The 52,115-nt window shown below is 72.6% G+C and carries 48 protein-coding genes and 1 pseudogene; 24 read left to right on the forward strand and 25 right to left on the reverse strand.

Annotated elements, in window-relative coordinates:
• Window positions 1-106 precede the first annotated feature (106 nt).
• Window positions 107-1,078 carry an NAD(P)-dependent alcohol dehydrogenase gene (locus ACZ6SA_RS00195; protein ID WP_465825749.1) on the forward strand — a complete coding sequence of 324 codons (972 nt, stop codon included), beginning with the start codon at window positions 107-109 and terminating at the stop codon, window positions 1,076-1,078.
• Window positions 1,079-1,124: 46 nt separating this feature from the next.
• Here ACZ6SA_RS00195 and ACZ6SA_RS00200 read toward each other — a convergent pair whose 3' ends face one another.
• The 10 genes from ACZ6SA_RS00200 to ACZ6SA_RS00245 form a co-directional block, all read right to left on the reverse strand.
• Window positions 1,125-2,009 (reverse strand): aldehyde dehydrogenase family protein, encoded by an 885-nt coding sequence (locus ACZ6SA_RS00200; protein WP_465825751.1) that lies wholly within the window; start codon window positions 2,007-2,009, stop codon window positions 1,125-1,127.
• On the reverse strand, window positions 2,002-3,429 hold the full coding sequence (locus tag ACZ6SA_RS00205; protein WP_347643123.1) for an aldehyde dehydrogenase family protein: 1,428 nt from the start codon (window positions 3,427-3,429) through the stop codon (window positions 2,002-2,004). The genes ACZ6SA_RS00200 and ACZ6SA_RS00205 overlap by 8 nt, the downstream gene beginning before the upstream one ends.
• Window positions 3,430-3,443: 14 nt before the next feature.
• A complete protein-coding gene (deoC, locus tag ACZ6SA_RS00210) occupies window positions 3,444-4,367 on the reverse strand; it encodes a deoxyribose-phosphate aldolase (RefSeq protein ID WP_347642228.1) in 924 nt (307 codons plus the stop codon).
• On the reverse strand, window positions 4,360-5,367 hold the full coding sequence (locus ACZ6SA_RS00215) for an ABC transporter permease (RefSeq protein WP_347642227.1): 1,008 nt from the start codon (window positions 5,365-5,367) through the stop codon (window positions 4,360-4,362). The genes deoC and ACZ6SA_RS00215 overlap by 8 nt, the downstream gene beginning before the upstream one ends.
• Window positions 5,364-6,854 carry a sugar ABC transporter ATP-binding protein gene (locus ACZ6SA_RS00220; protein ID WP_465825754.1) on the reverse strand — a complete coding sequence of 497 codons (1,491 nt, stop codon included), beginning with the start codon at window positions 6,852-6,854 and terminating at the stop codon, window positions 5,364-5,366. Before ACZ6SA_RS00220 ends, ACZ6SA_RS00215 begins: the two co-directional genes overlap by 4 nt.
• Window positions 6,851-7,816: a sugar-binding transcriptional regulator gene (locus ACZ6SA_RS00225; protein ID WP_465825756.1), complete on the reverse strand. Its 966-nt coding sequence runs from the start codon at window positions 7,814-7,816 to the stop codon at window positions 6,851-6,853. Before ACZ6SA_RS00225 ends, ACZ6SA_RS00220 begins: the two co-directional genes overlap by 4 nt.
• The gene (locus tag ACZ6SA_RS00230; RefSeq protein ID WP_347642224.1) at window positions 7,813-9,327 is read right to left on the reverse strand and encodes an FGGY-family carbohydrate kinase; all 1,515 of its coding nucleotides are present in this window, start codon (window positions 9,325-9,327) and stop codon (window positions 7,813-7,815) included. Before ACZ6SA_RS00230 ends, ACZ6SA_RS00225 begins: the two co-directional genes overlap by 4 nt.
• A gap of 2 nt (window positions 9,328-9,329) precedes the next feature.
• On the reverse strand, window positions 9,330-10,376 hold the full coding sequence (locus ACZ6SA_RS00235; RefSeq protein WP_347642223.1) for a galactitol-1-phosphate 5-dehydrogenase: 1,047 nt from the start codon (window positions 10,374-10,376) through the stop codon (window positions 9,330-9,332).
• 29 nt (window positions 10,377-10,405) lie between these two features.
• Complete coding sequence (locus ACZ6SA_RS00240) at window positions 10,406-11,380, reverse strand: substrate-binding domain-containing protein (RefSeq protein ID WP_465825759.1); 975 nt, start codon at window positions 11,378-11,380, stop codon at window positions 10,406-10,408.
• Window positions 11,381-11,576: 196 nt separating this feature from the next.
• Window positions 11,577-12,782, reverse strand: a complete 1,206-nt coding sequence (locus ACZ6SA_RS00245; RefSeq protein WP_347642221.1) for a cytochrome P450 family protein — start codon at window positions 12,780-12,782, stop codon at window positions 11,577-11,579.
• Window positions 12,783-12,873: 91 nt separating this feature from the next.
• Between ACZ6SA_RS00245 and ACZ6SA_RS00250 the strand changes: the two genes are divergently transcribed.
• Window positions 12,874-13,491 carry a TetR/AcrR family transcriptional regulator gene (locus ACZ6SA_RS00250; protein WP_347642220.1) on the forward strand — a complete coding sequence of 206 codons (618 nt, stop codon included), beginning with the start codon at window positions 12,874-12,876 and terminating at the stop codon, window positions 13,489-13,491.
• 35 nt (window positions 13,492-13,526) lie between these two features.
• On the opposite strand, the gene ACZ6SA_RS00255 is transcribed toward ACZ6SA_RS00250, so the two are convergent.
• The 4 genes from ACZ6SA_RS00255 to ACZ6SA_RS00270 all read right to left on the reverse strand — a co-directional run bounded on the left by ACZ6SA_RS00255 (window position 13,527) and on the right by ACZ6SA_RS00270 (window position 17,442).
• Window positions 13,527-14,222, reverse strand: a complete 696-nt coding sequence (locus tag ACZ6SA_RS00255; RefSeq protein WP_347642219.1) for an ABC transporter ATP-binding protein — start codon at window positions 14,220-14,222, stop codon at window positions 13,527-13,529.
• Window positions 14,198-15,025: an ABC transporter permease gene (locus tag ACZ6SA_RS00260; RefSeq protein ID WP_347642218.1), complete on the reverse strand. Its 828-nt coding sequence runs from the start codon at window positions 15,023-15,025 to the stop codon at window positions 14,198-14,200. Before ACZ6SA_RS00260 ends, ACZ6SA_RS00255 begins: the two co-directional genes overlap by 25 nt.
• Window positions 15,025-16,077 carry an ABC transporter substrate-binding protein gene (locus ACZ6SA_RS00265; protein WP_347642217.1) on the reverse strand — a complete coding sequence of 351 codons (1,053 nt, stop codon included), beginning with the start codon at window positions 16,075-16,077 and terminating at the stop codon, window positions 15,025-15,027. Before ACZ6SA_RS00265 ends, ACZ6SA_RS00260 begins: the two co-directional genes overlap by 1 nt.
• 138 nt (window positions 16,078-16,215) lie before the next feature.
• Window positions 16,216-17,442 carry a helix-turn-helix transcriptional regulator gene (locus ACZ6SA_RS00270; RefSeq protein ID WP_465825763.1) on the reverse strand — a complete coding sequence of 409 codons (1,227 nt, stop codon included), beginning with the start codon at window positions 17,440-17,442 and terminating at the stop codon, window positions 16,216-16,218.
• 129 nt (window positions 17,443-17,571) lie between these two features.
• Here ACZ6SA_RS00270 and ACZ6SA_RS00275 point away from each other — a divergent pair, with 129 nt between their 5' ends.
• The 5 genes from ACZ6SA_RS00275 (at window position 17,572) to ACZ6SA_RS00295 (ending at window position 21,709) form a co-directional block, all read left to right on the forward strand.
• The gene (locus ACZ6SA_RS00275) at window positions 17,572-18,153 is read left to right on the forward strand and encodes a flavodoxin family protein (RefSeq protein ID WP_347642215.1); all 582 of its coding nucleotides are present in this window, start codon (window positions 17,572-17,574) and stop codon (window positions 18,151-18,153) included.
• Window positions 18,154-18,327: 174 nt separating this feature from the next.
• Window positions 18,328-19,218, forward strand: a complete 891-nt coding sequence (locus tag ACZ6SA_RS00280) for a sigma-70 family RNA polymerase sigma factor (protein WP_347642214.1) — start codon at window positions 18,328-18,330, stop codon at window positions 19,216-19,218.
• A gap of 189 nt (window positions 19,219-19,407) precedes the next feature.
• A complete protein-coding gene (locus ACZ6SA_RS00285) occupies window positions 19,408-20,073 on the forward strand; it encodes a glycosyltransferase family 2 protein (protein ID WP_347642213.1) in 666 nt (221 codons plus the stop codon).
• Window positions 20,070-20,708, forward strand: coding sequence for a TIGR04282 family arsenosugar biosynthesis glycosyltransferase (locus tag ACZ6SA_RS00290; protein WP_465825765.1), 639 nt, complete (start codon window positions 20,070-20,072; stop codon window positions 20,706-20,708). Before ACZ6SA_RS00285 ends, ACZ6SA_RS00290 begins: the two co-directional genes overlap by 4 nt.
• On the forward strand, window positions 20,705-21,709 hold the full coding sequence (locus tag ACZ6SA_RS00295) for an NAD-dependent epimerase/dehydratase family protein (protein ID WP_465825767.1): 1,005 nt from the start codon (window positions 20,705-20,707) through the stop codon (window positions 21,707-21,709). The genes ACZ6SA_RS00290 and ACZ6SA_RS00295 overlap by 4 nt, the downstream gene beginning before the upstream one ends.
• Before the next feature lie 192 nt (window positions 21,710-21,901).
• On the opposite strand, the gene ACZ6SA_RS00300 is transcribed toward ACZ6SA_RS00295, so the two are convergent.
• Complete coding sequence (locus tag ACZ6SA_RS00300; protein WP_347642210.1) at window positions 21,902-22,525, reverse strand: class I SAM-dependent methyltransferase; 624 nt, start codon at window positions 22,523-22,525, stop codon at window positions 21,902-21,904.
• 327 nt (window positions 22,526-22,852) lie between these two features.
• On the opposite strand from ACZ6SA_RS00300, the gene ACZ6SA_RS00305 reads away from it, so the two are divergent.
• Complete coding sequence (locus ACZ6SA_RS00305; protein ID WP_465825768.1) at window positions 22,853-23,758, forward strand: class I SAM-dependent methyltransferase; 906 nt, start codon at window positions 22,853-22,855, stop codon at window positions 23,756-23,758.
• Between the two features lie 125 nt (window positions 23,759-23,883).
• Here ACZ6SA_RS00305 and ACZ6SA_RS00310 read toward each other — a convergent pair whose 3' ends face one another.
• Together ACZ6SA_RS00310 and ACZ6SA_RS00315 are read right to left on the reverse strand one after the other, a co-directional pair.
• Window positions 23,884-25,005, reverse strand: coding sequence for a Gfo/Idh/MocA family protein (locus tag ACZ6SA_RS00310; RefSeq protein ID WP_465825770.1), 1,122 nt, complete (start codon window positions 25,003-25,005; stop codon window positions 23,884-23,886).
• On the reverse strand, window positions 24,990-25,697 hold the full coding sequence (locus ACZ6SA_RS00315; protein ID WP_347642207.1) for a ThuA domain-containing protein: 708 nt from the start codon (window positions 25,695-25,697) through the stop codon (window positions 24,990-24,992). Before ACZ6SA_RS00315 ends, ACZ6SA_RS00310 begins: the two co-directional genes overlap by 16 nt.
• A gap of 114 nt (window positions 25,698-25,811) precedes the next feature.
• On the opposite strand from ACZ6SA_RS00315, the gene ACZ6SA_RS00320 reads away from it, so the two are divergent.
• The 10 genes from ACZ6SA_RS00320 to ACZ6SA_RS00365 all read left to right on the forward strand — a co-directional run bounded on the left by ACZ6SA_RS00320 (window position 25,812) and on the right by ACZ6SA_RS00365 (window position 35,511).
• On the forward strand, window positions 25,812-26,282 hold the full coding sequence (locus tag ACZ6SA_RS00320) for a PPOX class F420-dependent oxidoreductase (protein WP_347642206.1): 471 nt from the start codon (window positions 25,812-25,814) through the stop codon (window positions 26,280-26,282).
• A gap of 261 nt (window positions 26,283-26,543) precedes the next feature.
• Complete coding sequence (locus tag ACZ6SA_RS00325) at window positions 26,544-27,506, forward strand: DUF6772 family protein (RefSeq protein ID WP_347643122.1); 963 nt, start codon at window positions 26,544-26,546, stop codon at window positions 27,504-27,506.
• 8 nt (window positions 27,507-27,514) lie between these two features.
• Window positions 27,515-27,853: a hypothetical protein gene (locus ACZ6SA_RS00330; RefSeq protein WP_347642205.1), complete on the forward strand. Its 339-nt coding sequence runs from the start codon at window positions 27,515-27,517 to the stop codon at window positions 27,851-27,853.
• Window positions 27,854-27,865: 12 nt separating this feature from the next.
• Entirely contained in the window at window positions 27,866-29,413 is a 1,548-nt protein-coding gene (locus tag ACZ6SA_RS00335; RefSeq protein WP_465825773.1) for an ABC transporter substrate-binding protein, read from the forward strand.
• Window positions 29,414-29,447: 34 nt separating this feature from the next.
• Window positions 29,448-30,497, forward strand: a complete 1,050-nt coding sequence (locus tag ACZ6SA_RS00340) for a LacI family DNA-binding transcriptional regulator (protein ID WP_347642203.1) — start codon at window positions 29,448-29,450, stop codon at window positions 30,495-30,497.
• On the forward strand, window positions 30,494-31,420 hold the full coding sequence (locus ACZ6SA_RS00345; RefSeq protein WP_347642202.1) for an ABC transporter permease: 927 nt from the start codon (window positions 30,494-30,496) through the stop codon (window positions 31,418-31,420). Before ACZ6SA_RS00340 ends, ACZ6SA_RS00345 begins: the two co-directional genes overlap by 4 nt.
• The gene (locus ACZ6SA_RS00350; RefSeq protein ID WP_465825776.1) at window positions 31,420-32,289 is read left to right on the forward strand and encodes an ABC transporter permease; all 870 of its coding nucleotides are present in this window, start codon (window positions 31,420-31,422) and stop codon (window positions 32,287-32,289) included. The genes ACZ6SA_RS00345 and ACZ6SA_RS00350 overlap by 1 nt, the downstream gene beginning before the upstream one ends.
• Window positions 32,290-32,291: 2 nt before the next feature.
• A complete protein-coding gene (locus ACZ6SA_RS00355) occupies window positions 32,292-33,302 on the forward strand; it encodes an ABC transporter ATP-binding protein (RefSeq protein ID WP_465825778.1) in 1,011 nt (336 codons plus the stop codon).
• The gene (locus ACZ6SA_RS00360) at window positions 33,289-34,326 is read left to right on the forward strand and encodes an ABC transporter ATP-binding protein (RefSeq protein WP_465825780.1); all 1,038 of its coding nucleotides are present in this window, start codon (window positions 33,289-33,291) and stop codon (window positions 34,324-34,326) included. Before ACZ6SA_RS00355 ends, ACZ6SA_RS00360 begins: the two co-directional genes overlap by 14 nt.
• Before the next feature lie 3 nt (window positions 34,327-34,329).
• On the forward strand, window positions 34,330-35,511 hold the full coding sequence (locus ACZ6SA_RS00365; RefSeq protein WP_347642198.1) for a phospholipase D-like domain-containing protein: 1,182 nt from the start codon (window positions 34,330-34,332) through the stop codon (window positions 35,509-35,511).
• 31 nt (window positions 35,512-35,542) lie between these two features.
• Here the strand turns inward: ACZ6SA_RS00365 and ACZ6SA_RS00370 are convergent, their stop codons facing one another.
• Window positions 35,543-38,587, reverse strand: coding sequence for an MGH1-like glycoside hydrolase domain-containing protein (locus ACZ6SA_RS00370; protein WP_465825781.1), 3,045 nt, complete (start codon window positions 38,585-38,587; stop codon window positions 35,543-35,545).
• Between the two features lie 220 nt (window positions 38,588-38,807).
• On the reverse strand, window positions 38,808-40,280 hold the full coding sequence (locus tag ACZ6SA_RS00375) for an MFS transporter (protein WP_347642196.1): 1,473 nt from the start codon (window positions 40,278-40,280) through the stop codon (window positions 38,808-38,810).
• A gap of 120 nt (window positions 40,281-40,400) precedes the next feature.
• Between ACZ6SA_RS00375 and ACZ6SA_RS00380 the strand changes: the two genes are divergently transcribed.
• From ACZ6SA_RS00380 to ACZ6SA_RS00400, 5 genes are all read left to right on the forward strand, one after another.
• Window positions 40,401-41,621: a cytochrome P450 gene (locus tag ACZ6SA_RS00380; RefSeq protein WP_347642195.1), complete on the forward strand. Its 1,221-nt coding sequence runs from the start codon at window positions 40,401-40,403 to the stop codon at window positions 41,619-41,621.
• A gap of 2 nt (window positions 41,622-41,623) precedes the next feature.
• Window positions 41,624-42,274: a TetR/AcrR family transcriptional regulator gene (locus ACZ6SA_RS00385; RefSeq protein ID WP_443150662.1), complete on the forward strand. Its 651-nt coding sequence runs from the start codon at window positions 41,624-41,626 to the stop codon at window positions 42,272-42,274.
• Window positions 42,275-42,381: 107 nt separating this feature from the next.
• The gene (locus ACZ6SA_RS00390; RefSeq protein WP_347642193.1) at window positions 42,382-42,576 is read left to right on the forward strand and encodes a ferredoxin; all 195 of its coding nucleotides are present in this window, start codon (window positions 42,382-42,384) and stop codon (window positions 42,574-42,576) included.
• Window positions 42,573-43,787, forward strand: coding sequence for an NAD(P)/FAD-dependent oxidoreductase (locus tag ACZ6SA_RS00395; RefSeq protein ID WP_347642192.1), 1,215 nt, complete (start codon window positions 42,573-42,575; stop codon window positions 43,785-43,787). The genes ACZ6SA_RS00390 and ACZ6SA_RS00395 overlap by 4 nt, the downstream gene beginning before the upstream one ends.
• A gap of 71 nt (window positions 43,788-43,858) precedes the next feature.
• Window positions 43,859-45,028 carry a cytochrome P450 gene (locus tag ACZ6SA_RS00400; RefSeq protein ID WP_465825783.1) on the forward strand — a complete coding sequence of 390 codons (1,170 nt, stop codon included), beginning with the start codon at window positions 43,859-43,861 and terminating at the stop codon, window positions 45,026-45,028.
• Window positions 45,029-45,061: 33 nt separating this feature from the next.
• Here ACZ6SA_RS00400 and ACZ6SA_RS00405 read toward each other — a convergent pair whose 3' ends face one another.
• Both ACZ6SA_RS00405 and ACZ6SA_RS00410 read right to left on the reverse strand, forming a co-directional pair.
• Window positions 45,062-45,226, reverse strand: a complete 165-nt coding sequence (locus ACZ6SA_RS00405) for a hypothetical protein (protein WP_465826643.1) — start codon at window positions 45,224-45,226, stop codon at window positions 45,062-45,064.
• A gap of 83 nt (window positions 45,227-45,309) precedes the next feature.
• A pseudogene (locus ACZ6SA_RS00410) lies at window positions 45,310-45,582 on the reverse strand (LppU/SCO3897 family protein); the annotation flags it as partial.
• 70 nt (window positions 45,583-45,652) lie between these two features.
• Between ACZ6SA_RS00410 and ACZ6SA_RS00415 the strand changes: the two are divergent.
• Window positions 45,653-46,648, forward strand: a complete 996-nt coding sequence (locus ACZ6SA_RS00415) for an endonuclease/exonuclease/phosphatase family protein (protein ID WP_347642189.1) — start codon at window positions 45,653-45,655, stop codon at window positions 46,646-46,648.
• A gap of 8 nt (window positions 46,649-46,656) precedes the next feature.
• Here ACZ6SA_RS00415 and ACZ6SA_RS00420 read toward each other — a convergent pair whose 3' ends face one another.
• The 4 genes from ACZ6SA_RS00420 to ACZ6SA_RS00435 are packed head-to-tail and all read right to left on the reverse strand — an operon-like array spanning window position 46,657 to window position 51,990.
• Window positions 46,657-48,105, reverse strand: a complete 1,449-nt coding sequence (locus tag ACZ6SA_RS00420) for a hypothetical protein (RefSeq protein ID WP_465825786.1) — start codon at window positions 48,103-48,105, stop codon at window positions 46,657-46,659.
• On the reverse strand, window positions 48,102-48,971 hold the full coding sequence (locus tag ACZ6SA_RS00425; protein WP_465825787.1) for an OmpA family protein: 870 nt from the start codon (window positions 48,969-48,971) through the stop codon (window positions 48,102-48,104). Before ACZ6SA_RS00425 ends, ACZ6SA_RS00420 begins: the two co-directional genes overlap by 4 nt.
• Complete coding sequence (locus tag ACZ6SA_RS00430) at window positions 48,968-51,454, reverse strand: Hsp70 family protein (protein WP_465825789.1); 2,487 nt, start codon at window positions 51,452-51,454, stop codon at window positions 48,968-48,970. Before ACZ6SA_RS00430 ends, ACZ6SA_RS00425 begins: the two co-directional genes overlap by 4 nt.
• Window positions 51,451-51,990, reverse strand: coding sequence for a nucleotide exchange factor GrpE (locus tag ACZ6SA_RS00435; protein WP_347642186.1), 540 nt, complete (start codon window positions 51,988-51,990; stop codon window positions 51,451-51,453). The genes ACZ6SA_RS00430 and ACZ6SA_RS00435 overlap by 4 nt, the downstream gene beginning before the upstream one ends.
• Between the last annotated feature and the right edge of the window lie 125 nt (window positions 51,991-52,115).

Below are 52,115 nucleotides of genomic sequence, written 5' to 3' on the forward strand. Positions count from 1 at the left end.
CGCCCTACTCGGGTGAGGCCTCCTTCCTCCCCCCCCCCCCCCCCTCCCTTCCCCCCCCCCCCCCCCCCCCCCCCCCCCGCGCCGGGGCGGCGGCTACAATCCAGGCATGAAAGCCGCGGTGCGATTACGGTACGGCTCGCCCGACGTGGTCAGCGTGATCGAGGTGGAAAAACCCGAGGTCAAGCCGGACGAGCTGCTCGTCAGGGTGCACGCGACCACGGTCAATCGCACCGACTGCGCGTTACGCGCCGCCAAGCCGTTCCTCTGGAGATTCTTCGCGGGTTTCTTCCGGCCAAGGATGCGCGTTCTCGGCAACGAGTTCGCCGGGGAGATAGCGGCCGTCGGCGACGAGGTCACCGCTTTCGAGGTCGGCGAGCGGGTGTTCGGCTACAACGACGCCACGTTCGGCGCCCACGCCGAGTACATGACCATCTCCGCGGACGGCACGCTCGCCACCATCCCCGACGGCCTGGGCTACGACGAGGCCGCTCCCAGCACCGAGGGTTCTCACTACGCGCTGTCCATCATCACGGCCGCGCAGGTCAGGGAGGGCCACGACGTCCTGGTCCACGGCGCGACCGGCGCCATCGGCTCGGCCGCGGTCCAGTTGCTGAAGGCCCGCGGGGCCGTCGTGACGGCGGTCTGCGACACGCGGACCATGGAGCTGGTACGCGGTCTGGGCGCCGACCGGGTCATCGACCGCACCGCCGTCGACTTCACCCGCGACACGGAGAGGTACGACGTCGTGATCGACGCGGTCGGCAAGAGCACGTTCGGCCGCTGCCGCCGGCTGCTGAAACCGCGTGGCGTTTACGCCGCCTCCGACGTCGGCCCGTTGTGGCAGAACGTGTTCCTCCCGCTCGTCACCCGGCCGCTCGGCGGCAGGAAAGTGCTCATGCCCCTGCCGAGAAACGACCGGGAAACGGCCCTGTATTTCCGCGACCTGATCGAGTCCGGCCGTTTCACCCCGGTCATCGACCGGCGATATCCGCTGGCCGACATCGTCGAGGCGCACCGTTATGTCGACTCCGGCCGGAAAATCGGCAACGTCGTGATCACCATTGACCATTCCAGCTGACCGCCGCCTCCGGACCGGCCGTCACGGCCGCCCGGCCGGGTACCCGTCAGAGACCCATCGGGTGCCAGACGGTCTTCGTCTCCACGAAGGGCCGGATGCGGGCCACGCCGGGGTCGGCGGCGGACCAGTCGTCGTGGCGGCCCGGCCGTACGACCCGCTTGAGCGTGCCCGCCGCCAGCTCCTCCAGCTCGGCGGCCAGGCCGCCCGCCCCTGCCAGGTCCAGGGCGTTCACGTCGGCGTGCCCGGCCAGCGGCGGCGCCAGCTCGCCGAGCCGGCCGGTCAGGACGTTGACGACGCCGCCCGGCAGGTCGGAGGTGGCCAGCGCCTCGGCGAGCGTGACGGCGGGCAGCGGCGCCCGCTCGCTCGCCACCAGCACCGCCGTGTTGCCCGCGGTGATCACCGGCGCGAGCACCGCGACCAGGCCGAGCAGCGGGGAGCCGTCGGGCGCGAGGACGCCCGCGACCCCGGCCGGCTCGGGCTGGGAGTGGTTGAAGTAGGGGCCCGACACCGGGTTGGCCGCCCCGAGGACCTGGCCGAGCTTGTCGGCCCAGCCGGCGTAGTAGACCCAGCGGTCGATCGCGGCGGACACCACCCCCTGGGCCCGCGCCTCGCTCATGCCCTGGGCGGCGGCCACCTCGGCGGCGAACTGGGCGCGCCGCCCCTCCATCATCTCGGCGATCCGGTAGAGGATCTGGCCGCGGTTGTAGGCGGTGCGGCCGGACCAGCCGGGAAAGGCCTTGCGCGCCGCCACGACGGCGTCGCGCACGTCCTTGCGCGACGCCAGGGCGGCGTTGGCGAGGTGGACTCCGCGGGAGGATGTCACCGGGTACGACCTGCCTGATTCCGAACGCGGGAACGCCCCGCCGAGATAGAGCTTGTACGTCCTGCGCACGGCCACGCGGGCCGGCGCGGAAGCGGTCCTGTCAGCCAAGGTATGCCTCCAGCCCGTGCCGGCCGCCCTCGCGGCCGTAACCGGACTCCTTGTAGCCGCCGAACGGGCTGGCGGGATCGAACACGTTGAAGGTGTTGGACCACACGACGCCGGCGCGCAGCCGGCTCGCGGTCCACAACATGCGGGAGCCCTTCTCCGTCCACACCCCGGCGGACAGCCCGTACGGCGTGTTGTTCGCCTTGGCGACGGCCTCCTCGGGGGTGCGGAAGGTGAGCACCGACAGCACCGGGCCGAAGATCTCCTCGCGGGCGATCCTGTGCGCCTGCGTGACGCCGGTGAACACGGTGGGCGGGAACCAGTAGCCGCGCTCCGGGATCGGGCACGCGGGCGACCAGCCGCTCGCGCCCTCCGCCTCGCCGGCGGCGGCCAGGTCGCGGATCCTGGCGAGCTGCGCGGCCGAGTTGATCGCGCCGATGTCGGTGTTCTTGTCGAGCGGGTCGCCGAGCCGCAGCCGCTCGATCCTGGCCCGCAGCCTGGCCAGCAGTTCCTCGGCGATCGACTCCTGGACCAGCAGGCGGGAGCCCGCGCAGCACACGTGGCCCTGGTTGAAGAAGATCCCGGAGACGATGCCCTCCACGGCCTGGTCGATCGCCGCGTCGTCGTACACGATGTTGGCGCCCTTGCCGCCCAGCTCCAGGGTGAGCCGCTTGCCGGTGCCCGCCACGGCGCGGGCGATCTCCTTGCCGACGCCGGTCGAGCCGGTGAAGGCCACCTTGTCCGCGTCCGGGTGGGCGACCACGGCCCGGCCGGTGCCGCCCGCGCCGGTCACGATGTTGACCACGCCGGGCGGCAGCTCCGCCTCCTGGCAGATCTCCGCGAACGCCAGGGCCGTCAGCGGGGTGGTCTCGGCGGGCTTGAGCACCACCGTGTTGCCGGTCGCCAGCGCGGGCGCGACCTTCCACGCGAGCATCAGCAGCGGGAAGTTCCAGGGGATGACCTGCGCGGCCACGCCGAGCGGGCGCGGTGAGGGGCCGAGCCCGGCGTGCGCGAGCTTGTCCGCCCAGCCCGCGTGGTAGAAGAAGTGCGCCGCGACCAGGGGAAGGTCCACGTCGCGGGTCTCCTTGACGGGCTTGCCGTTGTCGAGCGATTCGAGCACGGCCAGCTCGCGGGCGCGTTCCTGGATGATGCGCGCGATCCTGAACAGGTATTTGCCGCGCTCCGCGCCGGGCAGCGGCGACCACACCCGTTCGTGGGCCCGGCGGGCGGCGGCGAAGGCGCGGTCCACGTCGGCCTCGGACGCCGCGGCCACCTCGGCGAGCGGCTCCTCGTCGGCCGGGTTGACCGTCACGATCCGCTCGTCGCTCTTGGCCTCGGTGAACTCGCCGTCGATGAACAGGTCGTACGCCGGCCGGATCGTCACGATCGACCGTGATTCCGGCGCGGGCGCGTAGTCGAAGATCTCCACGGGTCCCCTCAGTCGATCGTGTAGTAGTCGGGCCCTGCGTAGTGCCCGGTGTCGAGCTTGGCGCGCTGCATGAGCAGGTCGTTCAGCAGCGTCGAGGCGCCGAGCCGGAACAGCGCAGGGTCCAGCCAGCTCTCCCCGGCCACCTCCTTGACCAGAACCAGGTAGCGGATCGCGTCCTTGGTGGTGCGGATGCCGCCGGCCGGCTTCACCCCGGCCTGCCGTCCCGCGGCGGCCCGGTAGTCCCTGACCGCCTCCAGCATGACCAGGGTGACCGGCAGGGTGGCGGCGGGCGCGACCTTGCCGGTGGAGGTCTTGATGAAGTCGGCCCCGGCGTGCAGCGCGAGCCAGGACGCCCGGCGTACGTTGTCGTAGGTGACGAGCTCGCCGGTCTCGAGGATGACCTTCAGGTGCGCTGGGCCGCAGCACTCCTTGACCGCCACGATCTCGTCGAAGACCTTGCGGTAGTCGCCGGCGAGGAACGCGCCCCTGTCGATGACCATGTCGATCTCGGTGGCTCCGGCGGCGACCGCCGTACGCGTGTCGGCCAGCTTCACCTCCAGCGACGTGCGCCCGGCGGGGAAGCCGGTGGCGACCGAGGCGAGCCCCACGCCGCTGCCCGCCAGGACGGGTGCGGCCACCGGGATCATGTCGGGATAGACGCAGACCGCGGCGACCGGGGGCGCGGTGTGGTCGGCCGGGTCGGGCCGCATGGCCTTGGCCGCCAGGGCGCGGACCTTGCCGGGGGTGTCGGCCCCTTCGAGCGTGGTCAGGTCGACCATGCGGATGGCCAGGTCGATCGCCTGGCGCTTGGCCGTGGTCTTGATCGACCGGGTGGCCAGGTCGGCGGCGCGGCGGCGCACGCCCACCTCGTCGACGCCGGGCAGCCCGTGCAGGCAGGCCCGCAACGAGCCGGGTGGAAGGGTGTCAGGCACGGGCGCCACGCCTTTCGATCAGCATGTTGAGTACGAGGGCGACCAGCAGGATCAGGCCGGTCACCACCATCTGGAAGAAGGAGCCCAGGCCGAGCAGGTTGCACAGGTTGCGCAGCACCGACAGCAGCAGCACCGCCACGAAGGTGCCGAACACCCCGCCCCTGCCGCCGAACAGGTTGGTGCCGCCGAGGACGACGGCCGCGATGGCGTCCAGCTCCAGCCCGTTGAACGCGGTGGGCTGGCCGACGGTCAGCCGCGAGGTGAGCAGCACGCCCGCGAGCGCCGCCAGCGCGCCGGACACCGCGAACACGGTGGTGATCACGCCGCGCACCGGCAGCCCCGACAGCCGCGCGGCCTCCTTGTTGCTGCCGACGGCGTAGACGTACTCGCCGAAGGTGGTGCCGCGCAGCACCACGGCGGCGAGGATCGTGATCGCCACGAAGATGATCCCGACGATCGGGACGTAGCCGACGAACCCGCCGCCGAGCAGCTGGAACGACTCCGCCCCCGCCGCCTCCGCGGGCTTGCCGTCGGTCAGCAGGTACGTGAGCCCGCGGATCGCGGTGAGCCCGGCGAGCGTGGTCATGAAGGCCGGCAACGCCAGGTACGCCGACAGCCCGCCCATGATCGCGCCGAACACTGCGCCGGCCAGCACGCTGAGCAGGATCGCCGGGAGCACGGGCACGCCCGAGGTCATGAGGATGGCGACCGTCATCCCGCCGAAGGCGGCCACGCTGCCGACCGACAGGTCGATGCCCGCGGTCAGCACCACCATGGTCATGCCGATGGCGACGATCCCGGTGAGCGACGACTGCTGCAGCAGGTTGGCGATGTTGCGGCCGGTGAGGAACTGCGGGGCCAACAGCGTCGCGACCACGCACAACGCGAGGAAGACCAGCAGCAGGTTGGACTTGACGATCAGGTCGGCGCCGCGCCGCGACCGGGCGCCGCCGGCCTGCTCGGCGGACGCGGCCACCGAGGATCCGATCGAGGTGGTCATGGTGTCGCTCCTGTGATGACGGCGTGCGCTATGGCGCTCTCCGGGCTGACCCTCGGGTCGAAACGGGTGATGTTGCGGCCCTCGTACAGGACCTGGATGCGGTCGGCGTTGGCGGTCAGCTCGTTGAGCTCGCTGCTGGCGAGCAGGACCGCCACGCCCTGGCCGGCGAGGTCGCGTACCTGGCGGTAGAGGTCGGCCTTGGCGCCGACGTCGAGCCCGCGGGTGGGCTCATCCAGCAGCAGGACCCTGATCCCGCCCCTGGTGATCCACTTGGCCAGCACGACCTTCTGCTGGTTGCCGCCGGACAGCTGGCCGACGACCTGGCCCTGCCCCGCGGTCTTGACGCCGAGCCCGGCCAGCGCGGGTGCGGCCAGGCGCCGCCCGAGCCGCCCGGGCAGCAGCCACGGTGGCCGGCCGAGGGCCGCGATCGCCGCGTTGCGGCCCACCGAGAGGCCCAGCATCAGACCCTGTTCCTTGCGGCTCTCGGGCACCAGCGCGAGGCCGGCGCGCACCGCGGCGGCCGGGTTGCCCGCCCTGAGCGGCCGGCCGTCCAGCCGGGCGGTGACGTGCGCCTTCAGGTCGCCGAAGAGCGCCCGCAGCAGCGTGGTACGGCCCGCGCCGCCCAGTCCGGCCAGCCCGACGACCTCGCCGGGGCGCACCTCGACGTCGCGCACGTCGAGCAGCCCCGGCACGTGGACCCGGTCGACGACCAGCAGCGGCTCGCCCTCGGGGGCGGGATGACCGGCGGGGCGCACGAGCTCCTTGGCCTCGCCGATCATCGCGGCCACGATCTCGTCCTGCGTGGTCGAGGCCAGGTCGTAGACGCCCGCTGTCCGGCCGTCGCGCAGCACGGTGGCGCGGTCGCCGATCTCCTTGACCTCGTCGAGCCGGTGCGAGATGAAGATGACCGAGCGTCCTTCCTCCGTGAGCGACCGGATGACGCCGAACACCGCCGCCAGCTCGCTCTCGCCGAGCGTGGCGGACGGCTCGTCCATGACGATCACCCGCGCGTCGGCGGTCAGCGCCTTGGCGATGGCGGTGAGCTGCTGGGCCGCGATGGGCAGGTCCCTGACGCGGGTGGTCACGGGGAAGCGCGCGCCGACCCGGTCGAGCGCCTGGCGGGCCAGCCTCGCCCGCCGCGCCCTGCGGACGAACGGGCCGAGCCGGGGCGAGCGGCCCAGCAGCAGGTTCTGCGCCACGGTGAGGTCGGGCAGCAGGTCGAGCTCCTGGTAGATGACGGCGACGCCGGCGGCCAGCCCGGCGTGCGGGGTCGAAGGGCTGAACGGCTCGCCGTCCAGCAGGATCGTCCCCTCGTCCGGACGGTAGGAGCCGGACAGGATCTTCATCAGCGTGCTCTTGCCCGCGCCGTTCTCGCCCAGCAGGCAGTGCACCTCGCCGGCCCGTACGGTCAGCTCCACGCCGTCCAGGGCGACCGTGCCGGGGAACCGTTTGACGATCCCCGACATCCGCAGCCGCTCGTCCGTCATGCGCCCTCCTTCCACGTGTCCAGCAGGTACGTCGCGCTCTGATCGTCGGTGATCAGCACGTCGCAGAGGCGGCTCGCCACGACGGCCCGGCACACCGCGTGCTTGGCCTCGCCGCTGACGAGCGCGACGGAGGCGGTGGACGCGCGCAGGACGTCCAGTGACAGGCCGAGGGTGCGCCCGTCCAGGCCGGGGTCCACGATGCGGCCGTCGCCGTCGATGAAGCGGCCCAGCACGTCGCCCACCGCGCCGGCCTCCGCGAGCCTGGACAGGTGGCCGGCGTCGATCTGGCCGGAGTCGACCAGCACGGAGTCGCTGCCCATGCCGCCGGGGCTGAACAGGAACAGGTCGGCCCGGGTGGCGAGGGCGAGCACGTCGGAGACGGCCCGGTCGCTCTCCAGCACGGCCCGGGTGCTCTGCTGCTCCAGGATCGCCGGGGCGGGCAGCAGCGTGGCGGTGCCGCCGCCGTGATGGGCGATCAGGCTCGCCATGCTGTGCGCGCTGGTCGGCTGCCGCGACCGGCTGAGCGCGCCGTTGATCTGCACGACGTTGACGCCGGTGGCCCATCCGGGTTTGAGCCCGCCGGCCAGCCGGTCGAGCGTGCGCCCCCACGACACGCCGATCAGCCGGGGTGTGGGCCGCATCGCCATGAGATGGTCGGCGCCGGCCGCGGCGACCCGGTCGCGCAGGTCCTCCGCGCCGCTGTTGCCGCCGCCGGCCACCACGACCGCGTCCCGCAGCCCGCAGCGCTCCTTGAGCGACTGTTCCAGGGCACGCACCCGGGACCTCGGGTGCAGCACCTCGATCCGGACGATCCCGGCCTGGCGCGCCTCGGCCAGCATCCTGCCCACCTTCCAGCGGGTCAGGTGCAGGGCGTGGGCGATCTGTTCCTGGGTCTCGCCGCCTTCGTAGTAGCGGATGGCGACCTCGTAGAGCTGGTCGTCGTAGTCGGCAGGGACGGTCATGGGTCCTGCCTCCGTTCCGGCGCGTTCATGCGGTGCGCGAGCGGCGTGGTGGCCTCGGTGGCCGCCCGGTAGTCGGCATAGCCCTGCCGGTAGGCGTCCCGGTGCTCGGGGATCGGCTCGATGGTGCGGGTGCGCGGCGCGTACTCGGCCGCCGCCTCGGCGAGCGAGGCGTGCCGCCCGGCGCCGACCGAGGCGATCACCGAGCAGGCGCGCAACGTCAGGTTGTCGCCCGCGACCAGGCTGACCGGCCGGCCGAGCACGTCGGCGGTCGTCTGGAGCCACAGCTCGTTGTGCCGGATTCCGCCGGACAGGAAGATCTCCTCCACGCCGATCCCGCCCTCGGTGAACGAGTCGATGACCTGCCTGGTGCCGTACGCGACGCCCTCCACGGCGGCCCGGTAGACCTGCTCGGGCGAGCTGGCCAGGGTCAGCCCGAGCACCGCCCCGCGCAGCAGCGGATCGCGCAGGGGCGTGCGGTTGCCCATGAAGTAGTCGAGGACGATCAGGCCGTGATCGACCGGCGGCAGCGCCGACGCGGCCTCGATGAGCCCGCCGATCTCGGCTCGCGGCCGTCCCATGAGCCGCTCCCCCGCCCAGGCCAGCACCGAGCCCGCGCTCACCTGGCCGCCCTCGACGAGCCAGCGCCCGGTGCGCAGCGCGTCCGGGTACGGCCCCCACACGGTGGGCGGGAAGACCGGTTCGGCGATCTCCGTGACGAACGCGTTGGACGTGCCGCAGACGATCGACACCCGGCCCTCGGGCGCGCCGCCGACGGCCAGCAGCGACAGGTGCGCGTCGATCCCGCCGGACGCGACGACGGCCGGGCCGGTGATCCCCAGCTCCTCGCGGGCCTCGGCGCCGACGGGCCCGATCGGGTCGCCGACGGGGACGATCTCGTCCGGCAGCTTGCCGGCCAGGTCGCCGACGCCGAGCTGCTCGTACAGGTCGTGCGGGAACCCGGCGCCGCGCGGGTCGTAGTTGCTCTTGCAGACCGCGTTCATCCGCGATCCCGCCCACCGCCCGGTGAGCCGCCACACCATGTAGTCGACCGCCTCGGTGATGCGCGCGGCCCGGCGGTAGGTCTCGGGCTCGTGGCGGGCCAGCCACATGGCCTTGGGCACCAGCCATTCCACCGCGTCCGAGCCGCCCGAGTAGCGGAGCACCGGGTGGCCGCTGCGCGCGGTCAGCGCCGACTCCTCGCCGGCCCGGCCGTCCATCCAGAGCAGGGCGGGCCGCAGGGGGCGCCCGTTCCGGTCGAGGACGGCCACCGTGGAGGCCGTGGTGGCCACCGCGACCCCGGCGATCTCCGGGTTCCCCGCCTCGGCGAGCGCCGCGCGGGCGGCGCGGACGCTCGCCCGCCACCAGTGCTCCGGGTCCTGCTCGGCCCAGCCGGGCCGGGGGAAGCTGGTCGGGTAGGCGTCGTCACCCGTCCCGGCCTGCGTGCCCTCCACGGTGTAGACCGCCGCGCGAGCGCCCTCCGTGCCGAGGTCGAGGGCGAGGAAAGCGCTCATCGTCACTCCTCGTTCGGCAGGAAGAGCACCTTGGAGCTGAAGATGGAACGTTCCCCGAGTCCGGCCATGGTCTCGGGCAGCGCCTCCAGCCCCAGCTCATGCGTGATCATGAACTTCCAGGCCAGCTCGCCGGAGGCGAGCAACCTGGCCGCCTCCCGCCACTCCTCGCCGGGGAACGGCGCCGAGAAGGAGTTCCACGCGCCGTGCAGCGTGACCTCGCGGCGCAGGAAGGAGCTGAACGTGGCCTTGGGCAGCACCACGGGCTCGTGCGGGATGCCGATGAACACCGCCTCGCCGTGCCGGGCCGTCAGCGCCACCGCCTGGTCGACGGTGGCCGGCACGCCCGCGGACTCGACGACCACGTCGTACCCCTCGCCGACCAGGTCGGCGGCGGCCTCGGAACTGGTGGCGGTGTGCGTGGCGCCCGCCTCCGTCGCCATGGCGGCCTTCTGCTCGTTCAGCTCGATCACGAGCACCTCGGCGGCGCCGGCGATGCGCGCCCACTGCACGGCGAACAGCCCGATGGGGCCGGCGCCGACGACCGCGACCCGGTGGCCGCCGCGCATCTTCGTCCGCCACAGGGCGTGCAGGGCGATCGCCGCCGGGTCCAGCATGGCCGCCGCCCTCGGGTCGAGGTCGGCGGGCAACACCATGAGGTTCTCGTCGGGGACGGTGACGTACTGGGCGTACGCGCCGTCCCTGCGGCTGCCGAAGTAGCCGTAGTTCTGGCACAGGCTGAAGTGCCCCTGGCTGCACGGCGCGCAGGCGTGGCACGGGATGAGCGGGGGCACGGTGACCAGGTCGCCCTCGCGCACGCGCCCCGTGGCGGCCAGGCGTTCGCCCATCCGGACCACGTGACCCGAGAACTCGTGGCCGCAGATGATCGGGAAGTGGTACGCCCCCGCGGACAACATGCGCGGGATGTCCGATCCGCACACCCCGCAGGCGGCGACGCGGACGAGCGCCTCGCCGGGGCCGGGCTCGGGTACGGGCACCTGCTCCACCCGGATGTCCCCGGGCGCGTGGAGCACTGCGGCCTGCATGGTCATGTCTCCGCCTTCCTGGTATTCGCCGGTCGTCACTGCTCGCGCGCCTGGGCGAACTCTCCGGACCCGGTGTACTGGGCCGCGTTGTCCGGGTCGATCAGCTCGGTACCCGCGTCGATGGAGGGCTCGACCTTCTCGCCCTTGCCGACCTTGAGCACCGTCTCCACGGCCTTCGAGCCGAGCGAGATGGGGTCGTTGAGCGCCGTGGCGACGTACTGCCCGCCGCCGGCGATCTCCTTGACCGCCTCCATGAGCCCGTCCACGCCGGCGACGAGGACCTTGCTCTTGCCGCTCTCGTTGAGCACCTTCAGCGCGCCGAGCGCCATGTCGTCGTTGTGCGCGTAGACGGCGGCCACGCCGGGGTTGACCTGGAGCAGGTCCTGCATGGCCGTGACGGCCTTGGCCCGGACGTAGTCCGCGTACGGCCCCTCCACGATCTTGATCTTCGGGTTGGATTTGACGGCCTCGTGGAATCCGGCGCTGCGGTCGCGTGCCACGGCGCCGCCCGCGTCTCCCTTGATCTCGATGACGGTGCCGCCCTTGGCGCCGAGCTGCTCGCTGAGGCGCTTGCCGACGAGCTCGCCCATCGCCTTGTTGTCGCGCCCGACGTGGGCGACCGCGCCCTCGGCGACCGGCCGGTCCACGGTCACCACCGACACTCCGGCGGCCTTGGCGGCGGCGAGGCCGGGCTGCACGCCCTGCGGGTCGACCGGGTTGATGAGCAGGACGTCGACCTGCCGGGTGATGAGGTCCTGGACGTCGTTGTTCTGCTTGGTGACGTCCCCGCCCGCGTCCGCGAAGTGGAGCGTGGCGCCGGCCTTCTCGGCGGCGGCTTCGGCTCCTTCGCGCAGCTGCACGTAGAACGGGGACTGCTGGGTCGCCTGGCTGAAGCCGATGACGAGCGGGCCGTCGCCGGCCTCCTGGCCGGCGTCGGCGGTGGACCCGCCGGGGGTGGTCGACACCGAGCACGCGGCCAGGGCGATGGCGGAAAGAAGGAGGACAGGCATTTTGAACAGCCGGAATCCACGCATAGGGACCTCCGTATGTGACGTGGTAACGCACGCTAAGTCGCCCGTTCACCTGGCAGCAACACATGAGCCGAAATTTGCTCATATGAGCACGCGCTACCCGCCACAGCACAAACTGCCTGCACAGAGGTCCCTGCGGCCACCGCCCCCTCTGGGGGGAGGGGCGGTGGGCCGGTCAGCGTTCGAGCACCACGGGCAGCGCCTCCAGCCCGCGGACGATCACCAGAGGGCTCTGGTAACGCAACCGGAGCTGCTCCGCCGGGCACGCCAGCCGGATCCCGGGGAAGCGCCCGAACAGGGACGCGAAGGCCACCATGCCTTCCAGCCTGGCCAGCGGCGCCCCGAGACAGAAGTGCATGCCGTGCCCGAACGCCAGATGCGGGTTGTCCCCCCTGGCCAGGTCGAGCTCGCCCGGGCGGTCGAAGCGCAGGGGATCGCGGTCGGCCCCGGCCAAGGAGACCAGAACCAGGTTTCCCGCGGGGATCGTGAAGCCGCCGAGCTCGACGTCCTCCAGGGTGAAGCGGAACGTGGCGTTCTCGACCGGGCTGTCATAGCGCAGCAACTCCTCCACGGCCGAAGGCAGCAGCCCGGGGTCGGCGATGAGCGCGTCGAGCTGGTCCCGGTTGCGGAGCAGGGCGAGCGTGCCGTTGCCGATGAGGTTGACCGTGGTCTCGTGCCCGGCGATGAGCAGCAGCATGAGCGTGCCGCGCAGTTCGTCCTCGTCGAGCTCGCCCCGTTCGTCCGCGGCCACGATCAGAGCGCTGAGCAGGTCGGGCTGGTCCTCGTGCGGCACCTCGCGGTCGACGCCGCTCCTGCACCGCTCGATCAGGCCGGACAGGTAGACCTCCAGCGCCGCCATGCCTTCCTCACGCCGCCGCCTCTCGTCAGGCGTCGAGACGACGAGGGTCATGGCGCGGGTCCAGGCACGGAACCTGTCGCGGTCCTCGACGGGGACGCCGAGCATCTCGCAGATCACGGTGATCGGGAGCTGGAAGGCGAACCGGTCGATGAGGTCGATCTCCTCCCCCGTGGGCAGCGCGTCGAGCAGGTCGTCGGTGATCTGCTGGATGCGCGGGCGCAGCGCCTCCACGCGTCTCGGCGTGAACGCCCTGCCGACGACCCGGCGCAGGCGGGTGTGGTCGGGCGGGTCGCTCGACAACATGTTGACGCCGACGGGTCCCGCCGCCTCGGTGACGAGCCCCGAGTCGCGCAGGAAGCCAGGGGCGTTCTTGGGGTGTTTGGACAGCCGCTGGTCGTGCAGCGCCGCGCGGGCCTCCTCGTATCGGGTGATCATGTACGCCTCGCCGCCCAGCGGCGTGGCGACACGGTGCACGGGACCGGCCTCGCGAAGCGTCGCGTAGCGGGAATACGCATCGTCCATGTCGCTCTCTTCCCTCTGTAGAAACGGTGTCGTATCTATAAGACGCTACGACTCGGCGTATAGATACGCAAGCGTTGCTATAGTGGGCAGGGTGAGCGACGAGGAAAGCCCGCCCCGCGCCAAGCGTCGCGGCCGCGAGGCCATGCGCCAGGCCATCCGGCAGGCGATGCTCGACGAGCTGGTGGAGCATGGCTACGGCGATGTCTCCATCGAAGGGGTGGCCCTGAGAGCCGGCGCGGCCAAGACCTCGGTCTACCGCTACTGGCCCAGCAAGGAAGACCTCGCCATCGACGCGCTGGAGCACGTCCTGCCCTCGACGGAAGGGCATGAGAGCACCGGCAGGATCCGCGAGGACTTCCGTGCCGCGTCCCGCATGATGGCCCGCTCCCTCGCCGGGCAGGCCGGCGACGTCCTGATGACCCTGGTGGCGGAGCGGCGGCGGCACCCTGCGGTCGCCGAGGCCGTCATGGAGAGGCTCGTCCGTCCCCGCCAGCGGGCCATGCTGGAGCTGCTGCGCCAGGCCGCCGCCCGCGGGGAGATCACCGCCGGGTCGGCCTCCGCCATCCCGGTGCTGGTCGGAAGCGGCCTGCTGCTGCAGCACTTCATGCACCACGGCACGTCACCCGACGACGAGCAGATCGACGAGTACATCGACCAGGCCGTCATGCCGCTGCTGGCCAGGCCGGGGCCCTCCGGCCCGCCGGCCTGACGCCGTGCCCGTCCGTCAGGAGCGCGCGGGCCGCCTCACCCGCGTTCCGCGGTCACGCCGAGGGCCCGCAGCAGCTCGGCGCGGATCTGGCCGGCGCCCGCGCCGGCGCCGAGCCGCTGCTCCGCCGCGATCCGGCCCCTGTCGAGCACGAGAACGCGATCGGCCAGCGCGATCGCCTCGTCCACGTCGTGGGTCACGAGGAGCACGGCGGGCCGGTGCTGCTCGACCAGGCGGCGCAGCAGCCCGTGCATCCTGAGCCTGGTCAGGGCGTCGAGCGCGCCGAAGGGCTCGTCGGCGAGCAGCAGCCTGGGCTCGCGCACCAGCGACCGGGCCAGCGCCACCCGCTGCTGCTCGCCGCCCGACAGCTCGTTGGGCCAGGCGCGTTCCCGCCCGGCCAGGCCCACCTCGGCCAGGCTCTCCCGGCCGCGCTCCACCGCGCCGTCGAGGCCGAGCACGACGTTGTCCAGCACCCGCTGCCAAGGCAGCAGCCTGGCGTCCTGGAAGACGACCGACACCTGCGCCGGCACCTCGATCAGCCCGTCGCCCGCCACGTCGAAGTCCAGCCCGGCCAGCGCCCGCAACAACGTGCTCTTCCCCGACCCGCTCTGCCCGAGCAGCGCCACGAACTCTCCTGGCGCGATCTCCAGGTCCAGCCCGTCCAGGATGGCCCGCGAGCCGTAGTGGCGGGTCAGGCCCTCGACGCGGATCAGCTCGCCAACGTCCGTCGCCACGACAGCGCCCTCCTCTCGACGAGCTTGACCCCGGCGTCGGAGAAGAGGCCCAGCAGGCCGTACAGGACGAGCCCGACGAGGATGACGTCGGTCTGCCCGTACGTGCGCGCCAGGTCCATCATGTAGCCGATGCCGCTGGTGGCGTTGATCAGCTCGGCCACGACCAGGTAGAGCCAGGCCGTCATGACGGCGAACCGCAGCCCGAGCAGGAACCCGGGCAGCGCGCCCGGCAGCACCACCTTCCGCACGAACGCGCCACGCCCGAGGCCGACCGTCTCGGCCAGCTCGACGTAGCGGCTGTCGATGGCGCGCAGGCCGTTGTGGGTGTGGATGTAGATCGGCACGAGCACGCCGACGGCGATGACCGTCACCTTCATCACCTCGCCGATGCCCAGCCAGAGGATCAGCAGCGGCATCACCGCGAGCGACGGGATGGCCCGCTTGAGCTGGACGGGGCCGTCGATCAGGGCTTCACCCCAGCGGCTCAGCCCGGACACCAGCGCGAGCAGCGTGCCGAGCGGGATGCCGATCGCCAGCCCCAGCACGACCCGCTGGACCGAGGCGAGCAGGTGGTCCTGCAGCCGGCCGGTACCGACCAGGTCGTACGCGGTGGCGACCACGGTCCACGGAGCGGACAGGAAGCGGGGGTCGAGCCGGCCCGTGGCCGAGGCGGCGGCCCAGAGCGCGAGCAGCAGGAACGGGCCGAGCAGGAACCCGAGCCTGATCCGCCGGCCGGGACGCAGGCGGCGGCGGGCACGCGGGCGCGGTGCGGCGCTCGCCGGGCGGGAGGTGACGAGCGTCATCAGGCACCGTCCTTGACCGCGTCGGCGCCGACCGTCTGGAAGCGCGAGTCGTACAGGTCCTGGGCCTTCAGCGGCGGGTTGCCGGTCTCCTCGGCCAGGAGGTCGATGGTCTCCTGGTGCCGGGCGACGACCTGCGACCAGTCTGCCGGGATCTCGGGCTCGCCCGCCTGGTCGACCAGATATCGGCCGTCGGCGGCGGACAGGCCCTGGTCCTTGACGTAGTAGCCGTCGATCCATTCCCTGGGGTGCTCGTAGGTCCAGCGGGTGGCGCGCGCCCAGGCGGCGACGTACTCGCGCAGCGCGGCGGCCTTCGCCGGGTCCTCCAGCACCTGCCGGCGCACGTACAGGTGGGCCGGGTCGTCGCGCAGGCCGTGGCGGACGGTGGTGGCGCCGTCCTTGCCGAACTTCGTGAGGTACCGCTTGATGTTGACGCCGCCGATCGGGGCCACGTCCACCTGCCGGGAGGCCAGCGCGTTCGGGTAGACGTCGCCGGTGCTCGGCAGCTCGACCAGGGTGACGTCGTCCTTGGTCAGCCCAGCCCGCTTCAGGACCCTGAGCATCAGGGCGCCCTGCGCCTGGCCGGGGCTGAAGGCGATCTTCTTGCCGCGCAGGTCGGCCAGGGTCTTCACGTTCGCCCCCGGCGCGATGCCGAGCTCGTAGATCGGGTGGTTCAGCGGGTCCTTGCGGAACTTCGCGGCGACGATCTTCACGGACAGCCCGGTCCAGGTCGCGTGGACGGGCGGGATGTCCGCGACCGCGCCGACGTCGAGCGCCTCCGCCCGGAACGCCTCGCTGGTCTGCGGGCCGCCGCTGATGTTGGCCCATTCGATGGCGAACGAGAACGCGTCGATCTCACCCGAGAGCTGGAGCGCGACCTTGGTCGAGGGGTCACCGATGATCAGCTTGGTGCCCTTGGGAACGGAGCTCGGCAGCGGCGCGTCCGCCGGGAGCGCCGCCGCCGGCCGCTCTCCCGCGCCGGCCTGGGCACACGCGGTCAGAGCGGCGAGCAGGAGCATGGCGAGCGCGGGGCGCGACAGGGAGGGAACAGGCATCCGGCATGGCCCTTCGACGTGCGACAGGAGATCAAGTCCTCCTCACGATAGGCACGCCCCACCCTTAAATCAATATTTCCTACCAATTTTATTGGTAATTACGGGATGGAGGAGGTCGCGAGCCCGTGGGGTCGCAGGTCAGCCGGTGCGCCGGAGCCCTCGGGCCAGGGCGGCGGCCTCTCCCCGGGTGGTGACGCCGAGCTTGCCGAGGATGTTGGCCACGTGGAACTTGACGGTGTTCTCGCTGATGCCCAGCCGCTCGGCGATCGCGCGGTTGCGACGGCCCAGCGCCAACTCGTCGAGGACGTCGTGCTCCCTGGGGTTCAGCGCGTCCAGCGGGGCCGCGGGCGGCCCGGCGGCGATCGGGACGGACGCGACGATCGTCGTGCCCCAGCCGGGAACCGGGTCGGCCTCCAGCACCCCGCCCAGCCCGGCCAGGCGGTCGCGGAGCCGGTGGACCGGCAGCGCGTCGGCGGCGATCGTGCCCGGCCCGTCGTCGCGCACCGTCACCCGCAGCACGAGATCCGCCACCTGCCAGGACACCCTGATCCGGCTCACCCCGCCCTGCTGGAGCATGGCCAGCACCGCGCCGAGCGCCACGGATCTGGCGGCGCGCGCCACCACCCCCGGCAGGGGACGGCCCGGCGGCTCGGGCGCCACCAGGTCGAGGGCGATGGCGTCGTACCGGGTGAGCAGCGACAGCTTGTCGGTGAGGATGCCGAACGCCTCGCCCGCGCGCTCCTCTCCGGCCTCCCGCTCGCCGCCGTTGCGCGTCTCGATCAGCGCGGGTACGGCCAGCTCGATGGCGGTACGGCGGGCCGCGGCGTCGTCGAGCCTGCGCGAGCGCAGCACCCCGAGCAGCGCGGTGAGCGTGGCGGCGTGCGCGTCGGCCAGATCGGTGTCGGGGACCGCCGTGAGCGCGCCGACACGTTCGGCGCCGGTGACCAGGTCGGCGAGGTGCAGGACGGCGACCTCCACGAGCTGCTGGACGAGGCCGCGCACGGCGGGCGAGGGCTCGGCGTCGTCGCCGAGGACGATGGCGGCCATGCCACTTCGTGACTCGGGCGGCCTGACCGCGACCGCCAGCACCTGGCGCGGCTCACCGCCCAACCGGAGCCGCCCGAGCCACGGCGTGCGCACGTCGACCCGGCCGAGCAGCGGCTCCATCTCATCGGCGGTCACCTCGTCGAGGCCGTGGGTCAGCAGCGGAGACATGAGCACGCAGTCGCCGGCGAGCAGGGCCAGCCCGTCATGCGGCAGCACGGTCGCCAGCACGCGTGACAACCGCGGCAGGATCTCGTCGAACGGCGCCCGCAGCACGTCCAGCACCGCGGACATGGCGCCCGACCACGACTCATCGGCCATGGCGTTCAGATTAGCCCGGCCGTCCGCGGCAACGGCCACCCGTTCGGGTGGGCGCGGACCACCCGAACGGCCGGTTCGCCCGGGACGGCCGCCGCGCCAGGCTGTCGGCATGAGGACATTGAGGAGAACATGATGACTCTTGTGGCGGTGGCCTACCACAGCGGGTACGGGCACACGGCGCGGCTGGCCGAAGCGGTGCGCACCGGGGCGACGGCGGTGGCCGGCGTCAAGGCCGAGACGGTGCCGGTGAACGGCATCACGGAGGCGCAGTGGTCGATTCTCGACGCGGCCGACGCGATCGTCTTCGGCACGCCCACCTACATGGGCTCGGCCAGCCCTGACTTCCACACCTTCGCCCGCGACTCGGTCAGCCGCTGGCAGGACCAGGCGTGGGAGGGCAAGCTGGCGGCCGGGTTCACCAACTCCGGATCGATGAGCGGCGACAAGCTGCACACGCTCGAATACCTCGCCCTGCTGGCCGCGCAGCACGGCATGCTCTGGGTCGGCCTCGGCCTGAAGTCCGGATGGAACGCCGGCACCGCCTCCGAGCACGACCTCAACCGGCTCGGTGTCTGGCTCGGCGCGGCCGCCCAGTCCAACATCGACGAAGGGCCCGACCTGATGCACGACTCCGACCTGCGCACCGCCCAGCACCTCGGCGCCAGGGTCGCCGGGTACGCCGCCCTCCTCGCCGCCGCGAAGGCGGCCTGAGAGGGGGACGGCGCGCCGCGGGTCACGTGTCGAGATGCGGGCGATCATGGTCTTCCCCTCCCGCTCACGCGTTCCTGCCGTACGGGCACACATGAGGATTCGCCGAATCCGTCACCTTCGCCGGGCCCGTTCCGTCAAGGAAGGGAACGACCCTGATCGAAGGATGATGTGACCGTGGACGCTGACGAGTTCCTGGCCGGACGATTCGCAGAACACCGCACCCACCTGAAGGCGGTGGCGTACCGGATGCTCGGCTCTCTCACCGAGGCCGACGACGCGGTGCAGGAGGCGTGGCTGCGGCTCAGCCGTACGGACTCCGGCGCGATCGGCAACCTGGGCGGCTGGCTCACCACGGTGGTCGGCCGGGTCTGCCTGGACATGCTGCGCGCACGCGCCGCGCGCCGCGAGGCGCCTCTGGAGCACCGGCTGCCCGATCCGGTCGTCAGCCCCGAGGACGGAGGCGACCCCGAGCAGGAGGCGCTGATCGCCGACGCCGTCGGCCTGGCGCTGCAGGTGGTGCTGGACTCGCTGCGCCCGGCTGAACGGCTGGCTTTCGTGCTGCACGACATGTTCGCGGTGCCGTTCGAGCAGATCGCCACGATCGTGGACCGCTCCCCCGACACGGCCAAGAAGCTGGCCAGCCGGGCCAGACAGCGGGTACGGGGGACGATCCCGTCGGCCGACCGCGACCCCGTACGCCAGCGCCGGGTCGTCGACGCCTTCCTGGCGGCCGCTCGCGGCGGTGACTTCGCCGCGCTGCTCGCCGTCCTGGATCCCGACGTGGTCCTGCGCATCGACGCGGGCGCCTTCGCCGAGGGTGGTTCGTGGACGATCAGCGGCGCCGCCGCGGTGGCCGGGCACGCCCCGAACTTCCAGCGGTTCACGACCACCCACACCGTGCAGCGCGTGCTGGTGAACGGGGCGGCCGGGCTGATCAGCAGCGAGGACGGCCGGCCGCGATCGGTTCTCGGCTTCACCATCGCCGACGGCAGGATCGCCGCGATCGACATCCTCTCCGACCCCGAACGTGTCGCACGGCTCGACCTGGCCCTGCCGCGGGGCTGACGGGTGGAGTCCGGAACCACGCGGTGCCCCCACCGGCCCGGACGGTGTACGCGGACGGGCCTCAGAGGCCGGAGCGGGTGGGCCGGCTGCCGCGTCCGGTTCTCCTGATGGCTCTGGGCTGGTCATTTCTCGGAAAGACGGCACCCGGCGCAAGGGTGCGAACCGGGACATCGCCGTAGCGTCGGTGGCATGAAGATCGACGTGGTGCTGCCCTGCCTCAACGAGGCGGCGGCCCTGCCGTGGGTGCTCGGGCGGATGCCGCACGGCTTCCACCCGATCGTGGTCGACAACGGCTCGGCGGACGGATCAGCGAAGATCGCCGCCGAGCTCGGCGCGACGGTGGTGAGCGAGCCGCGGACCGGGTTCGGCGCCGCCTGCCACGCCGGGCTCGCCGCCGCCACCTCGGACGTCGTGTGCTTCATGGACGCCGACGCGTCGCTGGATCCCGAGCAGCTGCCCCGGGTGAGCGGGCCCGTCATGGCCGGCGAGGCCGACCTCGTCCTGGGTCGCCGGGTCCGCCGGCCCGGCGCGTCGTGGCCGGCGCACGCCAGGCTGGGCAACGCCGTGCTGGCCAGGCGGTTGCGCCGCCGTACCGGTGCCCGGCTGCGCGATCTGGGGCCGATGCGCGCCTGCCGGCGCGTCGCGCTGCTCCGGCTGGGGATCGTCGACCGGCGCTTCGGCTACCCGCTGGAGATGGTCCTGCGCGCAGGGGCGGCGCGCTGGCGCATCGTCGAGGTCGACGTCGACTACCTGCCCCGCAACGGCCGGTCGAAGGTGACCGGCACCGTACGCGGCACCCTGCGGGCCGTCGGCGACATGCGGCGGGTCATGACCCGCCAGGACGGAACCGCGTGAACCGGACGCAGATCGTCGTGATCGCCAAGGAGCCCGTGCCGGGGAAGGTCAAGACCCGGCTCGTCCCGCCGCTCACCTCCGAGGAGGCGGCCGCCGTGGCCGGGGCCGCGCTGGAGGACACGCTGCGCGCGGTCGCCCGGGCGCCCGCCGTACGCCGGGTGCTGGCCCTCGACGGCGCGCCCGGAGCGTGGCTGCCCTCAGGATTCACCGTGCTCCCGCAGCGCGGCGGCGGCCTGGACGAGCGGCTGGCGGCGGCCTTCGAGGACGCGTACCGGCTGCTGCCCGTCCCCGTCGTGCTGATCGGCATGGACACCCCGCAGATCACCCCGGACCTGCTGGCCGAGGCCGTGGCCCTGCTCGACGGCCGCGACGCGGTGTTCGGCCCCGCGAACGACGGCGGCTTCTGGCTGCTCGGGCTGCGCGACCCCGACCCCGCGCTGCTGCTCGGCGTGCCCATGTCGGAGCCGGACACCGGAGAGGTGCAGCTGCGGCGGATGGAGGAGGCGGGGATGAGCGTCGCGTCGTTGCCGTGCCTGACCGACGTGGACACCATGGCGGACGCGGTCGAGGTGGCGGCGCTGGCCCCCCACTCCCGTTACGCCGCCGCGCTCGCCGGGACCGGGACGCGGTTGTGACCGGCGCCCGTGACCGGACGGTGGTGGTGACGGGCGCCGCCGGGTTCATCGGCAGTCACGTGGTGGCGGCGCTGGAGGCGTCAGGTCACGAGGTCGTGCCGCTCGACCTGCGCTCCGGCGGGGACGTACGCGACCCCGTACTGCTCGACCGGGTGCTGGCGGGCGCCGGCGCGGTCGTGCACCAGGCGGCCAGGGTCGGCCTCGGCGTGGACGTGGCCGACCTGCCCGGCTACGCCTCGACCAACGTGTACGGCACGGCCGTGCTGCTGGCCGCGATGGCCGCCCGCGACGTCAGGCGCCTGGTGCTGGCCTCCTCCATGGTGGTCTACGGCGAGGGCGCCTACGACTGCGCGCGGCACGGCCGGGTGCGGCCCGGCCCGCGCTCGGCCGAGGACCTGGCGCGGGGGTCGTTCGAGCCGTGCTGCCCCCGCTGCGGCGACCAGGTGCGCTGCTCCCCCATCGACGAGGACGCGCCGATGGATCCGCGCAACGCCTACGCCACCACGAAGCTCGCGCAGGAACACCTCGCCGCGAACTGGGCGCGCGAGACCGGCGGCACCGCGGTCGCCCTCCGCTACCACAACGTGTACGGCCCCAGGATGCCCAGGGACACCCCCTACTCGGGGGTCGCGGCGATCTTCCGGTCGGCGCTGGAGGCCGGTCGTGCGCCCCGGGTGTTCGAGGACGGCGCGCAGACACGCGACTTCGTCCACGTCCGCGACGTCGCCGGCGCCAACGTGGCCGCCCTCGCCGGTGGCCGGGCGGGGTGCCTGGCGGCGTACAACATCGCGAGCGGGGAGCCGCACACCGTCGGGGAGCTGGCCGGGGAACTGGCGGCCCAGCGCGGCGGCCCCGAGCCGGTCACCACCGGGGAGTACCGGCTGGGCGACGTGCGCCACATCGTGGCCGCGCCGCACCGGGCCGCCGCGGAGCTCGGCTTCCGGGCGCGGATCCGTTTCGCGGAGGGCATGAAGGAGTTCGCCACCGCACCACTCGCCTGAGCCGGACCAACCCCCCACCACACCACTCCGCCCGAACCGGAGCACCACCGCCACCACACCACTCCGCCCGAGCCGGGCCACCACCGCCACCGCACCACTCGCCGGAGCGAGAGCGTCACGGCTTCCGCAGCCACTCGCTGGAGCCGGGCCACCGGCGTCACCGCGGCGCCTCGCCCTGCCCGGGAAGACCGGCTACGGTGTCGGGCCGGTGCAGGTGGCGAACCAGCGGCCGGCGACGGTCCACAGGTCGACGGTGGGGAAGCCGCAGCCTGCGGCGAGCGGGCCGATGTCGTCGGCGCAGACGGTCGCCCACCGGAACCAGTCGCCGGTGCGGCCACCCTGGCGCAGCCGTACGCGGTCCACCGTGCTCCCCGAACCCGGCGCGCGCACCTCGGCGAGCACGGACCCGCCCGGCCTGACCAGCTGCCGCAGGCGCCGCAGCAGCGCCACGGGATCGCCGCCGATCCCGATGTTGCCGTCGGCCAGCAGTGCCTCGGCCCACAGCCCGGCGCAGGGAACGGGTTGGAAGACGCACCCGAGCAGGGCCAGGCCGCCCGCGCGCCGGGTCAGCTCGACCGCCAGGGGGGTGATGTCGATGCCGAGGGCGAAGACGCCCCTGCGGGCGAGCGCCGCGGTCAGCCGGCCGGCTCCAGAACCGACGTCCAGGGTGGGGCCGCCGCACCGGTCCAGCACGTCGTCGTCGCCGTCGATGGGCCGCAGCCAGCGTTCGGCGGCGAGCGGGCGGACGCGGCCGTCGGCGTACTCGACCTCGACGTACCGTCCTCGCAGGTTGTGCTCGTAGAACGCGCCGATCATGGCGCCCCGGCTCCCGCGGGGGATCGGATCCGTCTCCCCCGAGCGTCCGGCACGATGCCGCGCGCGTCCGGACGCGGGCCGGACGGACCCGGACGCGGGCCGGGTGGGCCGGTGCGCGTTCTCGGTCGCGCGGCCTCGTGACGTGGTGCCGCGGACGCGTCAGGCGCGCGGCCGGGCGGCGTATCCGGCACTCATCCCCCCGAATCCGATGTCGGATGCTGGTGTCCTTACCGGATATACCGTCTGTTATTCCTCGTTCACCCTGCGCATTCGCGTGCGCGGGAAAAGCGTTGGCACGCGCGTTCGCCCCGTCGCTAGCGTGTCGCCGTGACGTACGAGAACCCCCTGGCCTACGTGCTCGGCCTCGAAGGCATGGCTCTGATGCGCTCCTTCACCGGCGAGCACGACCGCGCGTTCGTCGAGGCGCGCATCGCCGAGATCCGGCGCCTGCTGGACGATCCGGCACTGGCCGATGCCGCCGTCGACGTCGTCCGCGTCGACACCGTCGAGGGTTACCGGATCTGGTCCCGCACGTACGACGATCCCAACTCGGCCTTCTCCTACGACGAGCCGATCATCGAGGAGATCGTCGGCACGCTGCCGCCGGGCCTCGCCCTGGACGCCGCGTGCGGCACGGGCAGGGTCGCCGCGGCCCTGGCCGGTCGCGGCCACCGGGTCATCGGCGTCGACAGCTCCCCCGACATGCTCGCCCGCGCTCGCGAGCGAGTGCCGGAGGGCGACTTCCGGCTCGGCCCGCTCGACCGGTTGCCGGTCGATGACGCCTCCGTCGACCTGATCGTCTGTTCCCTGGCGCTCACCCATGTCCCCTCGCTGGATCCGGTGCTGGCCGAGTTCGCCAGGGTGCTGCGCCCGGGCGGGCACGTGGTGCTCTCCGACATCCACCCGGAGGGCGTGGCCCGCGGCATCATCCCGTCGTTGCGGCTGCCGGACGACCGGCCCGCCCGCGTGGCCACCTACCACCACCGGATCGGCGACTACGTACGCGCCGCGCTGGGGGCGGGGCTTGAGGTGCGCCGTTGCGAGGAGCCTCGGGAGCCCGGCGCCGAGGTTCCCGAACCGCAGGATCCGCCGAAGGAGCCGGGGGCCCTGGGCCCCTGGGACCTGTGGCCGTGGGTCCTGGTCGACCACGCGCCCGAGGCGGCGCGGGCGGCCATCGACGGCGTCCCCGCCGTCGTCGTCTGGCACCTCCAGCGCCCGGCTCTTCGATCGTGAACACGTTCCTCACCACCTGCTCGCGCGCGTAGGCGAGGAGGCCCGGCGGCCGGTGGCCGGGCGGTCCTCCGTCCGAGACCCTCCGTCCCGTCCACGACGGGACGGAGGGCCGAACCGTCGCACGCCTACGGCAGGCCGTCGAGCCCGCCGGCGAGGGAGCGCAGGGCCACGGGCGGGGGGCGTTCGCAGGTGCTCGCGATGGTCACCGCCGTGCCGGAGCGCGCCGCGTCCAGCAGCGACTCCATGACGTCGAGCACGTGGAAGGCCAGCGATCCGCCCGCGCGCGGCTCCGCGCCGCCGGCCGCGTGGAGTCCGGCCGACGCGAGGTCCGCCAGTCCCACGCCGCGCCCGGCCTCGACGTAGCCGGCCGCCGCCGGCAGCTCCCGCCAGCCCTCCTCCCCCAGCACCGACGCCAGGACGGCGCCGTCGAAGTGGTTCGGGTCGGGTACGACGAGCGAGCCCTTCTCCCCGTGCACCTCGATGTTGGGTGACCTGGTCGCGACCCCGTCGAAGCTCATCACGAGCGTGGACAGCGCCCCTGACGCGTGCACGAGCACCCCGGTGACGTGGGTGTCGACGCTGACCGGGATCTCCTCGCCCTGCCGGGGGCCCGAGCCGATCGTGCGTTTGGCCCGGGTGCGCCCGGCGGCGCCGACGACGGTCGCGACCGGCCCGAGCAGCGTCACCAGGCAGGTGATGTAGTAGGGGCCCATGTCGAGCAGCGGGCCGCCGCCGGGGGCGTAGTAGAAGTCGGGGTTGGGGTGCCAGCGCTCGTGACCCGGCGTCATCATCGTCGCGGTGGCCGCGACGGGCCGCCCGATCAGGCCGTCGTCGATCGCCTTGCGCGCGGTCTGCGTGCCCGTCCCTAACACCGTGTCGGGCGCGCAGCCGACGCGCACCCCGGCCTCGCCGGCCGCCTGCAGCACCCGCGCCGCGTCGGCCACTTTCGCGGCCAGGGGCTTCTCGCAGTAGACGTCCTTGCCGGCGGCGATGGCCTGCAACGCGACCTCGGCATGGGCCGCCGGGACGGTCAGGTTGAGCACGACGTCGACGCGCGGGTCGGCCATCAGCCCGGCCACGCTCAGCACGTCGGTGCCGGGGTAGGGCCGTACCGCCTCCCGCGCCCTGTCGAGGTCGAGGTCGGCCACCGCGACCAGCCGCACCTGCGGCAGCCGTTCGATGGTGCGGAAATACTGGGCGGAGATCGCGCCGCACCCGACGACGCCCACGTTCACCGGCTCGCCCACACCATGCCCCTTTCGATGACGGTGCGTACGCTGTCGTGCTGGAGCACGTCGACGCTGTGCCCCGGGGTCGCGACGAAGATCCGGCCCTTCCCCCACCGGCGGGTCCAGATGGCGGGCGAGGTCACCTCGCGGTGCCACGGGTCCCACGGGCGCACCCGCTGCGTGGTCGTGGCCAGCACGTCGACGTAGTCGTCCGTCAGCACCCAGTACTGCTCGGTGACGAGGTCGAAGTCGGCGATGCCCTCGGTGATGGGGTGGCCGGCCGCCTCGGGCGACATGTTCACGGTGTACGGGACGAAGTAGTGCTCCTGCCTGCCCACGTCGTCGGCGTCCGGGCCCTTGCCCGGGTGGCAGGCGAACTGCCCGCCGACGAGGTGCAGGTAGTCGGATGAGTTACGGAAGGAGTCGGCGATGCCGCCGTGCCAGCCCGCCATCCCGGTGCCGGCGCGGATCGCGGCCTCCAGCCCCTGCAGCTCGGCCCGCTCGATCGTGCCCATGGTGTAGCACTGCACGACGAGGTCGACGCCGGACATGAACGCGGGGTCCGCGTACGGTGCGGGAGAGTCCGCCTTGACCACCTCGAATCCCTGCTTCTCCAGGAAGGGCACGAAGAGTTCCGTGGCCTCGACGGGGGCGTGCCCCTCCCAGCCTCCCCGCACCACAAGGGCCTTCCTGCCGTTCTCACCTGTCATGCCATCACCCATCGTTCTGTGGTCAACGACTCCGATGGTCGCATCCCGCCCCGCGTTCCAGGAGGCCGGGCCGGTGAAAGGATCGTGACCTCAGCTGAGCGAAAGGCACATGAGATGGCTCCGAACATCGCTACCGCACGCCGCGTCGAGCTGCCCGAGCTGCTCGACTTCCTCCGCCCCAGGCATCACGGCCTGCTGTCCACCACCCGCGCCGACGGGCGGCCGCAGCTCTCGCCGGTCTCCTGCGGCGTCGACGCGGGCGGCACGATCGTGGTCTCCACCTATCCCGACCGTGCCAAAGCGCGCAACGCCCGCCGTGACGAGCGGGCGTCGATCTGCGTGCTGTCCGACGACTGGAACGGCCCGTACGTCCAGGTGGACGGCCGCGCCGAGGTGCTCGACATGCCGGAGGCCCTGGAGGCGCTGGTCGAGTACTACCGGTGCATCGCCGGCGAGCACCCCGACTGGGACGAGTACCGGGCGGCCATGCGGCGCCAGGACAAGTCGCTGATCCGCCTGCACATCGAGCGCTGGGGGCCCATCGCGACCGGCGGGTTCCCCGCGCGTCTGGTGTCCGGGGACTGAGACCCGGACGTCTCGACGATCGGGCGGCGGCACCGGCCGCCGCCGCCCGATCCCCTGAACACGGCGCTGAGCACGGCGCTGAGCACGGCGCTGAGCGGCTGGGCACGGCGCGCGAAGCCACGACCTCTCGTCGGAATGTCCGCGTAGGTCCCTTGACATCCGCAATTGGGCGAGTTAGCGTCCTCGAAACCTGGAATTAACGTTCACGTGAACGTTCATCCTCCCCAGGGAATTGTCGACGAGAAGGACGCCCCCTTGAGCGTGGACACCACCCGTGTTCCGGCCGACGACCTCCGGCGCGCGCTGATCGCAGCAGACCCCAAACTCTCCAAGTTCAACCCGCTCCCCCGCATACTCGCCTTCGACGAGTTCAATACAGGAACGCACGGCTGGTGCGAACTCATCGGAAACCACGACGGCCACGGAAATCTCGACACGGTCGACGTGCACATGCGCGACTTCCGCCCGCCGCAGCTCAGCGCGTGCGATTTCTTCGACATCGGCACGCACGCCGCGATGAGCGGGAATTACGCGCTCAAGGTCGCCACCCGGCCGGTGACCGGCCACACCGCGGTGGCGATCCGCCGGCTCACCATGGCCAGGCGCGGGGTGGTGCAGTTCGAGACGTACTTCACCTACAAGAGCGAGGCGGCCACCGCCGAGTCCTCGCTCGGCAACAGCTTCGGCGACATCGAGTGGGACGGCAACCTGCACCCGTCCGAGGCCCAGTTCGGGGCATTCACCGTGGCCACGGACCTGTGCGACGGCGAGGGCATCCGCTATCACTGCGTCGCCCGCTACCAGAACACCGACCTGGACCACAACTTCACCAGGCGCTGGATGTACCCCGTGGTGCCCGAGCCGACGCCCAGGGAGAACCTGCACAACCAGGAGAACCTCTCGCCCACCGAGGACTTCACCGCGCCGAACCCCGAGGACTGGCGCCCGCTCGACGAGGAGCCGCAGTTCCTCTGCTACAACGAGGTGCCGACCAAGGTCAACTGGCACTATCTGCGCTGGCAGTTCGACACCAGGACGCGGACGAACATCGAATTGCAGGTCAATGACCGGATCATGGACATGCGCCAGGTCCCGGTGCCGGCCTATCCCGACAAGTACGACGGCCTGGAGAACCTGCTCAATTTCTACGTGAGCGTGCGCACCCATTCTCCGGTACGCAACTTCCTTTTCCTTGATTCCGCACTGATTTCCGTGGATTGGTGAGCACCGGCATGAGGCACGCTCTTACCGCCGTTCTTGAACGCAACACCACTTTCACCGCAGATTTCGCGACCGAGCCGTACGAAGCGGGCTGGGCCGCGGAGGCGCGCTGGTTCGTCCGGACCCTGGCTCTGGAGGGCGACGCGCCCGCCCTGCGGCTGACCGCCCAGATCTCCCCCGACGGGCTGCACTGGTGCGACGACGACGGGAGCACCGAGCAGATCGCCACGGAACCCGGGCTGGTGTCCATGCGGGTGCGCGAGTTCGGCCACTGGTTGCGCCTGCGCGCCACGCTGACCGGCGGCGACCCGAAGGCCAAGGTCCTGATCTACCTGGCACTCAAGAGCTGAGAGGAGCTCGACATGACGGCAACGGAGGGAGTGGGCAGGCGGCGGTTCCTGGCCCTCCTGGGAGCCGGGGCCGCCGGCGCCTCCCTCCCCGCCCTCGTCACCGGGTGCGCCCCCGGCGGCAAGGGGACGGGACCCGCCGCAGGAGGGAACCGGCCGCTCAGCGCCGCGTTCTACCAGGCGATCAACGACCTGGACCCGCACGGCCCGAGCGCCGTGGACGAGGCGTCGCTGCTCGCCAACCGGCAGATCTACGACACGCTCGTCGCCTGGGACGGCGAGAAGGCGGCGCCGAGCCTGGCCACGTCGTGGCGCCAGCCCGACGAGACGACGTGGGAGTTCACCCTCCGCGACGGCGTCGTCTTCCACGACGGCGGCAAGCTGACCTCGGCCGACGTCAAGGCGTCGCTGGAGCGCCTGGCCGCCTCCGACGGCCCGCAGAAACCGCTGTGGTCCACGGTGGACACGATCAAGGCCCCCGACCCGCGCACCATCACGATCACCACGAAGGAGCCCGCCGGCACCCTGCTGGTGAACCTGGCCCTCGCCTTCATCCTGCCGGCCGCCCGGATCGGCAAGGGCGACCTGTCCCGCAACGCGATCGGCAGCGGCCCCTTCGCCGTCGAGTCGTTCACCCCCTCGTCGCAGCTGCTGCTCAAGCCCGCGCCCGGCTACTGGGGCGGGGCGCCCAAGCTGGCCGGCCTGCGCCTGCCGTACATCCCCGAGTCCTCCACGCGCATGACGTCGCTGCAGAACGGCGAGGTGGACGTCACCTGGATCATCCCGCCCGACGAGCTCGGACGGCTGCGCGGCGTCGACGGCGTGAAGATCGAGAGCAAGCCGGGCGTCAACTACTTCCTCACCTGGTTCAACTGCGGCAGGAAACCCTTCTCCGACCCGCGCGTGCGCCGCGCGCTGCTCCACGCGCTCGACGTCAAGACCATCGTCTCCAGCCTGTACGGCGACGCCGCCGCCGTCATGGACGCCCCGATCCCGTCCGCCGTCTTCGGTCACGCCCCCCAGAAGCCCTACGAATACGACCCCGACCTGGCCAGGCGCGAGCTGGCCGAGGCCGGTCACGGCTCCGGGATCCGCACCTCGATGATGTGGTTCAAGGACACCGGGCCCCTCGCCACCGAGCTGGCCCAGTCGATCATCTCGGCCTGGGCCAAGGTCGGCGTGGTCGTCGAGCCGCAGCAGATCGAGAAGGCGGCCTGGCTCAAGCGGCTCACGGCGCTCGACTGGGACATCGAACTCCAGGTCAACACGGTGACCACCGGAGACGCCGACTACACCCTCGGCCGGCTCTACACCAGCGAGGCCAACCGCATGGGCTACGCGAACAAGGAGCTCGACGGCATCCTCGCCAAGGCCAAGGCCACCTCCGACCAGGACGAGCGCAAGTCGCTGTACGGCCGGGCATGCGAGATCATCTGGCGTGACGCGGTCGGCGTCTTCCCCGCGGCGCTGGCCGCCACGTACGGGCTGCGCTCCACCGTCGCGGGATTCGTCCCCGCGGCCAACAGCCAGCCCGAGTTCCGCACGGTGTCGGCCACCGGGTGACCCGTGCGAGACCAGACCCCAGCCCGGGAGCGCCATGCGTGAGGCACGCCGTACGACACTGAAGGACATCGCCGAGAGCCTCGGCGTCTCGGTGAACACCGTCTCCAGAGCCCTCGCCGACAAGGACAGCGTCGGCCTGGAGACGCGCAAGCGGGTGAAGGCCGAGGCCGAGCGGCTGGGCTACGTGCCCAACTCCACGGCCAGGTCGCTGGTCCTCGGCTCCGCGAGCACGCTCGGCATGGTGATCACCAATCCGTCCAACCCGTTCTACGCCCAGCTCATCAGCGGGATGGAGCAGCACTGCCGGCGGCACGGCTACTCCTTACTGCTGATGGCGACGGAGGAGAGCCTGGCCAACGAGCGGCGCGCGGCCGAGGAGCTGCTGCGGCGCGGCGTGGACGGGGTGCTCGTGGTGACGGTGCAGGAGGGGGCCGAGCACTGGCGGCGCTTCCGCGCGGCCGGCGTCCCGCTGGTCCTGATCAACCGTGACGTGCCCGAGCTGAACGCCGACCTGGTGGGCGTCGACCACGTGAAGGGCGGCTACGAGGCCGCCAGGCACGCCGTCGCCCAGGGCGCCAGGAAGATCTACTTCCTGGAGGAGGACCTGGGCGTCTCGGCGGTCGCCGACCGCGTCGAGGGTTACCGGCGGGCCATGGCCGACAGCGGCCTGCCCGTCGAACCCGACACCGTGATCAGGGTGCCGACCCGGCGGCTGGAGCAGAGCGCGATGCCGTGGGACCCGAGCGAGGCGTACCGGCTGGCCAGGGAGGTCGTGCGGTCCGCGCAGCGCCCGATGGCGTTCGTGGCCGGCAACGACTACTTCGCGCTCGGCGTCTACCGGGTCGCCGACGAGGCCGGGCTGCGGATCCCCGACGACATCCTGGTCGTCGGCTACGGCGGCCACCCGTTCGCCCCCTACGTGATCCCCTCGCTCACCACCGTGGAGCTGCCCGCCGCGGACATCGCCGTGTCCGCCGTCGACCGCATGTTGCGGCGGCTCGGCGCGGCGGCGGGGGCGCCGGAGCAGGTCCTGTTCCCGCCCCGGCTGGTCGTGCGGGCGTCGAGCGGCGGGGGCGGCACATGACCGCCTACCTCGGACGGCGGCTCGCCCAGGCGCTGCTCCAGATCTGGGGCGCGATCACGATCGTCTTCATCGCCCTGCGGGTGCTGCCCGGCGACCCGGCCGAGCTGATCCTCGGCAGCCAGGCCACGCCCGAGGCGCTGGAGGAGCTGCGCGGCAACCTCGGGCTCGACGAGCCCCTGCTCGTCCAGTACGCCACCCACATGCGGGACGTCGTCGCCCTCGACTTCGGCCACTCCTGGCGGCAGAGCGTCAGCGCCCTGGACGCCTGCCTGGAGCGCCTCGGCTCGACCCTGTCCCTGTCGGCGTGGGCGATGGTGATCACCATCGTGCTGGGCTTCGCGGCCGGTACGTTCGCCGCCCGCCGCGCGAACACCTGGGCCGACCACCTGGTCTCGGTGTCCTCGCTGGTCGGCCAGGCGCTGCCGCCGTTCTGGATCGGCATCATGCTCTCGCTCATCTTCGCGCGCTGGTTGCAGATCCTGCCCAGCACGGCCGACGGCACCATGGTCAGCCTGCTGCTGCCCGCGTTCACGCTGGCGCTGCCGTTCGTGGGCTGGCTGGGCCGGCTCGTACGCACCGGAATCCTCGAGGAGATGAACCAGGACTACGTCCGCACGGCCCACGCCAAGGGCATGAGCCCGCGGGTGGTCTTCTCCATCCACGTGCTGCGCAACACCCTGGTGCCGGTGGTGACCATGCTGGGCCTGCTCATGGGCTACTTCATCGCGAACGGCGTCATCGTCGAGGTGATCTTCGCCTGGCCCGGGATCGGGTCGCTGCTCATCGACTCGATCACCTTCCGCGACTACGCCGTGGTCGAGGCCGTCCTGACCGTGATCACGGTCTGCTACATCCTGCTCAACCTGCTGGTCGACGTGCTCTACGTGTATCTCGACCCCAGGATCCAGTTGGAGAACGCCTGATGACAGTGAACGTGCGAGGCGCGACGCTCGCCGGCCGGCTGGCCGCGCTGCCCCTGCGCGCGCACCTGGCGCTCGGGACCGTGCTGCTGTTCGTGCTGGCCGGCCTGCTCGGGCCGCTGCTGGCGCCGTACGACGCGGCCCGCACCAGCCCGGTCGACCGGCTGCTGCCGCCGGGCGCCCGGCTGTCCGACGGCGTGACGGCGTGGCTCGGCACCGACCAGGTCGGGCAGGACCTCCTGGCCGAGGTGCTGGCCGGGATGCGCACCTCGCTGACCGTGGCGCTGGTGACCGTGGCCGTCGGCGGAACGGTCGGGCTGCTGCTCGGCCTGCTCGCGGGCTACTTCGGCGGCTGGGCCGACGGGATCATCTCCAGGCTCGGCGACATCCAGCTCGCCTTCCCCAGCCTGCTGCTGGCCATCCTGCTGGCCGGGGTCCTGGGCCCCAGCATGGTGAACGTGATCATCGCCCTGGCGGTCACCAGATGGGTGATCTTCGCCAGGGTGGTGCGCGGCTCGGCGCTCGCCGTGCGCGACCGGGAGTTCGTCGACTCGGCGCGGGTGATGGGCGCCTCCCACGCCCGCATCCTCGCCGGCTACATCCTGCCGTCGTGCCTGCCGCCGCTGATGGTCGCGGCCACCGTGCAGGTCGGCCTGACCATGGTCGCCGAGGCGTCGCTGAGCTTCCTCGGCCTCGGTGTGCCCGCCGGGCAGGCGTCCTGGGGCTCGACGATCGCCGAAGGCCGCGACTACCTCGCCTCGGCCTGGTGGATCGCGGCCGTGCCGGGCGCCGCCCTGGCGCTCGTCGTGGTCAGCATCGGCGTCCTCGGCGACCTGCTGCGTGACGCCTCCGACCCGATGACGGAGCTGTGACGATGAGTGAAAGGGCGAACGGATCCGCAGCCCCGCTGCTGGAGGTCGAGGACCTGGCCGTGGAGTTCGACACGCCGGCGGGGCCGCTGCGGGCCGTGCGCGGGGTGTCCTTCGAGGTCGGCGAGTGCGAGACGCTCGCGATCGTCGGCGAGTCCGGCAGCGGCAAGAGCGTGACCGCGCAGGCGCTGATGGGGCTGGTGCCGCAGTCGGCGCGCATCGCGGGAGGGCGCGTCTCGATCGAGGGCCGCGACGTCGCCGGGCTGTCCGGCCGCGAGTGGCAGGCGCTGCGGGGCGAGCGCATCTCCATGATCTTCCAGGATCCGCTGAGCGCGCTGAACCCGTCGCTGACGGTGGGCTACCAGATCGCGGAGATGTTCCGCAGGCACCGCGGCACCGGCCGGGCGGAGGCCCGCCGCCGGGCGGCGGAGCTGATGGCGCAGGTGGGCATCCCCGATGCCGAGCGGCGGCTCGACGACCATCCGCACCGCTTCTCCGGCGGCATGCGGCAGCGGGTGATGATCGCGATGGCGCTGGCGCTCGACCCGCGGCTGCTCATCGCCGACGAGCCCACCACCGCGCTGGACGTGACCGTCCAGGCGCAGATCCTGCGGCTGCTGCGGCAGCGGCAGCGGGCCGAGCGGCTCGGCATGGTCCTCATCAGCCACGACCTCGGCGTGGTCGCGCGGGCGGCCGACCGGGTGGCCGTCATGTACGCGGGCCGCATCGTCGAGACCGGCACCGTGGCCGAGGTGTACGAGCGGCCCGCCCACCCGTACACGCTGGGCCTGATGCGGGCGGTGCCCGACCCCCGCGACCTCGGCGCCCCGCTGGAGGCGATCGACGGCCGGCCGCCCGACCTGGCCGCGCGGCCCGCCGGCTGCGCCTTCCACCCGCGCTGCCCGTTCGCCAGGGACGTCTGCCGCACCGACGACCCCGCCCCGCGCGAGCTCCGCGCTCGGCGTACCAGTGCCTGCCACTTCGCGGAGGAGGTGATCGCGCATGGCCGGGGCTGAACCCCTGCTGGAGCTGTCCGACCTGGTGACGAGCTACCGCCTGCGGCCGGGGATCGGCCGGCGCGGGGGCGAGGTGCGGGCCGTGGCCGGCGTGAGCCTGACCGTCGGCGCGGGCGAGACCGTCGGGCTGGTCGGCGAGTCCGGGTGCGGCAAGTCCACGATCGCGCGGACCATCGTCGGCCTGGTGCGCCCGTCCGGCGGCAGGGTCCTGTTCGACGGCCGCGACCTCGGCACCCTGCCCGCCAGGGAGCTGCGCAGGCTGCGCCGCGACATCCAGCTCGTCTTCCAGGACCCGTACGCCTCGCTGAACCCGCGCATGACCGTCGCCGCCCTCATCAAGGAGGCGTGGCGCATCCACCCCGGGCTGGTGCCGCGCGAGCGGTGGGACGAGGAGGTGCGCGCCCTGCTGGAGCGCGTCGGCCTGCGCCCCGAGCACGCCGGCCGCTACCCCCACCAGTTCTCGGGCGGGCAGCGCCAGCGCATCAGCATCGCCAGGGCGCTGGCCGTGCGGCCCCGGTTGATCGTCTGCGACGAGGCCGTGTCCGCGCTCGACGTCTCGGTGCGGGCGCAGATCCTCAACCTGCTGCAGGAGCTGCAGCGCGACCTGGGCGTGTCGTACCTGTTCATCTCGCACGACCTGGGCGTCGTCCGGCACCTGTGCGACCGGGTGGCGGTGATGTACCTGGGCAAGATCGTCGAGACCGGTTCCAAGGAGGACATCTACCGGAAGCCGGCCCACCCGTACACGCAGGCCCTGCTGTCGGCGGCGCCCAGCCTGGACGACTGGCGGCCCGGCGGCGGGCGCGACGAGATCGTCCTGACCGGAGATGTTCCCTCACCGTTGCGCCCGCCGACAGGCTGCCGTTTCCGTACGCGCTGCTGGCAGGCCCAGGATCGATGCCGCGACGAGGAACCGGCGCTGGTCGAACGGGACACGGGTCACCCGGTCGCCTGCCACTTCCCCGGAGCGCTTCCGCCCCCCGCAACGACGGCGCCCGAGAGCGGCCGTCTCACGAAGGAGTGATCCATGCCAGGCACGTTCCTGCCCGCGCTCGCCACAGGCGCCCTGATGGCCACCACCGTGCTCGCGGGCGCGGGCCCGGCCGCCGCCTCCGCGAGCACCTGCGCGGACGCGCCCGCCACGCCGGTGACGACGGCGGCCGTCTTCAACGACCCGGTGAGCGGGGACGGGGCGGCGCTCGTCCAGAAGCTCTGCGGCCTCGTCAAGCAGACGCCCGCGGGCGCCCGCATCCAGGTCGCCCACTTCGTCATGTCGGGCGCCGCGGGCACCGAGTTCGCCGACGAGCTCGTCAAGGCGCACCAGCGCGACGTGGACGTGCGGGTCGTCCTGGACGGCGACAGGCGCGGCGCGGCCGTCGCGGAGAAGCTGGCGGCGGCGCTGGGCACGGACACCTCGGCGCGCTCCTGGCTGCACGTGTGCACCGGCCCGCCCTCCGGCGGCACCGCCGCCTGCATCGGCAACAAGGGCCAGCACAACAAGTTCTACCTGTTCTCGCGCACCGGCCACGCCTCCGAGGTGGTGGTGCAGTCGTCGGCCAACCTGACCGACCTCAACTCCACCACGTACTGGAACAACGCGGTCGTCCTGCCCGGCAACCGGCGCCTGTACGACGCCTACGCCGGCTACTTCTCCGACCTCGCCGCGGAGCGCAAGAACCTCGACTACTACCGGGTCGTCCAGACCGGCGGGCCCGGCGGCTCCGTACGGGCCGGCTTCTTCCCCAAGGCGAGCGGCGACCCCGTCGTCGACGAGCTCGGCAAGGTGTCCTGCCGGGGCGGGACGACGATCAGGGTCGGCATGTCGGAGTGGGACGCCTACCGCGTGGCGATCCCGCGGCGGCTGCGTGACCTGGCGGCCCAGGGCTGCACGGTGCGGATCGTCTACGGGATCATGGACGACGAGGTCAAGGAGCTCCTGCTGGCCGAGCCGCGCGTCGAGCTGCGCGCCCTCGGCGACGGGGCCGCGCTGCCCGGCCGCGTGCACTCGAAATACCTGCTCGTCGAGGGCTCGTACGACGGCGACCGCCACGCCCGCCGGGTGTTCACCGGCAGCCACAACTACAACGAGACCTCGCTGCGCCGCAACGACGAGGTGCTGTTGCGGTTGAACAACCGGAAGGTCTACGAGCAGTACGTGGCGAACTTCGAGCGCATGCGCGAGGTGGCCGCGCCGGCGACCCAGCCGTAGCAGGACGCCCGTGGCGGGACGGGCGGCCCGTCTAGCCGCTGCGGCCCTCCAGGCCCGTGATGGCGATCGTGCCGGACGTGCCGCGCAGGCCGAAGCCGTGGCGGAAGCCCTCGCGGGCCTGCGGCGTGGCGAGGGTGCCGCCGATCGAGGCGGTGCGCAGCCGCCGCCACTCGCCGGGTGCGCCGCCCGTCGTGGACCCGCCGGCCGTGCCCGCCGTCCGGGCGAAGGAGGTGATGGTGTCGCCGGAAAGCACCAGCGCCAACCGGTCGCCGGGCGCCAGGGTCAGCGCGGCGTCACCGGGCGTGTCGAGGAACCGGCCGCCCACCCGCACGTTGATGCCCGACTGCTTGCGGGTGTGGTTGTACCAGGCGGTCACGTAGTTGTCCTGGTCCTTCACCCAGCCGACGAACACGCTGTCCTCGGCGCTGCCGGTGCCGGCGAAGGAGCCGGCCGTCACCACGCTGATCGCGTCGGCCGACGACGGCCCCGCCGGTCCCGCGACCACGCCGAAGAACGGCCGCGCGCCGCTGCCCGCGAACCTGCCCCCGCCGACCGTGATCTCCGGCTCGGCCTCGCCGCCTTCCGGCCGGTGCACGGTGTAGCCCGCGGAGGTGTCGGTGGCGAACGTGTCCTCCACCTCGACCTTCGCGTACGCGGCCGGGTCGAGCTCCCGCTCCACGTGCGCGTACGCGCTCACCGCCCGCACCTGCCGGTCGTAGGTCGCGAAGGCCCGCACGGGGTGAACGTCGGGGCGCGGCCCTTCGCCGTCCGGCGGCGACACCCGCCAGCGCACCGCGAACTCGCCGCCCGGCCGCACCACGGGGGTCTCCGTCCTGCCGCGCGGCTCGGCGGACCAGCCGGGCGGCACGGCCAGCTCGACCTTCACCTTCGTGGCCGGCCTGCGGCCGTGGTTGGCGAACGTCGTGGTCACGGCGGCGGGCGCGCCCGACCCGGTGACGGTCGCGTCGAGGCTGGTGTCGCCGGCGGCGGGCGACCACGCCTGCAGCTCGGTGACGCCGACGTACGCGCCGGGCTGCGGCGCGAACACCAGCCGGATCGCGGTCGTGGTCAGCTCGGGGAACGTGACCCGGTTCAGCGCCGCGCCTGCGGGCCGCTCCGGCGTGCGTGCCTGGCCGGGCACCTCGCGCCACGCCCCGCCGTCAAGGAACTCCAGCCGGTACGACGCCGGCGCCCGCACCTCGCCGCCGTCGTCGTAGCTGTGGAACCGCACGTCGCTCACCCGGGTCGGCACGCCGAAGTCGACGCCGAGATGGTCCTCGGGGTTCGGCGAGCGGTGGTTCGTCCACCGGCTGTGCGGGATGTCGTCGTAGAAGATCCGCCCGTCCACGGCGTCCCACACGCTGTCGATGGCGCCCGTGTAGGAGGCGAACGGCTTGGGGTGGCCGGTGCCGTGCGGGTTCGCGGCGTCGTTGCTCGGGCGCTCGGCGCGGTGGGGAGCCGGGCCCGGCACGCGGGCGGCCAGCTCGCCGAGCCCCGGCCGGGTGGCGGCGAGCCTGCCGTCCACGTAGAGGCGCAGGCCCTTGCCCTGGCCGTACCTCGTGCCGTCGCGGTCCCACAGGACCGTCACGTTGTGCCCGTGGTAGGGCACGTTCTCCAGCGCGAAGTGCGTCCACCCCGCGGGGGCCAGCGGGTTGACCACGACCTTGCCGCCCGCCTGCGGCCGCAGCCCGATCAGGCCGCTGATCACCAGGTCGTTGAAGGTGGAGTGGTTGTAGTGCTCGCTGTGGCCCTTGCCGTCGTAGATCCAGCGCGGCTCGTCGGGGTGGTGCGCCTCCGCGACGTACGGGCGGCCGTCCTTGTACTGGGTGAGCGCGTACCCGCGCAGCAGGCGGTAGTAGTCGGCGGCGGTCACCACGTCCTGGTCGCGCCCGTTGAGCAGGTTGGCCAGCCCGGTCAGCGTGGTCGACGTCGAGTACGGCCAGCTCGGCCCGTTCCAGCGGCAGCAGCCGCTCAGCGCGTCCTTCATGAACAGCGGGCTGCGCCGCTCGGCCGTGGCCGGCCCGTACGGCGCGGCGAACCCCTGCGGGTCGAGCAGTTGCGCCCACGCCCGCTCGGTGCCGGGCCTGGCCATGCCGAACGCCCACGGCACGAACCCGATCTGCTCCCTGGTGGTCACCAGCTTCTGCTCGGGGTCCAGGTCGGCGCGGGCCTTGTGGTAGAAGAACCGCCGCTCCGGGTCCCACAGGTGGCGGTGCAGGGCGTCGCGCAGCGCGTCGGCCCGCCGCTCGAACGTCTCGGCCAGCGACCTGTCGCCGCGCATCCCGGCGATCGCCGCGATGGCCCTGGCGTCGCCGTACTGGTAGGCGTTCAGCGTCGGCCGGTAGCCCGCGCCGCCGTGATAGGGGTCCTCGGGGTCGGTCTCGTAGGAGGAGGCGGTGTACTCCATCGCGTCCCACACCGGCACCGACCAGTAGAGGCCGAGCCCTTCGTCGTACTGGCCGCCCCACTTGTCGTACTGGCGGACCAGGTCGGGCAGCAGGTTCTCGACGAAGGACGCGTCGCCGGTCACGAGGTAGCGCTGGTAGGCGGCGTCGGCCGCCCACCACGCGTACTGGTGGGCCCAGTCGTCGGTGTCCTCGTTGACGAAGTCCTCCTTCGGCTTGGGCCCTGCGCCGGGGCCCCGCAGCCAGTAGGTGAGGTAGTCGTCGATCGGGCGGGGGTCGCGCAGCCAGCGGCCCTCGTACACGTGGTGGCCCGCGGCGGCGACGATGCCGCCCAGCGGCGCGGCGTAGCCGGGGGCGTTGTGGAACTCGGTGATGATGTGGCCGGTCGCGGAGCCGGTGTAGCGGATGTGCCGCTTGAAGGTGCTCCAGCGGTAGTAGTAGACGTCCTGGATCTCCTGGTCGGGCACGTCCAGGAAGGGGATGTTGGCTTCGTACCACTCAGGTTCGGCGAGGCCGGCCAGCAGCGCGCGGTGGTCGAGGAAGTCCGTGCCCCTGCCGACCTCGGGATACGTCGGCGAGGGCTCGGGGGCGGCGGCCGCCGGGGCGGGGATCAGGGCGTGCGGCGCGGCGAGCACCGCGAGCATCGCCAGCGCGGCGGCCGTGCGTCTCATGGTCACCTCGGGCGTACTCGGGGGGTGACAGCGACCGGGCGGCACCCGGGCCCGCTCAGTTCCGGTCAACTGATCGACCGAACCTGACCGATATTGCTCAACTATTGACCACTCGCCGGCGATACGCAAGATTCGCCCGTCCGGGAAACCGCCGTCGTCGCCGTGGTGGCGCTCGGCACGGTGGAGCAGGCGCCGATCCGTGCGGGCGGGCTCCCCGGCGTCAGCCGCTCCCCGGCGCCTCCGCCGGGGCCCCCGTGGGCACGCGGGAGGTGGCCGGGAAGGCGCCGGAGCGGCGGTGGCCGGGGAGGAACGCCGCGATCGCGAGCGCGACCAGTGCCGCGCCGCTGCCGATCGCCATGACCAGGCGGAAGCCGTTCTCGGACGGCGCGGTGAGCGCGCCGAAGGTGACCGTCAGCTGGGCCAGCACCACGCCCGCCACCGCGCTGGAGACGGACGTGCCGATGGAGCGCATCAGCGTGTTGAGGCTGTTGGCGGCCGCCGTCTCCGAGACGGGGACGGCGGCCATGATGAGCGCGGGCATGGCGCCGTACGCGATGCCGATGCCCGCGCCGATCACGGCGGAGACGAGCACGAGGTGCCAGATGGCGGACATCAGCACGACGCTCAGGCCGTAGCCGGCGGCGACCACGGCGGCGCCGAGCATCAGCGTCACCTTGGGGCCCCTGGCTCGGGACACGCGCGCCGACACCGGCGCCATGGCCATCATCACCAGGCCGGACGGCGCGAGCACCAGGCCCACGGCCAGCATCGTCTGCCCCAGGCCGTAGCCGGTGGCGACCGGCAGCTGCAGCACCTGCGGGAGCACCAGGGACATGGCGAACATCGCGAAGCCGAACACGGCGGAGGCGAGGTTGGTGAGCAGCACCTGGCGGCGCGCGGTGGCGCGCAGGTCGACCAGCGGCTGCCTGGTCCGCAGCTCCCACCATCCCCAGGCCGCGAACACCACGGCCGACGCGGCGAACAGGCCGATCGTCAGGCCGCCCGCCCATCCCCAGTCGGCGCCCTTGGAGATGGCCAGCAGCAGGCAGATCAGCCCGGCGGACAGGCCGGCGGCGCCGACCAGGTCGAATCGCCCTCCGCTGCGCACACTGGACTCGGGCACGAGCTTCACCACGAGCACGGCGGCGAGCACGCCGAAGCCGGCCGACGTCCAGAACAGCACGTGCCAGTCGGTGCTCTCCGCGAGCAGGGCGGCCGCGGGCAGGCCGAGCGCGCCGCCGACGCCCAGCGAGGCGCTCATCAGCGCGGTCGCGGAGCCGAGCCGCTCGGGTGGCAGCTCGTCGCGCATGATGCTGATGCCCAGCGCGATGACGCCGGCCGCCAGGCCCTGCAGGGCGCGTCCCACGACCATGGGGGCCAGCGTGTCGCTGAGGCCGCCGATGGCCGAGCCGGCCACCAGCAGGGCGAGGCTGACGAGGAGCATGCGGCGTTTGCCGTACATGTCTCCGAGCCGCCCCACCACCGGCGTCGCGACCGCGCCCGCGAGCAGGGTCGCGGTGATCGCCCAGGTGGCGTCGGACGCGGTGGCGCCCAGGAGCGCGGGCAGCTGCGGGATCAACGGGATGATCAACGTCTGCATGAGCGCGACCACGATCCCGGCGAAGGCCAGCACCGCCACGACGACGGTGGGCCGGCGTGGCGGTGCGGCAGGCTCGGCAGGGACGTGGGGCATGTGGTGCCTCCGTGGGTGGCGAAACAGGACGTCACGCCATTTTAAATCAGTCGCTTGACTTAAGCTAACCGGCCCGGTTAACTGGCGGCGAAATCCGCGGTCAGTCCAGAGGAGGTCGTGATGGGCCACGACGACGTGGAACAGGCGTTGAACTACCCCATTCCCAGCGAGGCCGCACTCGAGCCGCCCGCCGAGTGGGCGCGGCTGCGCGAGCGCTGCCCCGTCGCGCGGGTGACGCTCCCCAGCGGCGACCAGGCCTCCCTGCTGACCAGGTACGACGACGTCAAGCTGGTGTTGTCGGACCCGCGCTTCACCCGGCAGCTCAACGCCGACGACGCGGCCCGCATCGCGGCCAACGAGTCGGGCGGCGTGTTCAACAGCTCGATGGCCACGACCATCCCGCAGGGCGGCGAAGGGCACCAGCGGTGGCGGCGCATGGTCGGCAAGTGGTTCACGGCCAAGCGCATGGCCGCGCTGAAGCCCGGCATCGAGGAGATGGCCGAACGGCTCATCGACGACATGGTGGCCCAGGGCCATCCGGCCGACCTCAAGGCGAGCCTGGGCTTCCCGCTGCCCGTGTGGGTGATCTGCGACCTGCTCGGGGTCCCCGACTCCGACCGCGACAAGTTCGCGTACTGGTCCGACACGCTGCTCAACCTGACCCGCTACACGCAGGCGGAGATCGACGCGGCGCAGACCGAGTTCGTGGCGTACATGGGCGAGCACGTCGCCGCCAGGCGCGCGCGGCCGGGCGACGACCTGCTCAGCGAGCTCATCAAGGGCGCCGACGCCGCCGGCGAGACGATGCCCGACACAGCGTTGGTCGCCACCGGCATGGGGCTGCTGGTCGCCGGGCACGAGACGACGGCCAACATGATCGGCAAGATGGTGGCCATGCTGCTCGCCGACCGGCGGCGCTGGGAGCGGCTGCTCGCCGATCCTTCGCTGGTGCGCTCCGCGGTGGAGGAGTCGCTGCGGTTCGACGCCAACCCGGGCTTCGGCATGCCGCGCTACATCGGCGAGGAGGTCGAGGTCGCCGGCGCCGTCATCCCCCGGGGCACCACCGTGGTGTGCAGCATGGCCGCCGCCAACCGCGACGAGAACGCCTTCGAGCGCGCCGGGGAGATGAGGCTGGACCGCGTCCCCAACCCGCACCTGGCGTTCGGCTCCGGCGCGCACTCATGCCTCGGGCAGTCGCTGGCCCGCACCGAGCTGCAGACCGTGCTCGAGGTGCTGCTGCGCAAGCTGCCCTCGCTGGAGCTCGCCGTCCCCGCGGAAGACCTGCACCGCGTCGAAGGGCTGGCCGTCGGCGGGTTGCGCGAGGTCCCGGTGCGGTGGTGACCGTGGCCGCCAGAACCCCTAGGGCCGGACGGGCCAGCGCGACCCGGGAGCAGATCCTGGTGGCGGCGGAGCGGCTGTTCGCCGAGCACGGGGTGTTCGCCGTGTCCAACCGCCAGGTCAGCGAGGCCGCCGGCCAGGGCAACAACGCCGCCGTCGGCTACCACTTCGGCACGAAGGCGGACCTGGTGCGGGCGATCGCCCGCAAGCACGCCGAGCACACCGAGCGCATCCGCGGGCGGATGGTGGCCGAGGTCGGCGACTCCGCCGAGGTGCGCGACTGGGTGGCCTGCCTCGTACGCCCGATCGCCGAGCATCTGGCCTCCCTGGGCAGCCCGACCTGGTTCGCCCGGTTCGGCGCCCAGGTGATGACCGATCCCACGCTCCGCGAGATCATGGTCGAGGAGTCGCTCACCTCCCCCTCCCTGCAGCAGATCATCGACGGGCTCGACCGGTGCCTGCCCGCGCTGCCCGCGGACGTGCGCGCCGAGCGCAACGACATGGCCCGCCAGCTGATGGTGCACATGTGCGCCGAGCGCGAGCGCGCCCTGGCCGAAGGAGTCCCGACACCCCGGGCCAGCTGGCAGGACGCCGCGACCGGACTGATCGACGCGATCGTCGGAATGTGGCAGGCGCCGGTCACGCGCGCTCCCTGACCTGCCCCGTCGATTGGCCCTGTCGATTGGCCCTGTCGATTGGCCCCGTCGATTGGCCCTGTCGACCAGTCCTGTCCCGACCGATGCACGAACGAAGGGGAACCATCATGAGAATCACCGTCGATGAGGACAAGTGCTGCGGCGCCGGCCAGTGCGTGCTGCTCGCGCAGGAGGTGTTCGACCAGCGGGAGGACGACGGGGTCGTGGTCCTGCTCGACGCGGCACCACCCGAGCGGCTGCACGCCACCGTGCGCGAGGCGGCCGACGTCTGCCCGGCGGCGGCGATCGAGCTGAGCGAGTGAGCGTACCCTCCGGCGTCCTGGTGGTCGGGGCCGGCGCCGCCGGGCTCGCCACCGTGGAGGCACTGCGGCGCAAGGGCTACCGGGGCGAGCTGACCGTCATCGGAGCCGAGCCGCACCCGCCCTACGACCGGCCGCCGCTGTCGAAGCAGGTCCTGTCCGGCGCCTGGGAACCCGGGCGCGCCCGGTTGCGGACGGAGGCCGCGCTGGCGGCGCTGGAGGCGGAGTTCGTCCTCGGCGACCCGGCCACCGGCCTGGACGTCGCCGCGCGCACGGTCCGCACCGCGTCCGGGCGGGTCCTGCGGGCGGGCGCCGTCGTCATCGCCACGGGGCTGCGGCCCCGGGCGTTTCCCGGGCAGGACGGGCTGGCCGGGGTCCATGTGGTGCGCACCCTCGACGACGCGCTGGCGCTGCGGGCGGAACTGCGTCCCTCCGTCCGGCTCGTGGTGGCCGGGGACGGGGTGCTGGGCGCCGAGATCGCCGCCACCGCACGGGGGCTGGGGGCGGAGGTCACGCTGGTCGGGCCGCAGCCCGCGCCGCTGGCCGGTCAGCTCGGCCCGGCCGCCGCGGCGCTGCTCGCCGGCCTGCACACCGGACGCGGGGTCCGCCTGCGGCCCGGCACGGGGGTCGCCGGGCTCGCCGGGCTCGCCGGGCTCGCCGGCGAGAACGGGCCGGGCCGGCGGAGGGGGCGGGTGACGGGCGTGTGCCTGGACACCGGCGAGGTGCTGGCGGCCGACGTGATCGTGGTGGCGATCGGCGCCGACCCGGCGACCGGCTGGCTCGCGGGCAGCGGCCTGCGCCTGGAGGACGGCGTGGTGTGCGATCCGCGCTGCCGGGCGGCCGAAGGCGTCTACGCGGCCGGCGACGTCGCCCGCTGGCACCACGACGGGCTCGGCACGTCGTTGCGGCTGGAGAACCGGACCAACGCCACCGAGCAGGCCGGGATCGTCGCGGCCGGCATCCTCGGCGAGGATCGTGCCTACCGCCCGGTGCCGTACTTCTGGACCGACCAGTTCGACGCCAGGATCCAGGTGCACGGGACGCCGTCCGGCGAGGCGACCGTCGTGGAGGGGGACCCGGCGGAGCGCCGGTTCGTGGCGCTCCACCGGGAGGGCGGCAGGGTCACCGGCGTGCTCGGCTGGAACATGCCCAAGCAGGCCCGCCTGCGCCGCAAGGAGATCGACGCGTTCGCGGGGCTCACCGCGGCCCGGTGACCGACCACTGTGGAAGGACACATCACACGATGACGGCCATTTCTGACGAAAAAGGGATTCCTGGGTTCCCGATGGACCGGGCGGCCGGGTGCCCGTTCGACCCGCCGCCGGAGCTGCGCTCCCGGCAGGAGGAGGGCCCGCTCACGCGGGTCCGGCTCTGGGACGGCAGCACGCCGTGGCTGGTGACGCGCTATGCCGAGCAGCGGGCGCTGCTGGGCGACCGGAGGGTCAGCGCCGACGTCACCCGTCCCGGCTATCCGAGCCCGGCCAGGATCAGCGGCGGCTCGTCCATCGGCTTCATCCTGATGGACGACCCCGAGCACGCCCGGCTGCGGCGCATGGTGACCGCGCCGTTCACGGTCCGGCGGGTCGAGGCCATGCGGCCTGACGTGCAGAAGATCGTGGACGACCTGATCGACGAGCTGCTGGCCGGTCCGAAGCCGGTGGACCTGGTCGAGGCGTTCGCGCTGCCGGTGCCCTCGCTGGTGATCTGCCGGCTGCTCGGGGTGCCGTACGACGACCACGAGTTCTTCCAGGACAACAGCAAGGTCGTCATCAGGCGGGACGCCACCCCGGAGCAGCGCGCCGCCGCCGTCGGGCGGCTGGCCGCGTACCTGGACGGCCTCGTGGGCGACAAGCTCGCCGCGCCCGGCGACGACCTGCTGTCCCGGCTGGCCGAGCGGGTCAAGGCCGGGGAGCTGTCGCGGCAGGAGGCGGGCCAGATGGGGGTGCTGCTGCTGATCGCCGGGCACGAGACCACCGCCAACATGATCGCGCTCGGCACGCTCGCCCTGCTGGAGCACCCCGACCAGCTCGACCTGCTGCGCAGCGCCGACGACCCCCAGCTGATCGCGGGGGCCGTGGAGGAGCTGCTGCGCTACCTGCACATCACGCACAACGGGCGCCGCCGGGTCGCGCTGGAGGACATCGAGATCGCCGGCCAGGTCATCCGCGCCGGCGAGGGCCTGATCCTGGCCAACGACATCGGCAACCGCGACCCGGCCGCCTTCCCCGACCCCGACCGGCTCGACCTGCGCCGCGAGGCCCGCCACCACGTGGCCTTCGGCTTCGGCGTGCACCAGTGCCTGGGCCAGTCGCTGGCCCGGATGGAGCTGCAGGTCGTGTACGGCACCCTCTACCGGCGCATCCCCACCCTGCGGCTGGCGGCGGATCTGCAGCGGATCCCGTTCAAGCACGACGGGTCCGTCTACGGGGTCCACGAACTTCCCGTGACCTGGTGAAACTCGCCCGTGCCCGCCGCCCGGCGGGCACGGTCACGCGCGGTCGGTGCAGATCGTGAGCGGCGGATCCGGGTAGACCAGGTAGATCGGGCGGGCCAGGTCGTTGCGCACGGGGTAGGCGGCGTCCTCGCCGCACAGCTCCTTGTCGGCGGTCCCGTCGACCCGCTTGACGATCTTGTACGTCGCCGACGGCCGCACGCCACCTTGGTCGCCTTGCCGGTGGGGAAGCCGACCTCCTGATGGAAGCATTCGCCCACCTCGGCGTTGAGCGTCAGGCACAGATGCCAGCCGCCGCCCCTGACGTATCCGCTGCTCGCGTAGCCGTAGGTGGTGCTCCCGCACGACCGCTCGCCGCGCTTGAGCCGCATGGCCACCCGGTACGCCGCCTCCGGCGCGGCACAGCCGACGATCCGGAAATCGGTGGTCTTCTTTCCCTCCCCGACCGCCTCCAGGCAGTCGCCCTGCCGCGCCCGCGACGGGTCGTTCTCCGCGGCGCATCCGGTCAGGACCGACGCGCCGATCACCGCCAGTAACACGATCTTGCCCTTCACCACCGTCCCATCTTGGCAGCAGACCGGACCGGATCCTCATCTTCGGTTAAGAATGACCGTTTACCGTGCGACTGTGCTGGTTCAACAGGACGCGGAGGCGGCGCCGGAAGCGCCGCCCCGTCGCCGCCGGGTGCGGGGAGCGCGGCCGGCCATCGCGGTGGCCGTGCTGTTCGCGCTGGGAACGGCCGTACGGGCCGGAGGGCTGGAGACGGGCGCCTTCCTGGTGCCGATGGTCTCTTTCACGCCCTATTTCACGGTCGCGGCACTGGCGATGCTGGCGGTCGCGGTCGCCGTGCGCAGCAGGGCCGCCATCGCGCTCATGCTGGCCGTGTGCACGTGCCTCATCTGGTGCGTGGCGCCGCGGACGCTGGGCGGCCCCGGCTCCGCCGAGGGGCGGCCGCTGCGCGTGCTCACCGCCAACCTCAACGGCGGCCGCGGGGACGCCGCCGTGCTCGTCGACCTGGTGCGCCGGCTGAACGTCGACGTGCTGAGCCTCCAGGAGGTGACCTGGTCGGCCGGTGCGCGGCTGGCCGCCGCCGGGCTGCCGGCGCTGCTGCCGTACCAGGTGAGCCGGCCGATGTTCCGCGGCCCCGAGGGCAGCGGCGTGTACGCGCGCCACCCGCTGCGGGAGCGGACCGGCCTGTTCCAGCCGGTCGGGCACCACATGCCGGTGGTGGAGGTGACGCTGCCCGGCGGCTCGGCCGTGGAGGTCGTGGTCGTGCACCCGGTCGCGCCCGTGCCCTCGACGGTGCCGGAGTGGCACGCCGGGGTCGCCGCGCTGCCTCCCGCACCTGCCTCCGGGCCGCCGCGCATCCTGGCCGGCGACTTCAACGCGACCCTCCACCACGCCGTCTTCCGCCGGTTGCTGGCCACCGGCTACACCGACGCGGCCGCGGCCACCGGGCAGGGCCTGGTGCCCACCTGGCCGCAGGGCCGGGGGCTGCCCCCGCTGGTGGCCATCGACCACGTGCTGACCGACGGCCGGGCCGGCGCGGTCGCCGTCCAGGTGCACGACCTGCCGGGCTCCGACCACCGGGCGCTCTTCGCGGACCTGCGGCTGCGACCGTAGCCGGCCCGTCATGTCCCCCGCGGGCGGGCGCCGTATTTCCAGCCCTTGAGCAGCAGATCTGTTATCGGGGGGAACTCAGCGACGGAGCGGCCAGGGGCCAAGGCCACCACAAGGATCACGAGGAGGGCGTCGAGCGCGATCAAGATGAGCCCGAACACGACGGCGACACTCGCGATCAACGCCATGACCGTGGCGACAACCAGCAGTATGAGCAGGGGTATCACGATCCGCCGCCGCGCGGCCCGGCTCTTGCAGCGAGCACAGCGCGGCACGGGGATCGTGGCCGTCCGCCACGTGGTTTTCCACTGCAGGTGGTTGACATCCCCGTACATCTTGTGCTCCAGGGCGGCCGACGGGTCCGCGTCCCGGCCGCAGAAGAAGCAGGCGTGCAGGGAGAGGTTGCCGCTGATGATGTCGATGTTCTCCTGGACCCGGTCGCGGACGGGGTCCGTGACCGCCAGGGCCAGCGCGTGATCGAGCAGGTCCAGTGCACGCCGGTTCTCCTTCGTCGCGTTGACGAAGGCCACCACGCAGGCGAGTGCCGCATGGGCGAGATCGTCGCCGGCGTCCCGCACCGCCCAGTGGTCGTCGGGCAGCACCTCGGTGAGCACCCTGAGCAGGGGCTTGGCCTCGTCGAGGAGCCGCTCGGCGATCTCGTCGCCGCGGCCGGGATCCGGCTTGAGCTGCTGGTACGCGTCCTCGCAGAGCGCCTTCATCCTGGACGCCTCCGGCTCCAGCGCGGCCCGTAGGGCGTCGTCGACCAGCTGGGACGCCTGCCCCAACCCCCTCATGACTCCGGCGTGCCTGCGCGCGTCCCGCAGCCGCCCTTCTCTGACGGCCCTGGCCGCGAGTTGGGCGCTGATCGACAGCAGCGCCGCGGGCAGGTCGTCGCGCATCCGCCGGACCGTGCGCGCGGTCAGCCGCGGATCGTCGATCTCCTCCGCCCGGGCCCGCACCAGGTCCCAGAAGGTGTCGTCGGCGATCACCTTGGCCCAGCACGCGTACGCCCGCCGCCACGACCGCAGGCGATCGTCGTCCAGCTCGTCCGATTCGAGCGCCTTGACGAGGGAGAACACCGCGAGGTTGTGCGTGGCGACGGCCCCGGCAGGCCCTCGCTCCGCGTGCTCCCACATGTGGAGCGCCTCGTCCGGTTCGCCCCGCAGCAGCGCGGCCATGGCGGCGTCGTCACTGTCCACGGGCCACAACCAGAAGAGCTCGTCCACCAGCCGGACCACCGGATCTCTGAGGCGCTGCACCGCCCGCTGCGTGGCGTCGTCGTCGAACGGCCGCTCCGGCGGCAGCATCCCCTGGGTCGTGCCCGCTTTGCCGAGGCGTTCCATGACAAGCAGGCGGTCGGTGTGCCGCCGGACCTCGCGCGCCGTCGCGCGCACGGGCAGCCCGGTGATCCGGAAGGCGTTCTGCCGGTAGAGGTCCGGCTTGAGGTCGGCAAGCGTCATCGGGTGGCTCCGGAGATGCGCAGGGTCACCGTGCGGTTGCGCGCGTCGTCCCGGAACGGCGGCATGAGCCCGCCCATGGACGACACCGCGAACCTGGTGGTGGGGATGCGCGACGCGGCGCGCAGCACCTCACGCACGTAGACGGCTCTGGCCAGGCCGAGGTCGGTGTTGCTGGCGTACTCGCCGCCCGGCAGGATCGCGTTCCTGTCGGTGTGGCCGATGACGGCGACCTCGATCTCACCCGCGTACGGGCGCAGGCGCGCTCCCAGATCGCCGAGCACGGCCCTCCCCCTCCGGGTCAGGGTGGCGCCCTCGCTGAACAGGGCGTCCTCGAAGGCGACGGAGATCTCCTGCCGCGACCGGCTCACCCGCACGCCCGGAACCTGGAGTCGCACGCCGGCCAGGACGTCACGTTCGGCCGGCGGGGAGGGCGAGGCCGGGACCGTCCGCGTGACGACGACCGGCGCGGCAGGCGGCTGCGCCGCCCCCAGCCTGGCCGTCTCCATCCGGATGTCGACGAGCAGGGCCAGCGCGCCGGCCGTGACCAGCACCGTGCAGCCGGCCAGCAGCGCCCGGCCGGTCCCGCGCCGCCGGCCGGCCGGGCGCATGGCCGCGATCCGGCGCCGCCCCGCCGCGATCTCGGTGGCGCCGGGCGCGATCTTTTCCGCCTCCGCCCAGCACTGGTCGGCGCGGTCCAGGTCGCCCTGCTGGGCGTGCACGCGGGCCAGCAGGTCCAGCACCGCCACGCTGGTGTCCCCCGGGAGGTCCTCCAGCAGGTCCACGGCCTCGGCGTACCGTCCTTCCCTGGCCAGGGCCCTGGCCTGGGCGAGGGTCAGCTCGCGGGTGATCGACGGCGGCATGGTCACGAGCCGTTCACGACCGTGCTGCTGAGGTCGAGCGGCGGGGGCTCCGGCAACATTTGCTCCAGCTGGCGGTTGACGTCGCGTACCGTCCTGACGTCACCCTGCTCGACCGCCTTCCTGCCGGTGGCGATGAGCTGCGCGGCCTCGCCCCTGTCACGCATCTCCGGCTGCAGGCTCCGGAGATGGTCGAAGCGGATCACCGGCAGCTCGTTCGTGCGGTCCAGTACGTCCCCCGCGAGCTCCCAAAGGTCCCGCATGCGCCTGCCCAGCAGGGCGGTGTCGTGCGCCGTGATGGCCTCCCGCGTCGCGGACTCGAGGGAGGACAGCGTCCGCTCGTCGTTCGAGTCGCCCCTGGCCAGCACGATCTCCCTGACGCCCGCCATCGCCTCCTTCGCCTCCGCGACCAGCTTCGGCCACTCCATCACCTCCTCCACCCCGTCGACGGCGGCCTGGAGGTCGCGCAGCCGCTTGCCGCAGGCCGTCGCCGCGTCCGGATCGGCGCGTGCCGCGTCGGCCAGCGCCTCGACGTCCGCGACCGTCGCCTCCGCGTCGATCGTGGCGAGCAGCGCCTGGGCCCGCGCGTCTCCGAGGTCGGCGGCCTGGGTGCGGGCCTCGCTCAGGCGGTGCTTCTCCGCGCGGATCCTGCCCGCCAGCTCGTCGTACGTGGGGGCCGTCTCCGTACGGAGGTCGGCGACGTGCTCGAACTCCTCGTCGAGCAGGGGGATGTAGGCCCGGGCGACGACCAGCCTCGACTGGTCGATCACCACGGAGAACTCCACCTCGCTGCCCGCCGGCACGTCGCGGGTGACCTGGCCCGGATCGATCTGCAGCCGGCCGATCCCCCGGTTGCGGTCGGCCCGCGGGTGCTCACCCTCCAGAATGGGGATCCTGATGAAGCCCTGGTTCTCGCTCCTGCTGAGCGCGACGGTGGTCCACAGCCGGTGGCTGCGCCGCGCCGGCAGCGGGGTGCCCCGCTTGACCAGCTCGCTGAACTCGTTGTTCTCCAGCCCGACGCCGATGGAGTTGGTCAGCACCGGCTGGGAGTCGACGGTGCCGACGCGGTAGGTGAGCCGGTCGGGAGAGAGCTTCCGGCGCGTCCCCGCGGCGTCGGTGAGCTCGATGTGGAACGTGTTGGCACGCCCGCGCTCGGCCCAGAGCGTGGTGGTGAACGTCCCGTCGGAGTCCAGCACGATCTTCCCGCTCGACCAGGGCGGCTGCGCCTCGGGGTTGACCAGCCGGATCGCGAACCCCTCGGTGCCCGCCCCCGACACCCGGCCGCCGATGAGCGGCTCGGTCTCCGGTCCCATCGGCTCGTAGGCCAGGTCGACGGCGTACTCGCCGGCGGCCGGCACGCGCAGCGGCTCCATGCTGTCCAGACGCTGCGTCCCCGCGAAGACGGCGGCGCCCGTGGCGACGGCCGTGATCGGGTCCCTGCTGTGGTCGAGCGGGATCCCGAGCCCGTCCCTGGGGTCGGCTAGCCGCTCCCTCAGGTAGGGCGACAGGGTGGGCCCGCCCACCAGCAGCACCTTCTCGATGTCGGCAGCGCCGAGCCCGCGCTCCTCCAGCGCCTTCCTGCACAGGTTCACCGACCGCACGACGAACGGCTCGGTGAGCCGCTCCACGTCCGCCCGCCGCAGGTCGTACTCGAACTCGACCAGCTCGCCGCGGTCGTCCTTGAGCTCGATGGTGATGTCCGCGAACTCCGCCCGCGAAAGCCTGATCTTGGCCTGCTCGGCGGCCTGCTTGAGCTGGGCGATGACGGCGAGCGACCGCGGGTTTCCCCTGCGGAGGTCGGCGAACCGGTGCTGCCGGGCCAGCGCGGGGATGAGCAGATCCTCGACGATCTTCCAGTCGATCAGCTTGCCGCCGAGGGTGTTGTCGCCCCGATGGTTGACGACGGTGAACTCGCCGTCCCTGATGTTGACCACGGCCGCGTCGAACGTGCCGCCGCCGAGGTCGTACACCAGCCAGAAGGCGTTGTCCGCGATCGACTGGAACCCGTAGGCGAGTGCGGCGGCGGTCGGTTCCTGCAACAGCGGGGCGTGCGCCAGTCCGGCGAGCCGGGCGGCCTGCTCGGTCGCCTCGCAGGCGCTGAGCTCGAACGCCGCGGGAACCGTGATGACCGCCGCCCGCAGGTCCTCGCCGTACCGCTGGGCGACGTCGCCCTTCAGCGACTTCAGCACCTCGGCCGACAACTGCTCGGGGGGCATCGACCGGTCGCCGTTGGGGAAGACCTTGGCCTGGCCGGTCATGCCCATCTTGCTCTTGAACTCGATGCAGGTGTTCGCGGGGTCGATCTCGTTCTTCTTCTTGGCCCGGTCACCCACGTAGAGCCGGTCCCTGCGGTCGATCCAGATCGCGGAGGGAGTGCTCTCGGACTGGTCGTCATTGTTCTTGATCACCTCGACGTCGACGCCGTTCAGCACGGCGATCGAGCTGTTCGTGGTGCCAAGGTCGATGCCGTAGTCGATCGTGGTCCTGGTCACTGAGCGGCTTCCTTCGCGACGGGGTCGGGGGTGCCCACGATCACCTCTCCTCGCTGGATCATCTGGTCGTTCAGGTAGATGCTGGGCCGGATCGTCTCGACCACGCGGTCGCGGTCGAGCTCCGGCGCGGGCTGGTAGGACAGCACCTTGATCGAAAGTCCCGGGTCGAAGGGGTCGTTCAGATGGTCCTGGATCTTGACGCCGGCCTGGACGAGCGAGTCCCACGCCATTTCCAGATGGCGGGTCGCGGATCGGGTCACCCCGGGCACGCGTCGTACCCGCCGGTCGAGCCGCCAGATGCTCGTCACCACATCGGCGACGGATGAACCGGAAAGGGTGTCGTGCTGGATCCGCTCGGAGCCGCTCCGCGCGGGTTCCGCCGGCATGGGCTCATGAGCCGTTCTCACGAGCTCGTCGGCTGCCAGCCGTTCGAACGCCGCAAGGGCGTCCGCCGGCCACACGGCGGCGTGGATCCTGAACTCCCGAGGATGCTGCAGTTGCCGCATGTGGGCTCTGATGGAGCTCAGCAGGGCCACGTCAGCCCCCCTTTTCTGATTGTGCAGGTTGGCAAAGCAAGATAGTGCGGTGGGGGGGGGGGGGGGGGGGCGGAGGAACCCACGCGAAAACAAAATGAGGAGGAGGCGGTGGGCGGGAGGGCAAG

Source organism: Nonomuraea sp. NPDC049378, from assembly GCF_055586745.1.

Bases quoted from the DNA above. Each gene is read 5' to 3' on its own strand.
- ACZ6SA_RS00195 (WP_465825749.1), top strand. From the start codon at position 107: ATGAAAGCCGCGGTGCGATTACGGTACGGCTCGCCCGACGTGGTCAGC.
- ACZ6SA_RS00215 (WP_347642227.1), bottom strand. From the start codon at position 5,367: ATGACCACCTCGATCGGATCCTCGGTGGCCGCGTCCGCCGAGCAGGCC.
- ACZ6SA_RS00220 (WP_465825754.1), bottom strand. From the start codon at position 6,854: ATGACGGACGAGCGGCTGCGGATGTCGGGGATCGTCAAACGGTTCCCC.
- ACZ6SA_RS00225 (WP_465825756.1), bottom strand. From the start codon at position 7,816: ATGACCGTCCCTGCCGACTACGACGACCAGCTCTACGAGGTCGCCATC.
- ACZ6SA_RS00230 (WP_347642224.1), bottom strand. From the start codon at position 9,327: ATGAGCGCTTTCCTCGCCCTCGACCTCGGCACGGAGGGCGCTCGCGCG.
- ACZ6SA_RS00235 (WP_347642223.1), bottom strand. From the start codon at position 10,376: ATGACCATGCAGGCCGCAGTGCTCCACGCGCCCGGGGACATCCGGGTG.
- ACZ6SA_RS00240 (WP_465825759.1), bottom strand. From the start codon at position 11,380: ATGCCTGTCCTCCTTCTTTCCGCCATCGCCCTGGCCGCGTGCTCGGTG.
- ACZ6SA_RS00245 (WP_347642221.1), bottom strand. From the start codon at position 12,782: ATGGACGATGCGTATTCCCGCTACGCGACGCTTCGCGAGGCCGGTCCC.
- ACZ6SA_RS00260 (WP_347642218.1), bottom strand. From the start codon at position 15,025: ATGACGCTCGTCACCTCCCGCCCGGCGAGCGCCGCACCGCGCCCGCGT.
- ACZ6SA_RS00265 (WP_347642217.1), bottom strand. From the start codon at position 16,077: ATGCCTGTTCCCTCCCTGTCGCGCCCCGCGCTCGCCATGCTCCTGCTC.
- ACZ6SA_RS00270 (WP_465825763.1), bottom strand. From the start codon at position 17,442: ATGGCCGATGAGTCGTGGTCGGGCGCCATGTCCGCGGTGCTGGACGTG.
- ACZ6SA_RS00275 (WP_347642215.1), top strand. From the start codon at position 17,572: ATGATGACTCTTGTGGCGGTGGCCTACCACAGCGGGTACGGGCACACG.
- ACZ6SA_RS00285 (WP_347642213.1), top strand. From the start codon at position 19,408: ATGAAGATCGACGTGGTGCTGCCCTGCCTCAACGAGGCGGCGGCCCTG.
- ACZ6SA_RS00300 (WP_347642210.1), bottom strand. From the start codon at position 22,525: ATGATCGGCGCGTTCTACGAGCACAACCTGCGAGGACGGTACGTCGAG.
- ACZ6SA_RS00315 (WP_347642207.1), bottom strand. From the start codon at position 25,697: ATGACAGGTGAGAACGGCAGGAAGGCCCTTGTGGTGCGGGGAGGCTGG.
- ACZ6SA_RS00320 (WP_347642206.1), top strand. From the start codon at position 25,812: ATGGCTCCGAACATCGCTACCGCACGCCGCGTCGAGCTGCCCGAGCTG.
- ACZ6SA_RS00330 (WP_347642205.1), top strand. From the start codon at position 27,515: ATGAGGCACGCTCTTACCGCCGTTCTTGAACGCAACACCACTTTCACC.
- ACZ6SA_RS00335 (WP_465825773.1), top strand. From the start codon at position 27,866: ATGACGGCAACGGAGGGAGTGGGCAGGCGGCGGTTCCTGGCCCTCCTG.
- ACZ6SA_RS00340 (WP_347642203.1), top strand. From the start codon at position 29,448: ATGCGTGAGGCACGCCGTACGACACTGAAGGACATCGCCGAGAGCCTC.
- ACZ6SA_RS00345 (WP_347642202.1), top strand. From the start codon at position 30,494: ATGACCGCCTACCTCGGACGGCGGCTCGCCCAGGCGCTGCTCCAGATC.
- ACZ6SA_RS00350 (WP_465825776.1), top strand. From the start codon at position 31,420: ATGACAGTGAACGTGCGAGGCGCGACGCTCGCCGGCCGGCTGGCCGCG.
- ACZ6SA_RS00355 (WP_465825778.1), top strand. From the start codon at position 32,292: ATGAGTGAAAGGGCGAACGGATCCGCAGCCCCGCTGCTGGAGGTCGAG.
- ACZ6SA_RS00360 (WP_465825780.1), top strand. From the start codon at position 33,289: ATGGCCGGGGCTGAACCCCTGCTGGAGCTGTCCGACCTGGTGACGAGC.
- ACZ6SA_RS00365 (WP_347642198.1), top strand. From the start codon at position 34,330: ATGCCAGGCACGTTCCTGCCCGCGCTCGCCACAGGCGCCCTGATGGCC.
- ACZ6SA_RS00370 (WP_465825781.1), bottom strand. From the start codon at position 38,587: ATGAGACGCACGGCCGCCGCGCTGGCGATGCTCGCGGTGCTCGCCGCG.
- ACZ6SA_RS00375 (WP_347642196.1), bottom strand. From the start codon at position 40,280: ATGCCCCACGTCCCTGCCGAGCCTGCCGCACCGCCACGCCGGCCCACC.
- ACZ6SA_RS00380 (WP_347642195.1), top strand. From the start codon at position 40,401: ATGGGCCACGACGACGTGGAACAGGCGTTGAACTACCCCATTCCCAGC.
- ACZ6SA_RS00390 (WP_347642193.1), top strand. From the start codon at position 42,382: ATGAGAATCACCGTCGATGAGGACAAGTGCTGCGGCGCCGGCCAGTGC.
- ACZ6SA_RS00400 (WP_465825783.1), top strand. From the start codon at position 43,859: ATGGACCGGGCGGCCGGGTGCCCGTTCGACCCGCCGCCGGAGCTGCGC.
- ACZ6SA_RS00420 (WP_465825786.1), bottom strand. From the start codon at position 48,105: ATGACGCTTGCCGACCTCAAGCCGGACCTCTACCGGCAGAACGCCTTC.